This window comes from Enterobacter sp. 22466, from assembly GCF_052044775.1.
GTDB lineage: Bacteria > Pseudomonadota > Gammaproteobacteria > Enterobacterales > Enterobacteriaceae > Enterobacter > Enterobacter dissolvens.
This window is the reverse complement of the sequence record NZ_JBQENX010000010.1, coordinates 1-57,671: the sequence shown is the minus strand read 5'-3', so window position 1 is coordinate 57,671 and position 57,671 is coordinate 1. Positions and strand designations below refer to the sequence as shown.

Annotated in this window: 49 protein-coding genes and 1 pseudogene (1 of these 50 running past the window's edge); 29 read left to right on the top strand and 21 right to left on the bottom strand. The window is 56.2% G+C overall.

Going from position 1 to position 57,671, the window contains the following annotated elements; genetic code table 11:
- Positions 1–515 carry the 3' portion of a lytic polysaccharide monooxygenase auxiliary activity family 9 protein gene (locus ACTJJI_RS21625; RefSeq protein WP_072057284.1) on the top strand. It extends 220 nt beyond the left edge of the window, so only the last 515 of its 735 coding nucleotides appear in the window; the start codon falls outside the window, past its left edge; the stop codon is at positions 513–515.
- A gap of 21 nt (positions 516–536) precedes the next feature.
- Here ACTJJI_RS21625 and ACTJJI_RS21620 read toward each other — a convergent pair whose 3' ends face one another.
- The 7 genes and pseudogenes from ACTJJI_RS21620 to ACTJJI_RS21590 all read right to left on the bottom strand — a co-directional run bounded on the left by ACTJJI_RS21620 (position 537) and on the right by ACTJJI_RS21590 (position 7,369).
- Positions 537–1,466: an ABC transporter ATP-binding protein gene (locus ACTJJI_RS21620; protein WP_194516162.1), complete on the bottom strand. Its 930-nt coding sequence runs from the start codon at positions 1,464–1,466 to the stop codon at positions 537–539.
- Complete coding sequence (locus tag ACTJJI_RS21615; RefSeq protein WP_194516161.1) at positions 1,459–2,445, bottom strand: ABC transporter ATP-binding protein; 987 nt, start codon at positions 2,443–2,445, stop codon at positions 1,459–1,461. Before ACTJJI_RS21615 ends, ACTJJI_RS21620 begins: the two co-directional genes overlap by 8 nt.
- Complete coding sequence (gene ddpC, locus ACTJJI_RS21610) at positions 2,442–3,338, bottom strand: D,D-dipeptide ABC transporter permease (protein ID WP_050860651.1); 897 nt, start codon at positions 3,336–3,338, stop codon at positions 2,442–2,444. The genes ACTJJI_RS21615 and ddpC overlap by 4 nt, the downstream gene beginning before the upstream one ends.
- Positions 3,335–4,357: an ABC transporter permease gene (locus ACTJJI_RS21605; RefSeq protein WP_013096543.1), complete on the bottom strand. Its 1,023-nt coding sequence runs from the start codon at positions 4,355–4,357 to the stop codon at positions 3,335–3,337. Before ACTJJI_RS21605 ends, ddpC begins: the two co-directional genes overlap by 4 nt.
- A gap of 22 nt (positions 4,358–4,379) precedes the next feature.
- Positions 4,380–5,911: pseudogene (locus ACTJJI_RS21600) on the bottom strand (ABC transporter substrate-binding protein).
- Between the two features lie 15 nt (positions 5,912–5,926).
- The gene (gene ddpX, locus ACTJJI_RS21595) at positions 5,927–6,502 is read right to left on the bottom strand and encodes a D-alanyl-D-alanine dipeptidase (RefSeq protein ID WP_014831998.1); all 576 of its coding nucleotides are present in this window, start codon (positions 6,500–6,502) and stop codon (positions 5,927–5,929) included.
- Between the two features lie 12 nt (positions 6,503–6,514).
- Entirely contained in the window at positions 6,515–7,369 is an 855-nt protein-coding gene (locus ACTJJI_RS21590) for a MurR/RpiR family transcriptional regulator (RefSeq protein WP_014831997.1), read from the bottom strand.
- A 267-nt stretch (positions 7,370–7,636) separates the two neighbouring features.
- Between ACTJJI_RS21590 and ACTJJI_RS21585 the strand changes: the two genes are divergently transcribed.
- From ACTJJI_RS21585 to dsbG, 14 genes are all read left to right on the top strand, one after another.
- Positions 7,637–9,121, top strand: coding sequence for an alpha/beta hydrolase (locus ACTJJI_RS21585; protein ID WP_262787968.1), 1,485 nt, complete (start codon positions 7,637–7,639; stop codon positions 9,119–9,121).
- 91 nt (positions 9,122–9,212) lie between these two features.
- Positions 9,213–10,424, top strand: coding sequence for a diguanylate phosphodiesterase (locus ACTJJI_RS21580; protein WP_248059931.1), 1,212 nt, complete (start codon positions 9,213–9,215; stop codon positions 10,422–10,424).
- An 88-nt stretch (positions 10,425–10,512) separates the two neighbouring features.
- On the top strand, positions 10,513–11,406 hold the full coding sequence (locus ACTJJI_RS21575) for an aminoimidazole riboside kinase (RefSeq protein WP_440655528.1): 894 nt from the start codon (positions 10,513–10,515) through the stop codon (positions 11,404–11,406).
- Between the two features lie 172 nt (positions 11,407–11,578).
- Positions 11,579–13,096, top strand: coding sequence for a carbohydrate porin (locus ACTJJI_RS21570; protein ID WP_046889641.1), 1,518 nt, complete (start codon positions 11,579–11,581; stop codon positions 13,094–13,096).
- 67 nt (positions 13,097–13,163) lie between these two features.
- On the top strand, positions 13,164–14,534 hold the full coding sequence (locus ACTJJI_RS21565) for a sucrose-specific PTS transporter subunit IIBC (RefSeq protein WP_014831990.1): 1,371 nt from the start codon (positions 13,164–13,166) through the stop codon (positions 14,532–14,534).
- On the top strand, positions 14,534–15,940 hold the full coding sequence (locus tag ACTJJI_RS21560; protein ID WP_440655527.1) for a sucrose-6-phosphate hydrolase: 1,407 nt from the start codon (positions 14,534–14,536) through the stop codon (positions 15,938–15,940). Before ACTJJI_RS21565 ends, ACTJJI_RS21560 begins: the two co-directional genes overlap by 1 nt.
- 28 nt (positions 15,941–15,968) lie before the next feature.
- The gene (locus ACTJJI_RS21555) at positions 15,969–16,985 is read left to right on the top strand and encodes a LacI family DNA-binding transcriptional regulator (protein ID WP_047361838.1); all 1,017 of its coding nucleotides are present in this window, start codon (positions 15,969–15,971) and stop codon (positions 16,983–16,985) included.
- A gap of 97 nt (positions 16,986–17,082) precedes the next feature.
- The gene (locus tag ACTJJI_RS21550) at positions 17,083–18,633 is read left to right on the top strand and encodes a methyl-accepting chemotaxis protein (protein ID WP_046889644.1); all 1,551 of its coding nucleotides are present in this window, start codon (positions 17,083–17,085) and stop codon (positions 18,631–18,633) included.
- A gap of 762 nt (positions 18,634–19,395) precedes the next feature.
- Positions 19,396–19,815 carry a hypothetical protein gene (locus tag ACTJJI_RS21545; protein WP_013096556.1) on the top strand — a complete coding sequence of 140 codons (420 nt, stop codon included), beginning with the start codon at positions 19,396–19,398 and terminating at the stop codon, positions 19,813–19,815.
- A gap of 5 nt (positions 19,816–19,820) precedes the next feature.
- Positions 19,821–20,387: an RNA polymerase sigma factor gene (locus ACTJJI_RS21540; protein WP_050860659.1), complete on the top strand. Its 567-nt coding sequence runs from the start codon at positions 19,821–19,823 to the stop codon at positions 20,385–20,387.
- 90 nt (positions 20,388–20,477) lie between these two features.
- Positions 20,478–20,849 (top strand): hypothetical protein, encoded by a 372-nt coding sequence (locus tag ACTJJI_RS21535; protein ID WP_046889647.1) that lies wholly within the window; start codon positions 20,478–20,480, stop codon positions 20,847–20,849.
- A 47-nt stretch (positions 20,850–20,896) separates the two neighbouring features.
- Positions 20,897–22,927: a protein-disulfide reductase DsbD family protein gene (locus ACTJJI_RS21530; RefSeq protein ID WP_440655526.1), complete on the top strand. Its 2,031-nt coding sequence runs from the start codon at positions 20,897–20,899 to the stop codon at positions 22,925–22,927.
- Positions 22,928–22,934: 7 nt separating this feature from the next.
- Positions 22,935–23,546 carry a DsbA family protein gene (locus ACTJJI_RS21525; protein WP_047361846.1) on the top strand — a complete coding sequence of 204 codons (612 nt, stop codon included), beginning with the start codon at positions 22,935–22,937 and terminating at the stop codon, positions 23,544–23,546.
- A gap of 42 nt (positions 23,547–23,588) precedes the next feature.
- Entirely contained in the window at positions 23,589–24,347 is a 759-nt protein-coding gene (dsbG, locus tag ACTJJI_RS21520) for a thiol:disulfide interchange protein DsbG (protein ID WP_047361848.1), read from the top strand.
- 40 nt (positions 24,348–24,387) lie between these two features.
- Here the strand turns inward: dsbG and ACTJJI_RS21515 are convergent, their stop codons facing one another.
- The 3 genes from ACTJJI_RS21515 to ACTJJI_RS21505 all read right to left on the bottom strand — a co-directional run bounded on the left by ACTJJI_RS21515 (position 24,388) and on the right by ACTJJI_RS21505 (position 27,590).
- Positions 24,388–25,680 carry a glycoside hydrolase family 10 protein gene (locus ACTJJI_RS21515; RefSeq protein WP_440655525.1) on the bottom strand — a complete coding sequence of 431 codons (1,293 nt, stop codon included), beginning with the start codon at positions 25,678–25,680 and terminating at the stop codon, positions 24,388–24,390.
- A 7-nt stretch (positions 25,681–25,687) separates the two neighbouring features.
- Complete coding sequence (locus ACTJJI_RS21510; RefSeq protein ID WP_440655524.1) at positions 25,688–25,975, bottom strand: VF530 family DNA-binding protein; 288 nt, start codon at positions 25,973–25,975, stop codon at positions 25,688–25,690.
- Positions 25,976–26,102: 127 nt separating this feature from the next.
- Positions 26,103–27,590, bottom strand: a complete 1,488-nt coding sequence (locus ACTJJI_RS21505) for a UbiD family decarboxylase (RefSeq protein ID WP_440655523.1) — start codon at positions 27,588–27,590, stop codon at positions 26,103–26,105.
- A gap of 115 nt (positions 27,591–27,705) precedes the next feature.
- Here ACTJJI_RS21505 and ACTJJI_RS21500 point away from each other — a divergent pair, with 115 nt between their 5' ends.
- Positions 27,706–28,590 carry a LysR substrate-binding domain-containing protein gene (locus ACTJJI_RS21500; RefSeq protein ID WP_440655522.1) on the top strand — a complete coding sequence of 295 codons (885 nt, stop codon included), beginning with the start codon at positions 27,706–27,708 and terminating at the stop codon, positions 28,588–28,590.
- On the opposite strand, the gene ACTJJI_RS21495 is transcribed toward ACTJJI_RS21500, so the two are convergent.
- From ACTJJI_RS21495 to ACTJJI_RS21485, 3 genes are all read right to left on the bottom strand, one after another.
- Positions 28,581–29,492 (bottom strand): LysR family transcriptional regulator, encoded by a 912-nt coding sequence (locus ACTJJI_RS21495; RefSeq protein ID WP_440655521.1) that lies wholly within the window; start codon positions 29,490–29,492, stop codon positions 28,581–28,583. The two genes, ACTJJI_RS21500 and ACTJJI_RS21495, sit on opposite strands and share 10 nt — an antisense overlap.
- A gap of 15 nt (positions 29,493–29,507) precedes the next feature.
- On the bottom strand, positions 29,508–30,494 hold the full coding sequence (locus tag ACTJJI_RS21490; RefSeq protein WP_440655520.1) for an MBL fold metallo-hydrolase: 987 nt from the start codon (positions 30,492–30,494) through the stop codon (positions 29,508–29,510).
- Between the two features lie 142 nt (positions 30,495–30,636).
- Positions 30,637–31,377 carry a 5'-nucleotidase, lipoprotein e(P4) family gene (locus tag ACTJJI_RS21485; protein WP_323282773.1) on the bottom strand — a complete coding sequence of 247 codons (741 nt, stop codon included), beginning with the start codon at positions 31,375–31,377 and terminating at the stop codon, positions 30,637–30,639.
- A 162-nt stretch (positions 31,378–31,539) separates the two neighbouring features.
- Between ACTJJI_RS21485 and treZ the strand changes: the two genes are divergently transcribed.
- From treZ to glgX, 3 genes are read left to right on the top strand one after another with little or no spacing between them, the layout of a single operon-like run.
- Positions 31,540–33,324 carry a malto-oligosyltrehalose trehalohydrolase gene (gene treZ / locus ACTJJI_RS21480; RefSeq protein ID WP_440655519.1) on the top strand — a complete coding sequence of 595 codons (1,785 nt, stop codon included), beginning with the start codon at positions 31,540–31,542 and terminating at the stop codon, positions 33,322–33,324.
- The gene (gene treY / locus ACTJJI_RS21475) at positions 33,321–35,789 is read left to right on the top strand and encodes a malto-oligosyltrehalose synthase (protein WP_440655518.1); all 2,469 of its coding nucleotides are present in this window, start codon (positions 33,321–33,323) and stop codon (positions 35,787–35,789) included. Before treZ ends, treY begins: the two co-directional genes overlap by 4 nt.
- A gap of 15 nt (positions 35,790–35,804) precedes the next feature.
- On the top strand, positions 35,805–37,880 hold the full coding sequence (gene glgX, locus ACTJJI_RS21470; RefSeq protein ID WP_248061833.1) for a glycogen debranching protein GlgX: 2,076 nt from the start codon (positions 35,805–35,807) through the stop codon (positions 37,878–37,880).
- A gap of 2 nt (positions 37,881–37,882) precedes the next feature.
- Here the strand turns inward: glgX and ACTJJI_RS21465 are convergent, their stop codons facing one another.
- The gene (locus ACTJJI_RS21465) at positions 37,883–38,431 is read right to left on the bottom strand and encodes a winged helix DNA-binding protein (RefSeq protein ID WP_013096572.1); all 549 of its coding nucleotides are present in this window, start codon (positions 38,429–38,431) and stop codon (positions 37,883–37,885) included.
- Positions 38,432–38,646: 215 nt separating this feature from the next.
- Here ACTJJI_RS21465 and ACTJJI_RS21460 point away from each other — a divergent pair, with 215 nt between their 5' ends.
- From ACTJJI_RS21460 to ACTJJI_RS21450, 3 genes are read left to right on the top strand one after another with little or no spacing between them, the layout of a single operon-like run.
- Positions 38,647–39,369, top strand: a complete 723-nt coding sequence (locus ACTJJI_RS21460) for a DUF969 domain-containing protein (RefSeq protein WP_020688664.1) — start codon at positions 38,647–38,649, stop codon at positions 39,367–39,369.
- Entirely contained in the window at positions 39,366–40,352 is a 987-nt protein-coding gene (locus ACTJJI_RS21455; RefSeq protein WP_440655517.1) for a DUF979 domain-containing protein, read from the top strand. The genes ACTJJI_RS21460 and ACTJJI_RS21455 overlap by 4 nt, the downstream gene beginning before the upstream one ends.
- A gap of 9 nt (positions 40,353–40,361) precedes the next feature.
- Entirely contained in the window at positions 40,362–41,357 is a 996-nt protein-coding gene (locus ACTJJI_RS21450) for a DUF2891 domain-containing protein (RefSeq protein ID WP_440655516.1), read from the top strand.
- 36 nt (positions 41,358–41,393) lie between these two features.
- Here ACTJJI_RS21450 and ACTJJI_RS21445 read toward each other — a convergent pair whose 3' ends face one another.
- Positions 41,394–42,803, bottom strand: a complete 1,410-nt coding sequence (locus ACTJJI_RS21445) for an MFS transporter (protein WP_440655515.1) — start codon at positions 42,801–42,803, stop codon at positions 41,394–41,396.
- Positions 42,804–42,920: 117 nt separating this feature from the next.
- Here ACTJJI_RS21445 and ACTJJI_RS21440 point away from each other — a divergent pair, with 117 nt between their 5' ends.
- Entirely contained in the window at positions 42,921–43,832 is a 912-nt protein-coding gene (locus ACTJJI_RS21440; RefSeq protein ID WP_050860671.1) for a LysR family transcriptional regulator, read from the top strand.
- Here the strand turns inward: ACTJJI_RS21440 and ACTJJI_RS21435 are convergent.
- Both ACTJJI_RS21435 and ACTJJI_RS21430 read right to left on the bottom strand, forming a co-directional pair.
- Positions 43,800–45,257 (bottom strand): Cu(+)/Ag(+) sensor histidine kinase, encoded by a 1,458-nt coding sequence (locus tag ACTJJI_RS21435; RefSeq protein ID WP_440655514.1) that lies wholly within the window; start codon positions 45,255–45,257, stop codon positions 43,800–43,802. The genes ACTJJI_RS21440 and ACTJJI_RS21435 overlap by 33 nt on opposite strands.
- Positions 45,247–45,930, bottom strand: a complete 684-nt coding sequence (locus tag ACTJJI_RS21430; protein WP_014831964.1) for a copper/silver response regulator transcription factor — start codon at positions 45,928–45,930, stop codon at positions 45,247–45,249. The genes ACTJJI_RS21435 and ACTJJI_RS21430 overlap by 11 nt, the downstream gene beginning before the upstream one ends.
- A gap of 162 nt (positions 45,931–46,092) precedes the next feature.
- Between ACTJJI_RS21430 and ACTJJI_RS21425 the strand changes: the two genes are divergently transcribed.
- The 4 genes from ACTJJI_RS21425 to silA are packed head-to-tail and all read left to right on the top strand — an operon-like array spanning position 46,093 to position 52,251.
- Positions 46,093–47,478, top strand: coding sequence for an efflux transporter outer membrane subunit (locus ACTJJI_RS21425; protein WP_440655513.1), 1,386 nt, complete (start codon positions 46,093–46,095; stop codon positions 47,476–47,478).
- 27 nt (positions 47,479–47,505) lie between these two features.
- The gene (gene cusF, locus ACTJJI_RS21420) at positions 47,506–47,847 is read left to right on the top strand and encodes a cation efflux system protein CusF (RefSeq protein WP_440655512.1); all 342 of its coding nucleotides are present in this window, start codon (positions 47,506–47,508) and stop codon (positions 47,845–47,847) included.
- An 11-nt stretch (positions 47,848–47,858) separates the two neighbouring features.
- Positions 47,859–49,100, top strand: a complete 1,242-nt coding sequence (locus ACTJJI_RS21415) for an efflux RND transporter periplasmic adaptor subunit (protein WP_050860674.1) — start codon at positions 47,859–47,861, stop codon at positions 49,098–49,100.
- Positions 49,101–49,110: 10 nt separating this feature from the next.
- Entirely contained in the window at positions 49,111–52,251 is a 3,141-nt protein-coding gene (gene silA / locus ACTJJI_RS21410) for a Cu(+)/Ag(+) efflux RND transporter permease subunit SilA (protein ID WP_440655511.1), read from the top strand.
- A 43-nt stretch (positions 52,252–52,294) separates the two neighbouring features.
- Here the strand turns inward: silA and ACTJJI_RS21405 are convergent, their stop codons facing one another.
- Positions 52,295–52,864 carry a hypothetical protein gene (locus tag ACTJJI_RS21405; RefSeq protein WP_083021923.1) on the bottom strand — a complete coding sequence of 190 codons (570 nt, stop codon included), beginning with the start codon at positions 52,862–52,864 and terminating at the stop codon, positions 52,295–52,297.
- A 46-nt stretch (positions 52,865–52,910) separates the two neighbouring features.
- A complete protein-coding gene (locus ACTJJI_RS21400) occupies positions 52,911–53,825 on the bottom strand; it encodes an AraC family transcriptional regulator (RefSeq protein ID WP_014831958.1) in 915 nt (304 codons plus the stop codon).
- Between the two features lie 210 nt (positions 53,826–54,035).
- Between ACTJJI_RS21400 and ACTJJI_RS21395 the strand changes: the two genes are divergently transcribed.
- Both ACTJJI_RS21395 and ACTJJI_RS21390 read left to right on the top strand, forming a co-directional pair.
- Positions 54,036–55,115, top strand: coding sequence for an alpha/beta hydrolase (locus ACTJJI_RS21395; RefSeq protein WP_440655510.1), 1,080 nt, complete (start codon positions 54,036–54,038; stop codon positions 55,113–55,115).
- A 114-nt stretch (positions 55,116–55,229) separates the two neighbouring features.
- Positions 55,230–55,604: a DUF2255 family protein gene (locus tag ACTJJI_RS21390; RefSeq protein ID WP_043951768.1), complete on the top strand. Its 375-nt coding sequence runs from the start codon at positions 55,230–55,232 to the stop codon at positions 55,602–55,604.
- A 339-nt stretch (positions 55,605–55,943) separates the two neighbouring features.
- Here ACTJJI_RS21390 and ACTJJI_RS21385 read toward each other — a convergent pair whose 3' ends face one another.
- Both ACTJJI_RS21385 and ACTJJI_RS21380 read right to left on the bottom strand, forming a co-directional pair.
- A complete protein-coding gene (locus ACTJJI_RS21385; protein ID WP_440655509.1) occupies positions 55,944–56,747 on the bottom strand; it encodes a carboxymuconolactone decarboxylase family protein in 804 nt (267 codons plus the stop codon).
- Between the two features lie 15 nt (positions 56,748–56,762).
- Positions 56,763–57,458 (bottom strand): putative quinol monooxygenase, encoded by a 696-nt coding sequence (locus ACTJJI_RS21380; protein ID WP_182381897.1) that lies wholly within the window; start codon positions 57,456–57,458, stop codon positions 56,763–56,765.
- Positions 57,459–57,671: the final 213 nt, after the last annotated feature.

The window sequence follows — 57,671 nt, the reverse complement described above, 5'->3', positions numbered from 1 at the left end:
CCGCAGGCAGTGAAAACTGGGAGAGGGAGCGATTATTTAATAACTGGAATGCGTACTCTCAAAATGCCCCTAAAGATCAATGGCAAACAAAGGTGCCTGACGAACAATTATGCTCAGCGGGCATAGAAAATTATAAAAGTATTAATCTACCCAGCGCGGATTGGTACACAACGGAACTGGAAGTGAAAGAGGGTCGCGTCGCGCTGGATTATAAAGCCAGCCAGATGCACGACCCCAGTGAATTTACAGTCTATTTAAGCAAGCCCGATTTTGACCCCGCCACCAGTAAGCTGAAATGGTCGGATTTGCAGGAATCCCCTGAGGTGAAATTTGTGGGTATTCCAGATGGTACGAAAGCCGTCCCCGGACATTACAAACTCGATGTCAAATTACCGGAAGGTTATACCACCGGTAAGAAAGCCATTATTTATATTGCCTGGGCACGTCATGAAGATCCCGCGCGCGAGACCTTCTTCAGTTGCAGTGACGTGATCCTGAAAAATACCGCCGGCTAAAATTGCCGCACTGGCAGGAAATTAATCCACATTACGCCAGCAGCGCACGCTACGACCCTCGTGTGAAGGCTGTAGCGGCTGCGGGCGTTCACACCCCTGTGTGGCCTGAGGACAACGGTCGCGGAAATAGCACCCCTCGGGCAGATGGCGGTTACCCGGGAGATCCGTTTTACGCAGCGCCAGGTTTTCATCCAGCGGCTCACCGGTTCTGGGAACGGAATCGAGCAGCAGCCGGGTATACGGATGACGCGGCGTAACCAGCACCTGTGCGGCCGTGCCCAGTTCGACAATCTGCCCCAGATACATCACCGCCACGCGATCGCTCATGTGCCTGACAACCGAGACGTTATGGGATATCAGCACATACGTCAGGTTGCGTTCCTGCTGCAGCTTCACCAGTAAATTGAGGATCTGCGCCTGTACGGAAATATCCAGCGCGCTGGTGGGTTCATCCAGCACGATGATGTCCGGGTTAGAGGAAAGGGCGCGGGCGATAGCAATGCGCTGACGCTGGCCGCCGGAAAAGGCATGCGGCAGACGGTCGAGATATTCCGGACGGATACCCACCTGCTGTGCCAGGTTTTCAGCAAGCTGGCGTCGTTCCCGTTCGCTGCTGCGTTTTTGCACCCACACCGGCTCGGTGATGATGCGCCAGACCGGCAGACGCGGGTCAAGCGACGAGAGCGGATCCTGAAACACCATCTGCATACCGCCCGTGTGGTTTGTCCGTTCGCACAGGCCGGCACTGGGTTTGAGCATCCCCATTAAAAGCTGCGCCAGCGTGCTTTTACCACAGCCGGATTCGCCAACAATCCCCAGCGTTTCGCCGCGATGGATCTGAAGATCCAGCCCGTTAAGCGCGTGCACCTGTTCCGTGACCCGCCCCAGCCAGTTTTTGCGTGCGGGAAAGTTAACGTGCACGCGATCCAGTTCCAGCAGTACGTCAGACATGGGTTTTCTCCTGTTGCGGATACCAGCAGGCCGCCCGTTGGCCTTCGGCCCCCTGAGGCAGTAAGCGCGGTGTTTCAGTGCATTTTACGCCCGCAGCAAAACAGCGCTCCCGAAAAGCACACCCGCGCGGAAGCAGGCTAAGATTGGGCACCGTACCGGGGATGGCAGGCAGCATCTCGCGTGGTTCGCCGTTTTCAGGCGCACACTGCAGCAGGCCGATGGAATAGGGATGAACGGGATGGTGGATCAGGGTTTGCGTGGTGCCGCTTTCAATCACGCTCCCGGCGTACATGACATACATCCGGTCGCAGAGTTGTGAAACCACCGCCATGTCGTGGCTGATAAACAGTACCGAGGTTCCGCTGGCCCGCGCTTTATGCTTCAGCAACCTTAACACCTGTAGCTGAACGGTGACATCCAGTGCGGTGGTCGGCTCATCGGCAATAATCAGTTCAGGCTCGCAGGAGAAGGCCAGCGCAATCATCACCCGCTGGCGCATGCCGCCGGACAGCTCGAACGGATAACGTTCCATGACCTCCGCCGCATCCGGGATCTGCATCTCTTCCAGCAGGGTGATCGCTTTTTTCCCGGCATCACGCCGTGAAAGGGGCTGATGCTGGCGGATCACCTCCACCATCTGTTTGCCAATCCGTCGCGTCGGGTTCAGCGCTGTCATCGGCTCCTGAAAAATCATCGCCACTCTGGCTCCGCGCCACTGGCGGAGCTGTTTCTCCGATGCATTCAGGACATCTTCACCCAACAGTTTTACCTGTCCGCGATGGACCCGGTAACTGCCCTCCGGCAGCAGACGCATGGCCAGCATCGCCGTTACCGACTTCCCGGAGCCGGATTCGCCCACCACGCCAACGATCTCGCCGCGTTTGATCTCCAGCGATACATGGTTCAGGGCGTGAACTTCACCGCGAAATATCGGGAAGCTCAGGTATAAATCTTCAATGGTTAATACTGCTTCCCTCATGCCTGTTTTCCTCCCGATTTCGGATCCAGCAGGTCGCGAATGCCGTCACCAAACAGATTAAACCCGACGGCGGTGATCAGAATGGCCGCGCCGGGAAAGGCGCAGTACCACCACTGGTCGAGCACATAGTTGCGGCCCACGGCCACCATCGCTCCCCATTCGGCGGTGGGCTGCTGCGCCCCAAGGCCGATAAAGCCCAGCGTGGCGGCCATCAGGATGGCGCTGCCGATATCCAGCGAGGCCTGCACGATCAGCGGCGGCAGGGCGTTACGCAGGATATGCCAGCTGATCAAATGCCAGCGCGATGCGCCAAACGTGCGGGCGGCCTGCACATAGGTAAACTGGCGCACCACCAGGGTTTGCCCGCGCGCCAGGCGCACGTAAAACGGGATACGCACAATCGCAATCGCCAGCATGGCGTTAAACAGACTCGGCCCCAGCGCCGCCGCCAGTGCCATGGTCAGTACCAGGGAGGGAATGGAGAGCATAATGTCCATCACCCGCATAATGATGGCATCGCCGCGCCCGCCCAGCACGCCGGACAAACAGCCCAGCAGCGAGCCGATACTCCCGGCAATCACCACCACCGCCAGCCCGGCGGTAATGGATTGCTGGCTACCGACCAGCACGCGGCTGAACAGATCGCGTCCGACTTCATCGGTACCAAACCAGTGCTGCGCAGACGGGGCCTGCAGCCGGGCGGTGAGATCCAGCGCGTTCGGATCATGAGGGACGATCCACGGTGAGGTTACCATCAGCAACAGCATCAGGAGCATAATCACCCCGCCGATCAGCGTGAGCGGGCTTTGGCGCAGCATCCAGAACAGCTTTGCCCAGTCGATGCCCGGTTTCGTTGTGTTTACGGGGACGGGCGTTTCCTCAGTCAACATCATTCGGCACCTCCGCGCCCGATACGGGGGTCAATCCACAGATAGAGCAGATCAACCACCAGATTGACGACCACATAGGCCAGCGAAACCACCACGGCAAAGCCCATGACGGCAGGGAAATCCAGCGCCTGGATGGAGGTCACCACCCAGGCGCCCATGCCAGGCCAGGCGAAGACGGTTTCCGTCAGTACCGCGCCATAAAGCAGATCGCCCAGCGCCAGCCCGAGCACGGTAATGGACGGGATCATCGCATTCGGCAGGGCATACCGCAGGACGATATACCAGCCTGGCAAGCCGCTGGCACGGGCGGTGCGGATGTAATCTTCGCTGAGCTGCTCCAGCATGGCAGACCGTACCTGACGTGCCACGATACCAAGGTGCACAAACGCCAGCGTCAGTGACGGTAAAATCAGGTGTTGCAGGGCGTTGAAAAAGACCTCGCCGTTACCCTCCAGCAGGGCATCCAGCAGATAAAAGCCCGTCACGTGGGCAGGGGGATCGAGCCAGTCATCCAGCCTGCCGCCGCCAGGCAGAAGTTGCAGATGGCCGTAGAACAACACGATGACGCCCAGACCGAGCCAGAAGGCTGGGGTGGAGATCCCGGTCATCGCCATCAGCCGCACCAGATGATCCAGCCAGCGGTTACGGTAGACCGCCGATAAAATACCCAGCGGTACGCCGATCACCAGCGCCAGCAGCAGGGAACAGAACGCCAGCTCCAGCGTGGCAGGGAAGAAGGCTTTTAAATCTTCCGCCACCGGCCGCCCGGTTCGGATAGAGGTCCCTAAGTCGCCGTGCGCCAGGGCGTCCACATAGCGGCCAAACTGGATATAGAGCGGCTGATCCAGTCCCAGTTGCTGGCGAATGTTCTGCACAATCTCGTCGCTGGCACGGTCACCGGCCAGCAGGCGGGCCGGATCGCCGGGGATCAGGTGTGAAATAATAAAGGTGATGATACAGACACCGGCCACCACCAGGATTAACCCCCAGCAGCGCTGGCGCACAATGCTCCAGAACGTCATACACTTTCCCCCGGCGAAACCGTTACTTGCTCATGGTGGCGATGTTGAACACCTGCTCGAGCATTGGATTAAAGGTGAAACCTTTGACCTCTTTGTTCATTGCCAGCTGGTAGTTCTTCTGGAACAGATAAACGTAGGCCGCTTCGTCAATCACAATCTTCTGCGCCTGCTGGTAATCGCGGGTGCGCTCCGCCTGGTCCGTGGTTTTCAGCGCCGCCTGCAGCAGGGAATCGACCTCTTTGTTCTCATAGAACGCGCGGTTGCCCGGCAGACCTTTTTTGTCCGACTCAAACCAGTAGTTCATGAACATGTACGGGTCGGCAAAGTCCGGGCTCCAGTTGCCAATGGCAATGTCATAATCGCCCTTGCCAACGCGGTCGCGCATGGTAGCGTTAGCCAGTTTTCCAGCTTGACGTTAATGCCGAGCTTGCCCAGGCTGGCCTGAGTGGAGAGGGCGATAGGCTCCCAGTTCGGGTCGTTGTCCGAGTAGAGGAACGTCAGGCTGGCCGGTTTATCTTTGACTTTCTCCAGCGCCGCTTTCGCTTTGGCCTCGTCAAAGCTGTACTGCATGGCGGTGGCGTCGAAGCCCCACATGCCATCCGGGATCGGGCCGCGCATCTGCTTGCCGTTACCGCTGAGAATGCCTTTTACCATCCCCTGATAATCGGTCGCCCAGGAGATGGCCCGGCGCAAATCCACCTGATTCAGCGGCGCTTTGCTGTTGTTGAGATAGAGATAGGTCACGCGCAGGGACGGATACTCGGCTACAGCGACGTTGCCCTCCTGCTTGAGCGCCGAAAGCTGATCGACAGGCAGGGAGTCGGCAATATCCAGATCGCCACGGGAAAGCTGCAGGCGACGCGACGCGCTCTCACCGATAATTTTCACCGAGACGCGCTTAAAGTGGGGCTTATCACCCGCCCAGTGCGGGTTAGGCACCAGCACCAGCTGCTGACCTTTTTGCCAGCTCTTCAGCATAAATGGCCCGGAACCGGCGGTGTTCTGCGCCAGATAAGCCCGCGCATCATCGGCGGCGTTGGCCTTCAGTACGGCCGGGTTAATAATCGATGCACCGTCATTCGCCAGGGTATAGAGGAAGGGAGCAAACGGCTGGCTGAGGGTGAATTTCACCGTGTGGTCATCAACGGCGTCAATTTTGAGATCTTTCGGGAACGCTTCAGACGGCCCCTGGCTGAGCTTCAGCAGGCGCTCAAACGACAGTTTTACCGCTTCGGCGGTGACGGGCGTGCCGTCAGAGAATTTAGCGTTGTCCGTCAGGGTGAAGGTCCACTCTTTCTGATCCTCAGATGCCTTCCAGCCCGTGGACAGATCGCCTTCGACCTCCGTGGTGCCAGGCTTGTACTTCACCAGGCGCTGATAGGACGGATAGGTGACGGTCCAGTCGTTGTTATCGATGGTGATTGCCGGATCGAGGGTTTGCGGATCGGCGGCTTTACCTATCACCAGCATGTCTTTCGGAACGGCGGCCTGCGCAGCAGGCATGCTCAGAGCCAGTGTGGCGGCGATAAGCGTCTTGAGAAGCGTTGTTTTCATGGCAGTGCTCCAGGTTTAAAGAGAGGTGTGCGTCAACGGAAAACAGGCGAAACGATCGTCAAGAAGGGGATAACTGGCGGCGTTTGGCAGCTCGAAGTGCCACCATTCGCTGCCGATCCCCACAAAGCCGCCGCCAAACATGATGGCGTTAAGCAGCAGGCGGTTGCGCTGGGCGTGCGGCGGCACGGAGGGGTGATACGGATGAGAACGGTCATCCATCTCATCAAACCCGGCGCCCATATCCAGCACGTTGTTATGTTCATCCATCAGGGTGACGTCGATGGCCGTACCGCGGCTGTGATTGGAGCCAATGGCCACATCCACCACATATTCCGGGTTCGGGCACGCATCCCACAGCTGCGCCTGGGCCTGCTGCGGGCGATAGGCGTCGTAGACCACCAGTTTCAGTCCGGCGAGCGTGGCGATGCCAATCGATTTCGCCAGCGCGGTGGCGGCATCGGTATGCAGCAAACACAGCGCCTCCTGATAGATGGGACGGCCAGTCAGGTTATCGGCGGTGGCGTATTTCAGATCGATATGCAACTCAGGAAACATTCTGGCGACATCAATCAATTCACTCTCTTCGGGCATAGCTCCGCTCCTTTAGCGTTCGAATTGTCCAAACTCTTGTTGTAATTCACGGTTTATCGTCAGACGGTCTGCAAGCGCATCACCCAGCGCCTGGACCACGCCCGACAGCAGCAGGTTGAAAAGACAGCTCACAGGGGCCAGCGAATCCCAGAAGTGGCCGGTATCGGTTTTAACCTGCAATAAATCAATGGGATAATCCCGCGCCCACGGACACCAGATATCGGTGATCAGGGCCATCGGAATACCTTTCTCACTTGCGACACGACAGTACTGCCGGGCAATGGCGGAATAGGCGCGGGTATCGGTCAGCACCACATAAGGGTGGTCAAAACCGGAGTTGAGCGATTCAACCCAACTGCCGGATAACCCCTCGGAGTAGCTCACGCGCGGGCGCAGGTATTCCAGGTGGCTGAAGAAGGCGTTGGCAATCCCGCGTGTTGACTGGATCCCCAACACAAACACCGCGTCAGCATGGGTGAGCTGATGGACGATCTGCCTGAAGGCATCGGTCTGTGCCAGCTGATAAACATGGGTAATGGCATCCACCTCCAGCGAAAGGGAGTGCTGGAGGCGATCCGAGAGCGGACTTTGCTGTTGCCAGGAGTCCAGACGTTCGTTCATTCCCCATGGCTGATACGGATCGCGCAGGCTTTTTTTCGCATCGTCCAGGTTGCGATACCCCAGCTTGCGCAGGAAGCGCCCGACGGTGATCCCACTGGTGCCGGTAGTCAGCGCCACGCTCTCTGCCGTCTCAAACGGTATCAGCGCGGCGTGCGCCAGCATCCAGCTTGCCACACGCTTTTCGCTGGGCGTCAGCTGGCTGAAGGTGGCTTCGATACGGCTCAGCATTTCGGGTTTGGTGGTCATTACCGCCTCGCTGTTAACCGGCTGTCAATGGCCGGAATTCTGTTACCTGGTTAACAATGCATGACGCGTGCCATGTTCACATGACGGCCAAAAGCCGCTGTGCTGTAAATTTCATGCAATATTTGATTAACCAATGATCAACATTTGTGCAGCGTAGTTCACTTTTGGTGCATTGTCGGATTCGACAGAGATGAATTTGGTGAATACCTCAGCCCCTTCACATTTTTGATAAGATACAAACACAGTGACTAAGAGAAGGAACCCGGCATGGCGAATCTGCCCTGGCGTGTCAGCGTGCGCCTGATGGCTCTCGCAAAGAAAGTGGCGATGGTCATAGGGATTATCGTGGTTGTGCTGCTGGCAGTGAGGGTGTATCTCTCGCAGCAAGGGCCGGCGTTGCATCTCTGGCATACCTGGCGTGCGGATGAAATGAGCGTAAGTGAACTGGATAAGGCGAACTTTGCTGACTATCTCGACCGGGAAAAGGCCATCTTCGCCGACATGGATAACGCGGTCACGGCAAAAACGGAGGGTGAGGAGCGTACCGCGTTAAATCGCTACTACCGCCAGAGCCTGGTGTGGCCCGGAAAATTTGCCCCGGATGCGAATCGCTCGTTTGTGCTGATGCCCACCGGGAAACCGCGTGGTGCGGTGGTGTTACTGCATGGGTTAACCGATTCGCCCTACAGCGTTCGCCATCTTGCCGTTGATTATCAGCAGCGTGGTTTTGTGGCCGTGGTGCCGCGTTTGCCTGGACACGGAACGGCACCAGGTGCGCTGACCAACGTTGACTGGGAAATGTGGCTGGCGGCGACGCGTCTTGCGGTGCGCGAAGCCATCCGTCTGGCGGGGGATAACGTTCCTTTGCATCTGGTGGGCTATTCCAACGGCGGGGCGCTGGCGATGAAATACACCCTGGACGCGCTGGAATCGCCTTCGCTGCGAAAACCTCAGCAACTGGTGTTGTTGTCACCGATGATCGGCGTCACGGCGTTTGCCCGCTTTGCCGGATTCGCTGGCTTACCGGCGCTGTTACCGGCGTTTGCGAAAGCGGCGTGGCTGAACATCGCGCCGGAGTATAACCCGTATAAATACAACTCTTTCCCGGTCAACGCGGCGCGTCAGTCGTGGCTGTTGACGAAGGCGCTGCAGGAGCAGATTGGCCGCGATGCACAAAACCACACGCTGGATCGATTGCCGCCGGTACTGGCCTTTCAGTCGGTGATGGATTCAACCGTCAGTACCCGTGCGGTTGTCACGGGGTTATTTGACCAGCTCCCGGCCAACGGCAGTGAACTGGTGGTGTTTGATATCAACCAGGCGGCGAGTTTCCGCCCGTTATTCCGTCCATCGTCGTGGACGGCCCTCTCTGAGCTGTTGCCGTCTGCGCAAAGACGTTACAGTGTCACTATTGTCACCAACGCCAGTGCGGAGCGTTTCGCCACGGTTGCGAAGCACATACCCGCAGGCAGTACAAATGAGACCGTGGAGCCGCTGGCCCAGCAGTATCCGCCGGAGGTCTATTCGCTTTCGCATGTCGCCGTGCCTTTCCCGCCGGATGACGATCTGTATGGCCGTCATCCGGCCGTGAAAAACCGCTATGGCATCAGCTTAGGCACCATTGCATTGTGGGGGGAGACATCCGTGCTGAGCGTGGGTAAAGATGCCCTGATGCGGGTGACCTCAAATCCGTTTTACGACTACATGAAGATGCGGATCGACAACCGCATCGGGGCGGAGGAAAAAGGGTGATCCCTTAAGCCGTTAATTTATTAGGTAGCGCTGGTGAAGTATGTTAAACAGTAACTTCCCCGGCGCCTCCCTTATTCTGGAACCCATTCCTGTGCTCACCACGCTGATTTATCGAAGCCAGTTAAATTTATCCTGCCGATCCGCAGAGCTACGCGCGCTGGTCGAACGAGCCAGGATCCGCAACACCAACCAGAACATTACCGGTGTGCTACTCTCGAACGGCAGCGACGTTATGCAAATTCTTGAAGGGTCTGAAGAGAGCGTAGTCAAGCTGTTCCATAAAATTCGCGATGACCAGCGACACAGTGGGGTGGTTGAGCTGATGCGGGACTACGGCCCCCGCAGACGTTTTAACAATGCCGGTATGCTGCTCTTCGACCTGCAGGTTCAGTCGCCAAAAGAGGTACTGCAGTCGGTTCTGGATTACAGCCAACTGGAAAGCTACCTGACATCTGATGATCGGGTGTTTAAATTCATTCAGAGCTTTATTACCGGTAAGCATGCGGGCAATTCGAGGGCGCCAGTGGATGCGGCAAAATGGACGCTTTCACGCGAGAAAGCCCCCTTTGGTGAGGCCGTGGGGCTTATTGCCGACCAAATCTGCCAGTTCGCACTGCAGCCGATTGTCGAACCCTCGGAAGGGAAAATCAGTTCGCTTGAAGCGCTTATTCGCAGTAACGATGGCGGCAGCCCGGAACATTTCTTTAAAACGCTCGATCAGGACAAGATCTACGAAGTTGATCTGCAAACCAAAAAGTATGCCTTTGCACTGGCAGAGAAACTGGGGATTGGCAGCCATAAAATTGCGGTGAATCTGTTACCCATGTCGCTGGTCAATGTGCCGGGGGCAGTGGAGTTTCTGGTGGATCAAATCAGTTTGCACGGGCTACAGCCGGAGCAGGTGGTCATTGAAGTGACGGAAAATGAGATGATTTCCGGTTTCAACAAGTTCAACAGCGCTATTAAACGGCTTCGCGGCGAAGGCATAGGCCTGGCGATTGATGATTTCGGCTCTGGCTATGCGGGGCTTTCTCTGCTTACCCGCTTCCAGCCGGATAAAATCAAGATCGACCGGGAAATTGTCAGCAATATCCATCTCAGCGGTGCGAAACAGGCGATTGTCAGATCGATAGTGAGCTGCTGCACCGACCTGGAAATCACGCTGGTGGCGGAAGGTATCGAGAAGCTGGAGGAGTGGTGCTGGCTGGAGTCCGCCGGTATTCGTCGTTTCCAGGGGTTTCTGTTTGCCCGGCCGCAGGTTAACGGGGTGGGCGATATTCACTGGCCGCACCTGGTACGATAACGCTTTTTCCTCCCTGATTATTTCCCCTTTGGTCAGCCTGTGTTTAAATAGCTAAAACGGTTTAACATAGTTTAGCTACGGGGATGTCATGGATAAAATCTGGGTACTCGGTGATGCGGTGGTGGATTTACTGCCAGAGGGGGAAGGTAAATTGCTGCAGTGCCCCGGCGGTGCACCGGCAAATGTGGCGGTCGGCATCGCCCGACTGGGCGGAAAAAGTGCCTTTATTGGCAGGGTTGGCGACGATCCGTTTGGCCGCTTTATGCACAAAACGCTGGCGGATGAGCAGGTTGATGTGCAGTGGATGCGCCTCGATCCGGCTCACCGCACCTCAACGGTGGTGGTTGATCTGGACGAACAGGGCGAACGCTCGTTTACGTTTATGGTTCGGCCGAGCGCCGATCTGTTTCTCGATTCCACCGATCTGCCGCCTTTCAGGGCCAAAGAGTGGCTGCACGTCTGCTCCATTGCGCTCAGCGCGGAGCCGAGCCGCTCTGCCACTTTTCAGGCGATGGATGCAATTAAAAAAGCCGGTGGTTTTGTCAGCGTCGACCCCAACATTCGCCCCGACCTCTGGCAGAACGAGGAGGATCTCCGGTGCTGCCTCGAACAGGCGTTACAGCGCGCGGATGTGGTCAAACTCTCCGTCGAAGAGCTGATGTTTTTAACCGGTGAAGCGACTGTGGAAGCCGGTCTGGCGACGCTGATGCGCCATTGTCCGGCCCGCCTGGTGCTGGTGACGCGGGGTAAAGAGGGAGTGATGGCCTGGCATGAGGGAAGCATAACCGCTTATCCGGCCACGCCGGTGGAGTGCGTTGACACCACTGGCGCAGGCGATGCGTTCGTCGCCGGATTGCTGTTCGGGCTGGCCTCGTCTGATCAGGATCTGGCGTCTGTTCTCGCCATAGCCCAACGCTGTGGCGCGCTGGCCACCACCGCCAAAGGAGCAATGACCGCGCTGCCGTATCACCACAATCTGTAATTCTTCCTCCCTGGCCGCCCGTCGGCGGCCTGAATTGTCGCCTCGATCACACTTACTAAAACGGTTTAGCAAAAAGTATTGCCGATCCAAAATTCACGGGTTTAGTATCAGCAACCTAAACCGGTTTAGCAATTTAGCATTATCACAACACTATTTTTAGGGATGCGACAAAATGTATAAAAAACGCAGACTTGCCGTGATGATTGGCATGCTCGCCGGTAGTACCTCTGTTTTTGCCCAGACCGATATGACAAGCATTGAATCGCGCCTGGCGGCGCTGGAACAGCGTCTTCAGGATGCGGAAATGCGCGCCCAGAATGCGGAGAAACGCGCAACGGCAGCAGAACAAAAAACGCAGCAGCTGGTTGCCGCGCAGCAGCAGACACAGACCACCACCCAGGAGGTGGCCCAGCGTACCACGGTGCTGGAGAAGAAAGCCGATCAGAGCAGCGGGTTTGAATTTCACGGTTATGCCCGCTCAGGCCTGCTGATGAATGACGCGGCGTCGAGCAGCAAAAGCGGTCCGTATCTGACGCCTGCCGGGGAAACCGGGGGCGCAGTCGGGCGTCTGGGTAACGAAGCGGATACCTACGTTGAGCTGAATGTGGAACACAAACAGACCCTGGAGAGCGGGGCGACCACGCGCTTTAAAGCGATGTTAGCCGACGGGCAGAAGACCTATAACGACTGGTCAGCCGATACCAGCGACCTCAACATTCGTCAGGCCTTCGCCGAGCTGGGCAATCTGCCTGATTTCACCGGCGCGCTGAAAGGGAGTACCTTCTGGGCCGGTAAACGCTTTGACCGCGATAACTTTGATATTCACTGGCTGGATTCTGACGTGGTGTTCCTTGCCGGTACCGGCGGCGGTGTGTATGACGTGAAGTGGAATGATACGCTGCGCAGCAACTTCTCGATTTACGGCCGCAACTTCGGCAGCGAAGAGCAGATCGACAACAACGTGCAGAACTATATCCTCAGCATGAATCACTTTGCCGGGCCATTCCAGTTGATGGTGAGCGGGCTGCGGGCGAAGGATAACGACGAGCGTAAGGACAGCAACGGCGATCTGATTAAAACCGATGCGGCGAACACCGGCGTGCATGCCCTGGTGGGTCTGCACAATGATAGCTTCTACGGCCTGCGCGAGGGTTCCGCGAAAACGGCGTTGCTGTACGGTCACGGTCTGGGGGCGGAAGTTAAAAGCATCGGCTCGGATGGTGCACTGCTGGCAGAAGCCGATACCTGGCGCTTCGCAAGTTACGGTGTCACGCCGCTCGGCGGTGGCTGGCATATCGCACCTGCGGTGCTGGCGCAGAGCAGTAAAGATCGCTACGTCAAAGGTGACAGCTATGAGTGGGTTACGCTCAACACCCGGCTCATCAAAGAGGTTACGCAGAATTTCGCCCTGGCGTTTGAGGGCAGCTATCAGTACATGGATTTGAACCCGGAAGGCTACAAAGATCGCAACGCCGTTAACGGCAGCTTCTACAAGCTGACCTTCGCGCCGACCTTAAAAGCGGGCAAGATCGGCGATTTCTTCAGCCGTCCTGAACTGCGCCTGTTCGCCACCTGGATGGACTGGAGCAGCAAACTGGATAACTACGCCAGCGATGACGCCTTTGGCAGCAGCGGCTTTAACGCTGGCGGGGAATGGAACTTTGGGGTCCAGATGGAAACCTGGTTTTAACCCTTCACGCTCCCGCACGGCGGGAGCGTATCAAACATCATAAAAATGAAGTCAGGCAGAGGTAACTATGGATTTTGATAATATTTCCCGTGCGCTCATTCCGCTGCTCGGTGGCAAAGAGAACATCGCCAGTGCCGCACACTGCGCAACGCGCCTTCGTCTGGTACTGGTTGACGATGCGCTTGCCGATCAGCAGGCCATCGGCAAGGTCGAGGGGGTGAAAGGCTGTTTTCGTAACGCGGGTCAGATGCAGGTGATTTTTGGCACCGGCGTGGTTAACAAAGTTTACGCGGCCTTTATTCAGGCCGCAGGGATCGGTGAATCGAGCAAGTCAGAAGCGGCAGATCTCGCGGCGCGTAAGCTCAATCCGTTCCAGCGTATTGCCCGTCTGCTTTCCAATATTTTTGTGCCGATCATTCCTGCCATTGTGGCGTCCGGTTTGTTGATGGGCCTGCTAGGGATGGTGAAAACCTACGGCTGGGTGAATGCCGATAACGCCATCTACATCATGCTGGATATGTGCAGCTCGGCGGCGTTTATCATTTTACCGATTCTGATTGGCTTCACGGCCGCACGTGAGTTTGGCGGTAACCCTTATTTAGGCGCCACGCTCGGCGGTATTCTGACTCACCCGGCGCTGACCAACGCCTGGGGCGTGGCGTCCGGCTTCCACACCATGAACTTTTTCGGCCTTGAGATTGCCATGATTGGCTATCAGGGAACGGTGTTCCCGGTGCTGCTGGCCGTCTGGTTTATGAGCATTGTTGAGAAAAACCTGCGTCGCGTCATCCCGGATGCGTTAGACCTGATCCTGACGCCGTTCCTGACCGTCATTCTCTCCGGTTTTATCGCGCTGTTGATTATCGGCCCGGCGGGACGCGCGTTAGGCGATGGCATCTCCTTCATTCTGAGCACCCTGATTACCCACGCGGGCTGGCTGGCCGGTTTGCTGTTCGGCGGGCTCTATTCCGTGATTGTTATTACCGGCATTCACCACAGCTTCCACGCGATTGAAGCCGGGCTGTTGGGGAATCCGTCGATCGGCGTTAACTTCCTGCTGCCGATCTGGGCCATGGCGAACGTAGCGCAGGGCGGCGCGTGTCTGGCGGTGTGGTTCAAAACCAAAGACGCAAAAATTAAAGCCATTACTTTACCGTCGGCGTTCTCTGCCATGTTGGGCATCACCGAAGCCGCCATCTTTGGTATCAACCTGCGTTTCGTGAAACCGTTTGTGGCCGCGCTGATCGGCGGTGCGATGGGCGGCGCATGGGTGGTGTCGGTGCATGTCTACATGACGGCGGTAGGGCTGACGGCGCTGCCGGGCATGGCAATCGTGCAGGCCAGTTCGCTGCTCAACTATATTATCGGCATGGTAATTGCCTTTGGCGTGGCGTTCACCGTCTCGCTGCTGCTGAAATATAAAACGGACTCTGAATAATGACATTACCTTCCCGCTGGCCTGCCGTGCTGCAGGCTGTCATGAAAGGGCAACCGCGCGCGCGCGCCGACCGCCACTATCCGCAGTGGCATCCGGCGCCGGTGACGGGGCTGATGAACGATCCGAACGGTTTTATCTGGTTTGCCGGGCGTTACCATCTGTTTTATCAGTGGAACCCGCTGGACTGCGATCACCGGTATAAATGCTGGGGGCACTGGAGTTCGGACGATCTGCTGCACTGGCAGCACGAGCCCATGGCGCTGATGCCAGATGAAGAGTACGACCGCAACGGTTGCTATTCCGGCAGCGCCGTGGACAACAACGGGGTGCTGACGCTGTGCTATACCGGCAACGTGAAATTCGATGACGGCAGCCGCACCGCCTGGCAGTGCCTGGCCGTGGAACAACCGGACGGGACCTTTAAAAAGCTGGGGCCGGTGCTCGCGCTGCCGGAAGGCTATACCGGCCACGTGCGCGATCCGATGGTGTGGCAGCACGACGGGATGTGGTACATGGTGCTCGGCGCGCAGGATGTGCAAAAGCGCGGCAAAGTGCTGCTGTTCAGGTCTGCCGATTTGCACACGTGGGTATTGTGCGGAGAAATCGCCGGTCACGGCGTCAACGGACTGACGGAGGCGGGATACATGTGGGAGTGCCCGGACCTGTTTGCCCTCGACGGGACGCACGTTATGATCTGCTGCCCGCAGGGGCTGGCGCGTGAGCCGCATCGTTACCTGAACACCTATCCGGCAGCCTGGATGAGCGGGGCGTTTGACTATCAGCGCGGCGCATTTGAGCACGGTGCGTTACACGAGCTGGACGCCGGTTTTGAGTTTTACGCCCCGCAAACGACGCTGGCGGAAGATGGCCGACGGATCCTGATGGGCTGGATGGGCGTGCCTGACGGGGAAGAGATGCTGCAGCCCACCCGGGCACAGGGCTGGATCCATCAGATGACCTGCCCGCGAGAGCTGCGCTACCGCGACGGCAAGCTCTGGCAGACCCCGGTGCGTGAGCTGGAAGCGCTGCGCGAAGAGGAGCAGCACTGGCAGGGCAACGCCTGCGATGCGCCGGAGCTTGATGCCTCGCGCCTTGAGTTCGAGCTGAGTGCTGCCTCCGCGAAACTGGATTTTGCCGGTGCGCTGCACCTCACGGTCGATGGCAATGGCCTGCGTCTGGAACGTGCCAGCCTGAAAACGGGTGAGACGTTAACCCGCTACTGGCTGGGCAGTGTTCACCATCTGCGCGTTCTGTGCGACCACTCCAGCGTCGAAATTTTCATCAACCACGGTGAAGGGGTGATGAGCAGCCGCTATTTTCCTGACCAACCGGCCCGGGTGCGATTCGAAGGTGCGTCCGACATCACATTACGCTACTGGTCGCTGCGCGCCTGCATGGTAGAATAGCGGTTTTGGCAGCCGGATCTAAGTCGTTGTGAGAAAAACAAAACGCGTCACCATTAAAGACATCGCGGAGCTGGCGGGAGTGTCCAAAGCCACCGCCAGCCTGGTACTGAACGGACGCAGCAAAGAGCTTCGCGTGGCGGAAGAGACCCGTGAACGCGTGCTGGCCATTGCGAAAGAGCATCACTACCAGCCCAGCATTCACGCCCGCTCGCTGCGCGATAACCGCAGCCACACCATTGGTCTGGTGGTCCCGGAGATCACCAACTATGGGTTTGCCGTCTTTTCTCACGAACTGGAGACGTTGTGCCGCGAGGCGGGCGTTCAGCTGCTCATCTCCTGTAGCGATGAAAATCCGGGGCAGGAGACCGTGGTGGTCAACAACATGGTGGCGCGTCAGGTCGACGGGCTGATTGTGGCCTCCAGTATGCTTAACGATGCGGATTACCAGAAACTGAGCGAACAGCTGCCCGTGGTGCTCTTTGACCGCCACATGAATGACAGCTCGCTGCCGTTGGTGATCACCGATTCCATTACCCCGACAGCCGAACTGGTGGCCGAGATTGCACGCCAGCATCCTGATGAGTTCTATTTCCTCGGTGGACAGCCACGTCTTTCCCCTACGCGCGACCGCCTCGAAGGGTTTAAGCAGGGTTTGCGCGACGCGAACGTTACGCTGCGCCCGGAGTGGATCATCCACGGAAATTATCACCCGAGTTCCGGATATGAGATGTTCGCCGAACTCTGTGCACGCCTGGGCCGTCCGCCAAAAGCCCTGTTCACCGCCGCCTGCGGGCTGCTGGAAGGGGTGCTGCGCTACATGGGTCAGCACAACCTGTTGCAAAGTGATATCCGGTTAGCCAGTTTTGACGATCACTATTTATACGACTCGCTCACTATTCCGGTGGATACCGTCCGTCAGGATAATCGTCAGCTGGCATGGCACTGCTTTGACCTGATTGGCAAGTTAATCGACGGTGAGATGCCTGAACCCGTACAGCGAAAACTGGATGCCACCCTGCAGCGGCGCTACAAAGCGGCAGAATAGCCCTGCCGGACGACGGGATACTTCAATAACTTTAATTAATTTAAGTTTTGGTTTAGCCGATAACCATAAGGAATAATTTTCCTTGAGGTATCGGTTCATGTCGTTAAAAAAATCATCCCTGATTGTCTTTTTCTCGCTGCTTTTCTTCTTTATCGCCAGCACGCTCACCAGCGTTGGCCTCATCATCAAAAGTAATAACTCCCTGGATAATGTGAACAAAGAGATCCAGGTGGTGCTGTCGATTATTGATCCCATCAACCATAGCCGTACGTTGCGCGTCCGGGTGATGGAGTATGTGAAGATGGTAGAGGCGGGCGCATCTGCGGATGAGTCGGCGAAGCTCGCGGCAGTAAAAGAGGCGCTGACCAAAGCCGATCGCGCCTTTGCTGCCTTTATGGCGTCTCCCCGTCTGACGGATGAAGCGCCGATGGTGAGCGCCTATCAGGATGCCTGGCAGAATTACCGCAACCAGGGGCTGGCACCGCTCATTGATGCTGCCGCCGCGCACGATATTGCCAAATTCAACGCCCTGATACCGGAAGTCTCCCGCCTCGATCGTCAGTATGAGATCGTTCTTGACCAGGTTCTGGCCGTACATCAGGCCTATGCAAAAAACCTGAACGAAGATGCGAGCAGCAACTTTGTTTCCGGCCTGGCGATTATCGCCGGTATCGCTCTGCTGTTTGTGCTGGTGATTGTTGCCGTCAGCCTGCTGATGAAGCGCCTTGTTCTGGCGCCGGTTAATCTGGCTCGTGAACACTGCAGCCAGATTGCGGCGGGCAAACTGGACATTCCGGTACCGGTGAAGGGGAATTCCGGCAATGAGATCGATCACCTGATGGGCTCCATGGAGCAGATGCGTCAGGCACTGCTGACGACCATCGCCCAGGTGCGCGACGCGAGTCATACCGTGACCCACGCTGCACAGGAAATTGCCTCCGGGAATATCGATCTGGCTTCGCGTACCGAGCAGCAGGCGTCTGCGCTAACCCAGACGGCGGCCAGCATGGAAGAGCTGAGCGCGACCGTAGCCAATAACACCGACAACGTCTGCCAGGCCGGGAAACTGGTGCAGGACGCGGTGAAAAATGCCCACACCGGGGAAGCCGTGACCCGTGAAGTGATTGAAACGATGAATACCATCGCCGCGAATTCGAAGCGCATCGAGGACATTACCAGCGTGATTAACAGCATCGCTTTTCAGACCAACATTCTGGCACTCAACGCGGCGGTAGAAGCGGCGCGCGCCGGTACCCAGGGGCGTGGTTTTGCCGTGGTCGCCAGCGAAGTTCGCACGCTGGCGCAGAAAAGTGCGGTGGCGGCGAAGGATATCGAAAACCTGATCGCCCAGTCGGTTTCCAGCGTGAAAAACGGTGCCGAACTGGTAGGGCGCTCCGGTGAGGTCATTGACTCGATTATCAGCTCCGTTAATAAAGTGAATACGTTGATGGAGCAGATCTCTGTGGCCTCTGAAGAGCAGAGTCGCGGTATCAGTCAGGTCGGGCAGGCAGTGACGGAGATGGATGGTGTGACCCAGCAGAACGCCGCGCTGGTGCAACAGTCCGCCGCGGCGGCCGCGTCGCTGGAAGAGCAGGCCCAGCAGCTCACGCGGAGTATTTCGAGTTTTAGTTTGCCAGTGCAAGCTTGATATTATTGTGGATTGTAGGCCGGGTGAGCGTAGCGCCACCCGGCAATAAAGGCGGCTAAGTTGTTGGTTTCAGCTTAATCTTGCGAAAGAATTTTGATTCAACAACCGGCGTGACGAGCATTATCTTTGGCGATGTTTCGCTGATAGCCGATGTAGCCGAAGGCATACCAGTAGCGCCGGGAATAAAAAGAAAATTAATCCTGTCAGGAATGCATCATCCCCATGAAAATGCAGTATGGCATTAAAAAATACGCCAGCAGCCACGCCGACCACTAATAAAAATATGAACACCCAAACAGTGTGGTACCAGAGGATATAATTCGTCAGTCTGCCTATCATTACCAGATTGCTCCTTTTTAATGTATCTGTTTCTATTTCCTGCTGCAGGGCGTGACGCTATGAATAATAGACAGAGATGTAATGATTACAAACTTTTAACTAAAAATAGTTAATTAAGCCTCGCTTTAGATTATTGTTAAATAGAAGGTTTTTTGGGTGATTATAGGAATGGTCTCAACAACTGAAATAGGGCATTTAGAAAGCATCAATATAAAACATGATGAATAAACAACCTGATTTAAAAGCGCGAACAGATCGGCATTATGACAGGTTCTCATTTTTATGCTGTTTCCATTCGTCAGCCGCGAAAAGCGTAAACCACATTGATTACGATGTTTTTGAAAATTTTTAGCAATATTTTTGCTCCTCATCCGTCTACCTCATCACAAGCCATAATCAGTTACAGTAAATGAGGTCAACACCATGAGAGAGTTTGATATGCACGGCAGAGGTCACGGGCGCGGATTCGGTCGCCACCGTATGGGCAAGGGCTTAGTCATCGGCGCGGTCATTTTTATCGTGCTCGGTCTGCTGGTGATGTCCCTGTGGAACGCATTACTCCCGGCGATCCTCGGCGTGAAAGCCATTGGATTCTGGCAGGCGCTGGGCATTCTGATACTGAGCCGGATCCTGTTCGGGGGGCTGGGGTTCCGTCCGGGTATGTTTGGGGCGCACCGCCGGATGCACGAACGCTGGATGAACATGACGCCGGAACAGCGTGAAGCGTTCATGCAGCAGCGCCGGGAAGGATTTGGTCGTCATGGTCGTGGGCACTGTGGCTGGCATGGCCACCGTGACGACAAGCGCGAAGACAACGCGCCGAAAGCGCCGGACGCAGAGTGAGCGAGATGAAAACCGGGGAAGCGGGCAGATCCTTGCTGATGTCGGCGGTTAATGCCTGCCGCGCCCGGCTGAGCGCCTTTATTCGCGGAAGAACGCCGGTACGTGACGACGCCGACGATATTTTGCAGGAGATCACGTATCAGCTGATGAAGGTGGAACAACCGGTCGAAAACGTTACCGCATGGCTGTTTCGCGCGGCGCGAAATGAGATGACCGACCGGGCACGCAAAAAGCGTGAAGTGCCGCTCTCCGGTTATTTCAGCTTCACAGGCGAGGAGGATGACGATTTCCCGGAAGACGAGATCGCTGAAACCCTGTTCGGTGTTCCGCATACCCCGGAAGAGGAGTACCTCAAAACGCTGCTGTGGGAAGAACTGGGGCAGGCGCTGGCTGAACTGCCCGCCGCGCAGCGCGAGGTCTTCGAAAAGACGGAGTTGCAGGGCTACAGCATTAAATTGCTGGCCGGCGAAACCGGGGTCAGCGAGCAGGCGTTGTTATCGCGTAAGCATAAGGCTGTGCTGTTCCTGCGAACGCGATTGCGGGACGTTTATGACGCGCTGACAGGGAGTTAATACGCCCGGCAGACAAAACCTTACACTGCCGGGACTTGTAGATTCATCACTATCGTTTATGATCGGGGCGTCTTGTTATTTTGGAACGTTATGCGCAACCGTCAGCTTCTGGGTAAATGGCTTCTGATAATCACGTGTCTGGCAATGGCAATTTGCCTGGTCCAGCGTGCGGTTTATCTCAACCATTTTTTACAGGGGCTGGATCCTCAGGTGCAAACGGTCATGATGGCTGACGCCCCGGGTCAGGAGGCTGAACAGTCCGGCCCGTCGCCGTGTCAACTTGGCGCACAGTCTTTGCTTTGCGCTCAGCCGCTGTTTTTTGACGGTGCGCTACCGGCGATTATTATCTTCTTCGCTCTGCTGCAGTTGTTTACCCAACGGCGCACATTTCTCTCCAGGGAGCAGCCTGTCCAGGCACCGCCTCCCCGAATACACCTCAAAAACTGCGTTTTCCGTGAATGAAAAGCATCGTCACCACACGATAATTTTCACTATTCACGGAGTAAAACATGGTTAACCTTTTCAGGGGACTCGTCCTCCTGTGGCTGTCCTGCATGGGTATTGCTCATGCGGCAGATACGGGCTGGCTGGTGTCACCGCAAAACGATCACGCCCGCATCCGCTTTCAGGCTGAGCGGGATCAAGACCGCATCATCGGCCTGCTCAGCGTCGAGCTGCAGCCCGGCTGGAAAACCTACTGGCGTTCGCCGGGCGAGGGCGGCGTGGCCCCCAAAATCAGCTGGCCACAGGGCGTTAAGGATACCTGGTACTGGCCGGTACCTTCGCGCTTTGATATTTCAGGCCTGACGACCCAGGGCTACCACGATAGCGTTACGATCCCCATTACGATCGCCGGGACGGACGCGGATGTGCTCGACGCCACACTTACGCTCTCAACCTGCAGCAACGTCTGTCTGTTGACGGACTACACGCTGCATCTCGATTTCCGCGCGCCAGCGGATGCGGGCTTCCGTACGGCATTTGAAGACGCGATGCGTTCAATACCCGGTTCGTCTGGCGTGTCGTCAGACTTCAGCGCCTGGTTATCAGACGGCAAACTGATGATGACGGGCACGACGGAAGGCGAATGGGTCAATCCCGGGATCTATTTTGACCCGCTGGAGGGTGACATTCTGCCCGGCGAACCGGTGATTAAGCACACCGGAAACCGGCTTCAGGTCGCGGTTCCGGTCACCGATGAGTGGGGCGATAAACCCGCGACGCTTGCGGGGAAAACGCTGTCATTTGTCGTCACCAACGGCGATAAAGCCCAGCAAACGCAACTGACTGTAGGCGCAGCCCCCGCAGACGCGGTGCAGAGTGCGCCAGCGAGAACAGTCAAAATGCTGGCCTTTGCCCTGCTGGGCGGGCTGATCCTGAACCTGATGCCCTGCGTATTGCCGGTAATGGGCATGAAACTCAGCAGCGTCCTGCAGGCAGGGACGGACACGCGGAAGATCCGGCTGCGTTTCCTGGCGACCACTGCGGGTATTCTGACCTCCTTTATGCTGCTGGCCACGATGGTGACCGTCCTGAAAGTGACCGGCGCGTCGCTGGGCTGGGGCATCCAGTTCCAGAATCCGTGGTTTATTGGGCTGATGGTCGCCGTGACCTTTATCTTTGCGCTGAACCTGTTTGGTGCGTTTGAGCTGTTTCTGCCTTCCGCCGCCACCGGACGGCTCGCCACAACGGGTGGAACCGGACTGACGGGCAGCTTCTGCGAAGGCATGTTTGCCACGCTGCTCGCCACGCCGTGTTCCGCGCCGTTCCTCGGTACGGCTGTGGCCTTCGCGCTGGGCGCGCCGCTGCATTCGCTGTGGCTTATCTTCCTGATGCTCGGCGTGGGCATGAGTTTGCCGTGGCTGTTCGTCGCGTTGATCCCCAAAACCGCCTTGTTGCTGCCAAAACCAGGCCGCTGGATGAATACCCTGAAGGTGATTCTGGGGGTGATGATGCTGGCCTCCAGCCTGTGGCTGGTAACGTTGCTGAGTCTGCATCTGGGCGAGATGTTCAGCCACATCCTGATGCTGCTTCTGATTGTGGTTGCCATTGTGGCCTGTGCGCTAAGCGCTCAGAAAACGTCGCCGCTGTTCTGGGTGGTGGCGCTCGTGCTGGCCATATTGGGCGGATATCAGCTGCGCGGGATAGTGAACGCAACGCCGGTTACCACGACTGAGAATAGCGAACAGTCAATCCCGTGGCAGCCGCTCAGTGAGGAGGCAATCAGCGATGCGCTTGCGCAGGGAAAACGGGTGTTTGTGGATATCTCGGCGGACTGGTGCGTCACCTGCAAGGTGAATGAGCACCGGGTGCTCAATCAGCCGGAGGTTATCGCCGCGCTGCGCCAGCCGGATGTGGTGGCGCTACGCGGAGACTGGAGTCAGCCATCAGAGACGATTGCGGCGTTTCTGAAAACACGCAACCGCTACGCCATCCCGTTTAATCAGGTGTATGGCCCCGGAACGCCGGAGGGCGACATCCTCTCGCCACTGCTGGACAAACGCACCCTGATGACCACTCTGAACAAAGCAAAAGGCTAACGCTGTTATGAAAAAAATCCTTATTACGTTTCTGCTGTTTTTCGCGTCAGCCCAGGTCATGGCGGCGGACCCGATCACTCCGGATCAGGAGCAACGCGCTCAGAAGCTGGTCTACGATTTTCTGTTTAACGACCCGGATTCGCCGCGTATCGGTGCCAAAAATCCAAAACTGACGCTGGTGGTCTTTACGGACTACAACTGTCCCTACTGCAAAAAATTCGATCCGTATCTGGAGAAGATCGTCGAGAAACATCCTGAGGTGGCAGTGGTGTTTAAGTTTCTGCCATTCCGTTCGGAGAGCTCGCTGACTGCCGCGCGCGACGCGTTAACCGTCTGGCGTTCACATCCTGAGCAGTTTATGAAATTCAACGAGACCCTGATGGCGAAAAAAGGGTATCACGATGACGCCAGCATTCAGGAGGCGCAAAAGCGCGCGGGCGTGAATGTTGCAACGCCGGATGATACGAGCCTGGTCACGGTAAAACGCAGCCTGATCATCGCCGAGAAACTGGGCATTCAGGGGACACCGGCCACGCTGATTGGCGAAGGATTGTTACCTGGCTGGGTGCCGTTTGAACAGTTTGATGAAATGGTCACTGATGCACTGAAAAACCGCTAACCTGTAGGGGGCCGCAGGCCCCCGAACAAACCGGAGAGGAACATGAATAAATTACTGTTACTTTCGCTGCTGACTGCGTCAGGGCTGGCGCAGGCTGCGGATACGATACCTGATGTCGTGAAGACCTTTAGCGAGCAGCAGGAGATTACGATCCTCAAGAAAATTGACGTGCCCGGTGGCGCACCCGCCTGGCTGGGGCAATATCAGGACATGGGGGTGACGCTCTTTCTGACACCTGACGGAAAGCACGTAATTTCGGGTTATCTCTATGACGAGAAGGGTAAAAACCTCAGCGAGGGTATTTTTCAGAAAGAGATCTACGCCCCGATGGGACGCGAAATGTGGAAACAGCTTAACGCCGCGCACCCCCTGAAAGAGGGGGCGGATAACGCGCCACGCAAAGTGTTTGTCTTCGCCGATCCGTTCTGTCCGTACTGCAAGGCATTCTGGTCAGAAGCACAGCCGTGGGTAAACGCGGGTAAGGTGCAGCTCAATACGCTGCTGGTGGCGTTCCTCAACCCGAACAGCGGCCGTAACGCATCTGCGATCCTGAATGCAAAAGATCCGGTTACGGCGTGGAAGGAGTACGAACTGTCCGGCGGGAAAAAACTGCCAAAACCGGAAGGCACGGCGTCGCGTGAAACCGTGGCGATACTGCAAAAACACCAGGCGTTGATGGACAGTCTGGGGGCGAATGCCACGCCGGCCATTTATTATCTGAATGACCAGAACGAGCTCCAGCAGGTTGTCGGTATGCCGGACGCGAAGCAGCTTGAGGCGATGTTCGGGCCGAAGCCGTAAAAAATCAGGCAGAAACAGGGCGTTTCTGCCTGACATTCACTTAGCTTCCCCAGCGTCCTTTCAGGTAGTTTACCGCCTGCTGCGTCTGCGGCTGGTTGAGGTAATCTTCGCGGAACAGGATAGTGCCATTCACGTTCGGCAGGGCGTCGTTGAGATCGAGCTGTTTTTTCAGCTCCGGCACGCCGCCCTGAACCGTCCAGTCCGGCTCATTTCTCGACGGCTCGCCCACTTTATAGAACGCAATGCCGATGTACAGACGGGTATGGGTCGGTTTCACCACGTCGGCCCACCATTTGGTCAGCACGTCATAGCGCGCCGCATCCCGGGAGAACGGCCAGTAGATTTGCGGGGCAATGTAGTCCAGCAGCCCCTGTTGCACCCACTGACGGGTATCAGCGTAGGATTCATCATACGCCGCCGCGCCACGGGTGTCGGATCCTGCCGGGTCGAAAGAGCGGTTACGCCAGACGCCCGCCGGGCTGACGCCGAATTCAACCTGCGGTTTTGTCTGTTTGATCGCCCGAGAGACCTGCACAATCAACTGCTGCGTATTGTGCCGACGCCAGTCGGCCTTTGAGCTAAACCCCTGGCCGTATTGTCTGTAGGTCTGCGCGTCATTCAGCGTTGAGCGGGGCGATTCGGCATAAAAGTAGTCATCAAACTGCACGCCGTCTATCGGGTAGTTCGCCACCACCTCGGTCACCACCCGGGTTATCCAGTCACGCACCTCCGGGATGCCCGGGTCGAGCACAAACCGATCGCCTGCGATGCGAACCCACTCAGGGTGCTGCACGTAGACGCTGGACGGTTGCTGGTATGAGGTGCGGTTCAGCGCGGCGATGGTTGACGGTCTGGTATTGGTTGAAACGCGATAGGGGTTGAACCAGGCGTGAACTTTCATCCCACGCTTGTGGGCTTCATCAAGCATAAACTGCAGCGGATCGTAGCCCGGATACTCGCCGATGTTGCCGGTAAGCATATCTGACCATGGCAGAATTTTGGACGACCAGAGCGCCGTGCTGTCCGGTTTCACCTGGAAAAACACCGTGTTAATTCCCAGGCGTTTCAGATTGTCGAGTTTGTCGAACAGCGCCTGTTTTTGCATCGCGATACGCTGGTCAGCACTGCGGCCATTCACCGACGCCACCGGCGGCCAGTCAAGGCGGGAGACGGTCGCCAGCCAGATCCCACGCATCGGCTCATTTGCCTGCTGCGTCGGTTTGCTTGTGGTCGGGAGCGGTGTGACCAGCGACTTTGGGGGTTTTGAGGAGCAACTAACAAGTAAAAGCGCGCAGCCAAGCAGCGCACCCGTCCGTTTTACATGTCGCATCATTTGCGTATTAGCTCTTGGTTATCCGACTATTGGCCCAGGGGTTAAAGGCGGGCGCCTCGGGTTCAGCGGCCCCGTTATCATTGAGGGAATCCAGATACAGGGCTTCAACTTCCGCGCGTGCCCAGGGGGTACGGCGCAGGAATTTCAGGCTCGACTTCACGCTTGGGTCTTTTCTGAAACAGTTGATTTTGATTCGGTTAGCTAACTCGCTCCAGCCATATCGCGCCACCAGGGCGTTGACCATCATCTCCAGCGTAACGCCATGCAAAGGATCTTTGGAAATATGTGCAGTCATAGGCGTCCGGTGTCTCGATTGTCAGGAGGTTGGGGTAAACGCTGAAAGGGTACAAGAAAGCAGGGGAAGCGGCAATTTAAGCTTGCGTTTCTTCACCCCGATGGGGTGAAGAAACGGCGACGACGGCTTATTTTTTATCGTTGAACAGTTCCGGTGCCCATGGAGTGGGATCAACTTCCATAAACGGCGCACGTTCAAAGCGGTCCTTCAGCGCCCACGGTACCGTGCAGTCGAAGACAGTCTTGCAGGAAATGCCGTTTCCTCGGATCGAGGTGCTGTAGTCCGGCGACTGCGACGGATCCAGCTGGTGGCCACGGATCCCCGGAATGTTGGTGATGCTCACATCGCCCTGCATACGGGTGGTCATCGCCCACAGGATGTCGTCACTGTCGAAGATGTCCACGTCTTCATCCACGAGGATAAGGTTTTTCAGCTCGGAATAGGTGGCTAAGGCGATAAGCGCCGCCTGGCCCTGACGTCCTTCGTCTGAGGGCTGGCGTTTTTTCACCTGTAAAATGCCGAGGAATTTACCGCCCCCGGCGGTGTGTGCATAGACGTTCTGCAGAAAACCAGGGATGGCCTCTTCGACCGCGTTGCGAATGCTTGCCTCTGTCGGCAAACCGGCCAGCGTGGTGTGCTCTTCGCCCGGGCCCACCAGCGTCTGGAGGATCGCGTGGTTTCGCATGGTGACCGCTTTCACTTTGATAACCGGTAAGGACGGGTTGGCTTCACCGCAGTAGCCCGGGAACTCCGGCATGGCGTGGCCGGTGTTGGTGTGCTGATCTTCTCTTACGCGCACGCCGGGAAGCAGTTCGCCCTCAATGATGATTTCCGCCCGCGCGATCGCTTTCTCTTTTACCGCCACACCCTGTACCAGTTCCACCGGCTGCTGGCGTAATGCACCGGCGACGCCAAGCTCGTTGTAACCGAATGGCGTGGTTGGCGCTTCGAAACAGGCCCCAATGTAGATAGCCGGGTCAAGTCCCATATTGATGGTGACCGGCAGCGGTTTGCCCGCCGCTTCGGCCTTCTTGCGAAAGACTTCGATATGGCGACCGGCGGCAAGGAACATAGAGAGTTCATCTCGCTCCTGCACACAGAGACGGTGAATGGTCACGTCGGTCAGCGAGGTATCTTCCGGATCGCTTGCCAGCACCAGCCCCAGACAGAAGAACGGGCCTGCATCAATCGGCGTGTTGGTTGGGGCCGGGAGCAGCTTACGCAGGTCAAAGTCCGGGTCGTCGGCATAGAAGACCTGCTCCTGGCATGGTGCCTGAGAGGCCGGGACCACCACCGGCGCAACCGGGTTTTTCACCGCCTGACCGACGTGCTGCGCCAGCTTCGAGGGTTCGCACCCCAGCAGCAGTGCCGCTCTTTCCCGGCTGGCGTGCATCCCTACCAGAATGCGGGAGCCGGGGTAGCCCTTCACGCTATTGAACATCATGGCCGGGCCCGTGCGGGTGGGGCGTTTTACGGTACCGCCCGCGCCGATATGGCGGTACACGCCTGCCAGTTCCGCATTGGGATCTACCGGGTGATCGGTTTCGATATAGTGACCCTGATGGCGTTGCAGCAACGCGATGGCGCTTCTGAGATCGTTGATTGGGTTTTGCATGTTTTTCTCCCTCAATGGCTTACCTCCATTGTTGGGCGAACGACAGATAGCATCAATTGCATCATTAATGCTATTTTGATAAGAGCTTTATTATCAATTTTCGCAGGACTTCGTCATGCAATTTCGTCTGATGCGTAATTTTCTAGTGGTGGCCGAAGAGCTCCATATGCACCGCGCCGCGGAGCGGCTGAACATGGCGCAACCTGCGCTGAGCCAGCAGATTAAAGCGCTGGAGGCGCGCCTGGGCGTCACACTGTTTAGCCGGGCACATCGTCGCTTAACCCTGACGCCTGCCGGAGACGCGTTTCTGGTCAAAGCCCGGCTGGCAATTGCGATGACCGAGCAGGCCGTGCTGGACGCCAGACAAACCGCCCGTGGCGAACAGGGGGTGCTGAATCTGGGATGTGTATCGAGTGCGATGTTCGACGGTAAGCTGCCTGCTACGCTACGCCAGCTGCACGAGAACTGGCCCGCAATTGCCATTTCGCTGATGACCGGGAACGTGCAGACGCTTTACGAAGCCGTGCAGACCAACCAGCTGGACGTGGCGATTATCCGGGCTCCGTTGCCTGCGTTACCTGACGATCTGCAATCTCGTCCCTTTACCTCAGAAAAAACGGTGCTGGCGCTGCCTCGCCAACATCCCCTGGCCACGTCATCCGCACTGACGCTTTCATCCGTGAAGGACGAAAAGTGGATCTCGCTGCGTGATCCGCAAGGCATGGGGCTGGAACAATATTTCTGTGATGCCTGTAACGGGGCGGGTTTCCAGCCGGAGGTGGTGCAGAATGCCACCGACGTGCCCACCGTCATCAGCCTTGTCGCGGCGGGATTTGGCATTGCGCTCTTGCCCGCCTCAGCCTGGGCGGTGAGCGTCGGGAATGTGGTTTATGTCGACATTATTGATCGGCTCAGGGAGAGCGAGCTGACGCTGGTTTGTCACCGAATCATACGTTCTGAAGTCTTAAAAAAGTTCCTGACTACTGTCGCTCAGGGCTGACGTCCGGCGGCGAGCAGCAGTTGTTCGCGCAACCAGGCGCTCGCCGTATCCTGGCTGTTTTTAGGATGCCAGTACATGCTGATGGCGATCGGCTGCAAAGGCAGCGGCGGTGGGAAAATATCGAGCGTGGTGGCGAACTGCTGCAACATGCGGCCCGGTAAGGTGCAAATCAGGTCAGTCCCCGCCACCAGAGGCGGTGCCATGGCATAGCTTTGCGTGGACATCACCACGTTGCGTTGATATCCCAGCCCGGCCAGCGTCTGGTCGACAAAGCCGTTAAACGGATCGCCCTGGGAGGAGACCACCAGATGAGAGAGGGCGCAATACTGCGCCAGATCCAGCGGCCCCGTACCGCGTGGATGCCCTTTGCGCTGGGCGGTGGCAAACGCGTCGTCAAACAGTTTGCGTCTGACCCAGCCGTCGTGCGCGCCCGCACTTACGCCGATGTAAATATCAACATCGCCATTTTCCAGTTGCTGGGGCAGGTTTGCCATCTCCGGCAGGGCGAAACGCAGGCGGATCCCTGGCGCTTCACGTCTGATGTGATTCAGCAGTTCAGCCCCAAGCATCAGGGCCGGGTTTTCATGCAGGGCAATGACGAACGTGCGGTTGCTCTCGCGGGGGTTAAACCCGGTGGGGGCAAGCATCGCGCTGATACCACGCAGAACGGCCGCGACCTGTGGCCTCAGCGCCTCGGCTCGGGGTGTGGGCAATACCCCACGTCCATGTGGGGAAGGGATAAACAACGGCTCGCCAAAAATGGCACGCAGGCGCGTAAGACGGGCTGACAGCGCGGGCTGGCTGACACCCAGACGTGCGGCGGCATGCGTGATGTTCCGGTCGGTGAGCAGTGCATCCAACGTCAATATCAGGTCAATATCCAGGTCTGAAAATGGCGTCATGGTGTTTTCCGTTGTTTATTTAGCCGTGCTGGCGTCCCGGTTGGTATAGGTAACCGGAACCCAGGCATAGCCCGCACGTTCGCCTTTGGTGACATAGCCGATACCGGGGAACGGCAGGTGTGGCGCGGCAACCAGATCTCTGTTTTTGACGAAGTCGTCAAAGGCATGCTTGCGCACACGGGCGGCGCCGTCCTGATCTTCATCGTAGGCGATGGTCACCTCAGGCTGCGGGAACTGGACCGCAGCAGCGTGAATAATGTCGCCCACGAAGGTGATCTTCTCGCCTTTACTTACCAGCGTATAGAAGGCCGAGCCCGGCGTATGGCCAGGGTGAACCGTTCCGGTAATACTCGGCAGCAGCTCAGAAGTACCGGTAAACGGCACCACTTTGCCGGCATCAAGATACGGTTTTAAGGTCTTCTGCGCCACGTCAAAGTAGTTCTGGTCGTAACCGGTTTTTTTCTGATTCTCTTCATTGAAGAAAAAGTCGATATCCGGTTTCCCGACAAACACGCGAGCGTTGGTAAATACCGCCTTACCGTCCTTAATCAGGCCACCGGCGTGATCGGAATGGGCGTGCGTCAGTAAGATTTCCGTGATGTCCTGCGGTTTGATCCCCTGCGTTGCCAGGCTCTCGATTAAACGCCCACCGTTACCCGGACCAAAGAGCTGGCCTGAACCCGTATCGACCAGAATTTTGTGTCCCGGCAGCGCAATCAGGAAGGCGTTGATGGAGACCTCTGGCGGGTTGGTCTGGAAATTTTTCGCCAGCAGTGCATCAATTTGTTGCGGCGTTGTCCGGCGCAGCAGCTTATGCAAATCCTGCGCGACGCTGCCGTCTGTAAACGCGGTGACCAGCACGTCGCCCACCTGAACGCTGTAGCCGCCCGCTGGTTGTTTCACCACGTGCTGAGGCGTCTCTGCCAGGGAGTACAGCGCAGGGTAGAAGAGCAGTGAACTGGTGATGAGCGTAGAGAGGGCAAGTTTCTTGACAGTAAGCATGATGATCTCCTTTAGAAAGTTGTTATCTTACTTATGCATCAAAATTTAAGAACCCGCTCAAAAGTGATAGGACCTATAAATGGGATGAATAGCTCAGTGGGTTGGCCGGGCAATGGCATTGCCGTGCCCGGCGGGCATATTGTTACGGCTTCCAGCTATCCGGCGTGGCTTTTGACCATGAGCCATAAGCGGCGTTAGGCAGCACAATCCAGTCATTGCCAAAATGCTCTGCACTTGCCTCAACCAGCTCGCGCTGCTGCTCGCTCGGTTTTTTGTTTTTAAACTGCACGGCGAAATCCGGCAGGCTGTCGCCAAACAGCATAATGATCTGCTGCTTTTTAAGGATGCTCTGGCGGCGCTCTTCTTTGCTTACCGTATCCAGAAGCACGCTGTCGTCCGAGACCTGCGGCAGGCCAAGGGATTTTAACGTTTTGATGGTATCTGCTTTATTTTCCTGCATGCGGTCAGAGACATAGTAGATACGCACCTTGCTTTGATCCACATGCTCAAGAAACGCCTTCGCGCCTGGGATCAGACCGGGTTTTCCCTGTTTTTCCCAGTTGCTCCAGGTATCCCATTGGGTATAGTCATGGCATTGTTCCATGTCACGCACCAACAGCGGGGTGTTGTCGAGCACGGTTTCATCCAGATCCATCACCACCGCGTAATTTTCTGGCGTTTTCAGATCTTTCACCTTCTCATCAAAACGCCCGGTGGCAAAACGGTACGTCTGCAGCTGAAGCGCCATGATTTCAGCCGACTTCTGCTGGTAGCGCAGCGCCATTTCGTAGGCTTTTGGTTCACACAGTTCATTATTCGCCGCTGTAGCGGTTGCGCTCAACATCGGTAATGCCACCAGTAATGCCTTAATCATTGAATTCACTATAGTTTCCTTAACACCCTTGTCAAAATGACGACAGCGTAATGAATTTTAGTGACAGAAAAATGACGGTTGCACTTCTGGCCGCTGTTGAAGCGTGCTTTCGATCCTGAACTAAGCTTGTACTTCGTTCCGCGTAAAATGTGGGTCATTCGAGGACAATGAATGGAATTCAGGACATTTCAAAAGCAGTGGGGTGCTGAGTTTATTTCCGGTGACGTTGTACGTTTTCGCGTCTGGGCTGAAGGACAACAACAACTTACGCTACGTCTGGCAGACGAGGATCTGCCCATGGCGGCGATCGGTCACGGCTGGTTCCAGATTGACGTACCTGGCGTGACGCATGGCACCGAGTATCAGTTCGTTTTACAGGACGGCATGACGGTACCTGATCCCGCATCGCGGGCGCAGAAAGGGGACGTTAACGGCCCCTCCGTGGTGATCAACCCCGGACGCTATCAGCCCGTGAACCCGAACTGGGCAGGGCGACCGTGGGAAGAGACGGTGATTTACGAACTGCATATTGGCACCTTTACCCCGCAGGGCACCTTCCGGGCGGCTATTGACAAGCTGCCGTATCTGGCTGAACTCGGCATCACCCAGCTTGAAGTCATGCCGGTTTCACAGTTCGGCGGCAGCCGCGGCTGGGGCTATGACGGCGTATTGCTGTATGCGCCGCACTCTGCCTACGGCACGCCGGAGGATTTTCACGCGTTCATCGACGCGGCGCACGGCCTGGGCCTTTCCGTGGTGCTGGATATCGTACTCAACCATTTCGGCCCCGAGGGAAACTACTTACCCTTGCTGTCACCCGCGTTTTTTGATGCGCAGAGAATGACGCCGTGGGGTAACGGTATTGCCTATGAACGGGAGCCGGTCAGACACTACATTCTGGATGCGCCCCTGTTCTGGCTGACTGAATACCGTCTGGATGGTTTACGGTTTGATGCCATCGACCAGATCAAAGATACGGCGTCGAAACATATTCTTCAGCAGATCGCGGAAACGATCCGAGAAGCGCTTCCGGATCGTCATATTCATCTCACCACCGAAGACAGCCGTAACGTCATTTTCCTGCATCCACGGGATGAAAAGGGAGCCATGCCGCTGTTTACCGCCGAGTGGAATGATGACTTCCACAACGCCGCCCACGTCTTTGCCACCGGCGAAACGCATGCCTACTATCAGGATTTTGCCTTCGAACCCGAGAAAAAATTCGCCAGAGCGCTCGCAGAAGGGTTTGTCTATCAGGGTGAGGTCTCTTTGCAGACCGGACACTCACGCGGGGTGGAATGCCACACCCAGCCGCCGACCTTCTTTGTCGATTTTATTCAAAACCACGATCAAACCGGCAACCGCGCCCAGGGCGAACGGCTTATTACCCTGGCGGGCGCGGATAAAACCCGCGTTCTGCTCGCCGCGCTGCTGCTGTCACCCCATATCCCGCTGCTGTTTATGGGGGAAGAGTACGGCGAAACTAACCCGTTCCTGTTCTTTACGGATTTTCATGGCGAGCTGGCGAAAGCCGTGCGGGAAGGGCGGGCAAAAGAGTTTACCGGCCACAGCGGACACGATGGCGATGTACCGGATCCGAATGACGAGCAGACCTTTGCCCGCTCAAAACTGGACTGGCATAACGTGACGACTGCGGAGGGCAAATCCTGGCTGCGCTTCACGCGAAGCCTGCTGGTCCTGCGGCATCGCTATCTTGTGCCATTACTCCGCCCTGGCGGCACCGTTGAGGGGAAAATCGTTAAAACCGCTCCCGGTATGGCGGCGGTGAGCTGGTCTTTCCCGACGGGCACGTTGTCGCTGGCGCTCAATATCGGTAATAAGCCCGTTGACGTTCCTGCGCTGGCAGGTGAAACGCTCTTTAGCTGGCCGGAGGTCAGTGACGTATTACCGCCGAACAGCATTGTCGTTCGTTTTGCTGATGGAGACGCATCATGATCCCTTGTGCCACGTACCGAATACAGTTCCGCAATGGCATGACCTTTGACCGCGTGGTGGAGCTGGTGCCATATCTTAAAGACCTCGGGATCAGCCATCTTTATGCCTCACCGATATTTACCGCCACCAGCGGGTCAACCCACGGTTATGACGTCACCGATCCTAATGAGATCGATCCCGCCATTGGCGGACGCGCAGGATTCGACCGCATGACGGCGGCACTCAGGCAGGCGGGAATGGGGCTGATCCTGGACATTGTCCCTAACCACATGTCGACCTCGCTGGAAAACCGCTGGTGGCGGGACGTTATCGCGTTTGGTCAGCAAAGCCGCTACGCGCACTATTTTGATATCGACTGGTCGCGCCCGCTGACGCTGCCGTTCCTTGGCGATACCTTTGAGGCCGAGCTGGAGAAGGGGACACTCACCATAGAACGTGACAGTGTCACAGGTGAGGCCGCGCTGGTCTACTATGACACAGCCTATCCGCTTAACCCCGGAACATGGGATGCGGATAAAAGCATTGAGGCGATCCACGAGGCGCAGAGCTGGCGTCTGATGTCCTGGCGGGAAGCGCCGAAACAGCTCTCATGGCGGCGCTTTTTTGAAATTACCGGCCTGGTGGGCGTCAGAGTGGAAGACGAGGGGGTGTTTCAGGATACGCATCGCCTGATCCTCGAGCTCGTGCATACCGGCATTGTCGACGGGTTGCGCATTGACCATATCGACGGGCTGGCCGACCCGCTGGGTTACCTGCAGCGGTTACGGCAGGCAACCGGTCCCGATTGTTATATCACGGTGGAAAAAATTCTCGCCAAAGGGGAACAACTGCCTGCGGAATGGCCGGTATCCGGCACCACCGGCTACGAGTTTATCGCCTCGCTGGCCGAAGTGCTGGTCGACGATAATAACCTCGGGCGGCTGGAAAAAATCCACGACGAGACGCTGGGCGTGACGGTCGATCGCCATGCGGAACTTCGCAACGCTAAAGGGCTGATGACCGATCGCAATTTTGAAGGTGAATTCACCACGCTGCTCAACATTGCCACCGACCTTGCCCGGCACAACGGCATTGACGTGCCGCAGGACGACATACGCTACACGCTGCGCGAACTGCTGATTGCCTTTCCGGTCTACCGCACCTACGGCACCGCCGACGGGTTAACCGCCCCGGATGTCGCGCTGTTGAACCGCGTTATTGCCAGCGTGGACGCACCGGAACCGGCGTTGAGCCTGATTGTGCGGATACTTACCGGCGACCTGGACGCCAGCAGCCGCGATGCGGCCTCGCTGTTCAGAACCCGCTTCCAGCAGCTTACCGGGCCGTTGATGGCGAAATCGGTGGAAGATACGCTGTTTTTCCGCCACAACCTTGAGCTCGCCCTGAACGAAGTGGGGGCCGATCCCACCCCGCGCGCGTTTTCGTTATCCCGCTTTCACCAGGAGATGCGTATTCGTCTTGCCCGTCAGCCCGATGCGCTGCTGGGAACCTCCACGCACGACACCAAGCGCGGGGAAGACGCGCGGGCGCGTCTCTACACCCTGACGGAGGCCCCGGAACAGTGGGGCGAAAATCTGGCGCGCTGGCGGCAGATGAACCAGACCCAGGTGCGTTTTCTCAATGACGGTACCGCACCAAACGCGGCCGATACCTGGATGATCTACCAGGCGCTGGCGGGCGTCTGGCCTGCAACGTTGTCGCCTGACGATGGTGAAGGGCTGAAGTCTCTCGAAGCGCGTTTCCTCGGGTTTATTGAGAAAGCGCTGCGCGAGGCCAAACAGCGTACCGACTGGATCGACAGCAATGAGAGCTATGAGAGCGTGGTGCTGAATTACGTCCGGCACTTGCTATCTCCTGAGAACACGCTGTTCCTGCATGATTTCGCGTCCTCCCTGCAACCCTTTATCCGCGCCGGGCTGATGAACAGTCTGAGCCAGACGGTGATCAAACTGACGGCGCCGGGCGTACCGGATATCTATCAGGGAAGCGAGGCGCTTAACTTTAGCCTGGTCGACCCGGATAACCGGCTGGAGCCAGACTTTGCCACGCTGAGGCAAAACCTGGACAGCGCTGATGCGACGCTCTTTGCTGACGAACGGCAGTGGCGAAACGGCAGGGTGAAGCAGTATGTCACCGCCACGCTGTTACGCGTCCGGCAGCACTATTTATCGCTGTTCCGCTATGGTGACTGGCTGCCGCTGAAGGTCAGCGGCGAGCGCGAGGAAAACCTGATTGTCTACGCGCGCGTGAAGGACGGGGAGGCGCTGATTGTTGCCGTACCCCGTCTGGTTTTTGCTACCCCCACAAACGAAACGCTGTGGGCCAACACCTCGGTTGCCATCCCAGAAGAACTTTCCGGGAAACGCTACCGGGATCTGTTTACCGGTGAACGCCGGGAGCTGCGGGAGACGCTGGATTTAACGTCTGAAACAGGAAGTTTGTTAGTTCTGCTTACCTGCGAATAATCGTGGAGAACGAAAATGGCAAAGGATAACAGGTTTGAAATTCGGGCTGGTCACGGCCAGCAGCTCGGCGCAAATTACGACGGAAAAGGGGTTAACTTCGCCCTGTTTTCTGCCCACGCCGAGCGGGTGGAGCTCTGTCTGTTCGACCCCTCCGGCAAAACGGAAATCGCGCGGCTGGAGCTGCCGGAATATACCCACGAGATCTGGCACGGCTATGTGCCGGACCTGAAGCCCGGCGCGCTGTATGGCTATCGCGTCTACGGGCCATATGACCCGGAAAACGGGCATCGCTTTAACCCGCATAAGCTGCTGATCGATCCCTATGCCCGTGAACTGGTGGGCGATATCGACTGGAATGACGCCCATTTTGGCTACGAGCTGGGTCATGACGCGCTGGATCTGAGCTTTGATACGCGGGACAGCGCGCCGTTCACCCCAAAATGCAGGGTCATCGATCCCAATGCGTTTGACTGGCAGGACCATCAGCGGCCAGCGATCCCCTGGCCGCATACTGTGGTTTATGAGAGCCATGTGAAAGGCTTTACCCAGCTCAACCCGGCGATACCGCCCGAGCTGCGCGGCACCTTTGAAGGCATGGGGCATAAAGCCTCGGTCGATTACATTAAAAGTCTGGGTATCACCGCCGTCGAGCTGCTGCCGGTTCACTGGTTCCCGGACGATCAGCACCTGCTGGACCGCGGCCTGAAGAATTTCTGGGGCTATAACACGCTGGGCTTTTTTGCCCCCGCGTCACGCTATTACGGCCCGGCGGGGATCCAGGGTTTTCGCGATATGGTGCGCGCTTACCATGACGCGGGTATCGAGGTGATTCTGGACGTGGTCTATAACCACACGGCAGAGGGCAATGAGCTTGGCCCGACGCTCTCGTTCAAGGGTATCGATAACTACAGCTATTACCGCACCTTGCCGGATCAGCATCGCTATTACATCAATGACACCGGCACGGGGAATACGGTGAACACCTCACACCCGCGTGTGCTGCAGATGGTGATGGATTCGCTGCGCTACTGGGCGGAATCGATGCATATCGACGGTTTTCGCTTCGATCTGGGCACGATACTGGGGCGCGAGCCAGAAGGGTTCGATCCGCGCGGTGGCTTCTTTGATGCCATGACCCAGGATCCGGTTTTATCAAAACTCAAGCTCATCGGTGAGCCCTGGGATATCGGCCCCGGCGGCTATCAGGTGGGCGGCTTCCCGCCCGGCTGGGGCGAGTGGAACGACAAATATCGCGATACCGTTCGCGAATACTGGCGGGGCGATAACGTCCCCACTGATTTTGCCGCACGCCTGCTGGGCTCGGGCGATCTCTATGATTTACGCGGTCGTCGCCCGTGGGCCAGCGTCAACTTTATTACCGCGCATGACGGCTTCACGCTGAACGATCTGGTGTCGTACAACGAGAAACACAATGCCGATAACGGTGAAGAGAACAACGACGGGCACAACGATAACCGCGCGTATAACTACGGCGAGGAAGGCCCGACCGAGAACCCCGACATTATTGCCATCCGTGAGCGGCAGAAACGGAACTTCCTCACCACGCTGTTGTTCTCCCACGGTACACCGATGCTGCTGGCCGGGGATGAGTTTGGCCGAACGCAAAAAGGGAACAACAACGGCTATTGCCAGGACAGCGAGATCTCGTGGATCAACTGGAAAGGGTTATCAGAAAACGACGTCGCGCTGCGCGAGTTTACCCGGCACCTGATTGCGCTTCGCGCGAAACAGCCGCTGCTGCGCCGGGAGAGCTGGCGCGACGGCCTTGAGATCCGCTGGTTCAACGCCGGAGGAGGACCGCAGCAGTCAGAACACTGGGAGGAGGGCTCGACGCTCGGCGTCTCCATCAGCCGGCCCGATCTTATTCAGGAGGAGGGGATCTGGCACGACGTACTGATGCTGTTCAATCCGTTCGAAGGCGCCGTGTCGTTCCAGATCCCGCAGTTTGGGGAAGGTGGCTGGGTGCTGGAGCTCTCCACGGCAGGGGACGTTGCCACGGGCGAGGTCATCACCCGGACCGTGGATTACGAACTGGCGGGACGCAGTATTACCCTCTTCAGACGCCCGTGATGTCAAAGTGATGCCGCCGCCCGTGCGGCGGTGTCATACAGGGATGAAATAGTGCGCAGCAGCTGGGCGGTGTCACCGATAGCGGCACCCGAAATCCCGCTTTCGGCATGAATGTTGATCAGACACGCTTCGCGCACATCCCGGTATTTCATGCACAGCGCTTTACCCGCCTCCGTGGTGGAGAAGAAGAGCTCTTTTCCTGCCTTTTCACTGGTGACGTAGCCCGCCTTGACCAGCTTTTTCAGTGCATAGGTCACCACGTGGGTATCTTCCACGTTGAGCACAAAACAGATATCGGCCAGCTTCTTCTTGCGATTGCGGTGATTCACATGATGCAAAAGCGAGACGTCAAAGGCCCCCATATCCGGCTCACCGGCGGCCGTCATGCAGCGCACCATCCATTTATTGAACGCGTTGCTGGTCATGATCAGCGCGTACTCCAGCTCCGACAGCTCCGCGCAGCGCTCGGAAACCAGATGGCGGGAGGAGACGATCCGGCCGTCGTTAATGTCGTCGTGATTCATTGATGCAGCACTTTTCTTCAGGGTCATAACGTTCCTTACGGGAGTGTGGCTGTTGCCCGGAAATGTAAACTCATCGATAAAATAAGAACATTTTATTGATAAATTGTTTACATGTTTTTGCGGTTCAGATATAGCTTTTTAACGCAGGTTTTCGAAGCCTGCCGTAAAACACAACATCGCTCGCCGCAAATTAAAAAAATAGCCGTCGGCGCGCAACGCTCACTTTGGATAGGGTAACGTTTATGGACGGTTCTGCACTGTTGCCGCTTATCGGGATCCCGGTGGTGGTTATTGGTTTTGCCCTGCGCTTCAATCCGCTACTGGTGGTTGTGGTAGCGGGGCTGGCGACGGGTCTGCTGGTTGGAATGGATTTCGGCATGCTGCTGGAAACCTTTGGCGAGAAGTTCGTCAACAGCCGCTCTCTGGCCACTTTCATTCTGATCCTGCCGGTTATCGGTTTGCTGGAATATTACGGTCTTAAAGAGCGCGCGCAGGCGTGGGTGGCGAAGATCGCCAGCGCCACCTCGGCGCGTATTCTGATGATCTACTTTGTCGCCCGTGAGGGGACGGCCGCGCTGGGGCTGATGTCGCTGGGCGGTCATGCCCAGACGGTGCGTCCACTGCTGGCGCCGATGGCTGAAGGGGCGGCGCTGAATGAGTACGGTGAGCTGCCCCAGCATATCCGCGACAAAATCAAAGCCCATGCCGCCGCGTGCGACAATATCGCGGTGTTCTTTGGCGAGGATATTTTTATCGCCTTCGGGGCGGTACTGCTGATCGACGCCTTCCTGAAGGAGAACGGTATTCAGGGAATTGAACCGCTGCATATCGGCCTGTGGGCGATCCCGACGGCGATTGCGGCATTGATAATTCATATGACGCGTCTGCTGCGCCTGGATGCCAGCATCCGTCGTGACGTGATGGCCTGGAAAGCCGGGCAGGGAACGCAGGAGATCGCGCCATGATGACGCTGCTCACTATCAACCGCGTGTACTACCTGATTGGCTTTGTCGTGATGCTGCTGGTGATCATGACCCTGCGCGATCGCGCCAATCCCAAACGCTTTACCACAGCACTGTTCTGGTTTCTGTTCGGTGGGATCTTCCTGTTCGGTGACCTGATGGTGCAGGAGCTGGGCCGCTCGCTGGCGTACCGGATCATTGGCGGCGCCGTGATTGTGATAGCGCTGCTGGCAGGCTTTGGCCTGGTTGGAAAAGGGCACTACAAAATGGCCAGCGAGCCCGAGCGTATTGCCTCCTCAAACCGGCTGAAAAACTGGCTGTTTTTACCGGCCCTGATGATCCCGGTGGTGACGGTTATCGGCACGCTGTTCCTGAAAGGGGTGTCGATTGGCGGGGTTTACCTGCTCGATCAAAAACAGCTCACGCTGGCGGCGCTGTGCGTGGCCTGTGTGGCGGCGATCCTTACCGGCTGGTGGCTGACAAAGGGCACGCCGCTGCATGCCGTCCGTCAGTCTCGCCGCCTGGTGGATACCATTGGCTGGGCGGTGATCCTGCCGCAGATGCTGGCCATGCTGGGCGGGGTCTTCGTGGTAGCCAATACCGGCAACTCCGTGCAACAGGTGGTCAGCCTGTTTGTGAACCCGGATAACCGCTTTATGCTGGTGGTGATCTACTGCGTGGGTATGGCGCTGTTCACCATGATCATGGGCAACGCCTTTGCGGCCTTCCCGGTGCTGAGCGCTGGTATCGCCTTACCGTTCCTGATCCACGTGCATCACGGTAATCCGGCCCCGCTGCTGGCGATTGGTATGTACGCAGGCTATTGCGGCACGTTGATGACGCCGATGGCCGCGAACTTCAATATCGTTCCTGCCGCGTTACTGGAGCTGAAAGACAAATATCAGGTCATAAAGATCCAGATCCCGACCGCGTTAACCTTGCTGGTGGTGAACGTGTTCTTCATGTATTTCCTCGTGTTTCGCTAAGGAGCTGTCATGGAATTAACGCAACATCAGGCTGACGCGTTTGCCCGCATGCCTTTGACCTATTTGCGTCAGGAATACCCGAACCACATCATGCACCTGCTCAATGATGATGGCGACGTGCTGCCGCCTCGCGAACTGCACCCGATTTTCTACGGCTGTTTCGACTGGCACTCGGCGGTGCACGGCTACTGGCTGCTGCTGCGCTGCCTGCGTCTTTACCCGCAACTGTCGTGCCGGGAAGACATTATTGCCCTGTTTGCCGACCATCTCACGCCGGAAAACGTGGCGCAGGAACTGGCCTATTTCAACGCGCCGTTCCGCGCCTCGTTCGAACGCCCATATGGTTACGGCTGGCTGCTGGCGCTGGCTCAGGAGCTAAAACAGTCATCGCTGCCCCAGGCGGCAGGCTGGTATCAGACGCTTGAGCCGTTAACACGGGACATTCGCAACCGCCTGGTGGATTACCTCAGCAAGCTGACGTACCCGATCCGGGTTGGCACGCATTACAACACCGCGTTTGCGCTGGCGCTGGGGGTCGATTACGCCCGGGCGGTGGAAGATAGCGCGCTGGAGAGTGCCATTCTGAAGGCGGCGACGCGGTTTTATCTCGCGGATACGCAGTATCCGGCTCACTATGAACCGGGTGGCGATGAGTATGTGTCCGGCGCGCTGACAGAAGCCCTGCTGATGAGCAAAGTGGCGGAGAATTTCCCGGCCTGGTTCGACGCGTTTCTGCCCAATATCGGGGCCGTTGCGGCGCTGATGAACCCGGCAGAAGTGAGTGACCGTACCGACCCGAAAATTGCCCATCTGGACGGATTAAACCTCAGCCGCGCCTGGTGCATGAAGCATATTGCCAGTGCGCTACCGGAGGATCATCCGGCGCAGCAGGCGCTGCGTGATGCGGTGGCGAAACACCTGACGGCGAGCGTCGAGCATGTTGTCGGCAGCCACTACAGCGGCGGGCACTGGCTGGCGAGTTTTGCGCTGCTGGCGCTGGAGTAAATATGGGGGCAGCGTCGCAGGACGCTGCCCTGGTGTTTATGCCGTAGCCCTTCGCGCGTTACGCAGTCTGCTAACGCTAAATAACACCGATGTAGTTGACGCGATCACCGCGATCCACAGCGCAAGATGAACGGCACCGTCATCCAGCGTCTGATGGTCTGACCCTGCGGTCGCGGCCAGCAAAACACCCACCACGGCGGCACCGAGACACTGGCCAAACGTTCTGACAATGGACAACACCCCCGATGCATAGCTGGCATACTCCCGGGCAACGTTAGAGAGCATTTCCCGGTTATTGGGACTCTGGAAACAGCCAAAGCCGATGCCGCACACCAGGCTCCTCAGGCAGATATCCCAGGCGGAGGGGCTGGCCGGCAGCGTCGCCAGCAAAATCAACCCAACGACAAAAATCATCAGCCCGAGGGTCGAAATCAGCGGCGCGGAGATCGTATCTGCCCAACGGCCCGCGTGCGGCGCAATGAGTACAATACCTATGGGCCAGGGGGTGAACAGTAACGCGGCGATCGCCGGGCTATAGCCGTACACGCTCTGAAAGAGAAACGGCAGCGCGACAAAGGTAATGCCCTGACTCACAAATGAAGCCAGCGAGGTGAGGGCGGCGAGGGTAAACCGTCCGTTGCTGAATATCACCGGCGGCAGAATGGGGCTCCGGGTGCGACGGATATGCCAGACAAAGGCAATAAGACTGATCGTGGCGACAAGTGCCCAGTAACCCGTGCTGATGGCGTGCGCTGTATTCTCTACGCTGTTTGCCGCCATGATCATCGACCCCAGCAGGATGACGGACAACAGGGCACCGGGCACGTCGAACGGAGATGTATCAGTGCCCGTCGTCCGCGGCAGCGCTTTCCATGCCAACAGCAGGGCAATCGAGCCCGGGATAATGTTGATTGCGAACAACCATTGCCAGCTCAGGACATCCAGGATTGTTCCGCCCAGCACCGGCGCAATGGCAGTACTGGAAGCGATAAGCAGAGCATGCAGCCCCAGAATGCGGCCAAGCAGCCGTCCCGGGAATACCGAGCGCAGGATCGCCGGGGCAATACTCAACGTGGCCGCGCCGCCGATACCCTGCAGAATTCGCATCCCGATCAGCATTTCCGGCGTTGTTGCCAGCGCGCAGCCGAGCGAGGTCAGGGTAAACGTAGCCAGTCCCGCCAGAAACACCGGGCGGTAACCCACGCGCGCGGCGAATGCGGCGAAGAGGGCTAACGTCATGGCCGCAGACAGCAGATAGCCGTTGGCGAACCAGACAGCGACGTTCGCGGGCACCTGCATCGCGCTGGCCATCGATGGCAGGGCAATGTTGATCATGGTGCCGTCGAAGACTCCCATCAGCGTGGTGGTCATCACCGCGGCCATCACCCGGGCGCGTTCATGTCCCGGTAACCCTTCGTCGCCGGGTTGGTTTGAAAAGAGCGTCATCGTGTTTTCTCCAGGGAAAAATGTTGATGACGACACTATAGTAATCGGTTATACAGGGCGGAAGACGCAGCCTTTGCACTTATTTGTTGCATGAAACGCCTTATATGAGGAGTCACCGTGACCGATCCTGATTTCAATTTACTTGTCGCGCTTGACATCCTGCTGGCTGAAGCCAGCGTGGCGGGGGCGGCGCGGCGTCTTAATCTCAGCACCTCAGCCATGAGCCGTACGCTGAGCAGGCTTCGTGAGGTCACCGGCGATCCGATTCTGGTGCGGGCCGGGCGTCAGATGGTGCTGACACCGTGGGCCGAAGCCACCCGGGATCGCGCCCGGCATGCGCTGCATGAGGCCAGGGCGGTGCTGCAGCCTTCAACGGACACGTTCCGGGCAGAAAATCTTGAACGGGTGTTTACCGTCAGAGCCAATGATGGCTTTGTGGTGGCGTTTGGCCCGTTGCTGATTGCGGCCGTTGCGGAAGCAGCGCCGGACGTCTGTATTCGCTTTGCCCCGAAACCGGAGAAAACGTCGCGTTATCTGCGGGAAGGACTGGTTGACCTGGAAATTGGTGTGCAGAGCAACATGGGGCCCGAAATTCGTCTGCAGCGGCTGTTTGAAGACCATTTCGTGGGCGCGGTACGCAAAGGGCATCCGCTGGCAGCACTGCCAACAGTCAGCCTTGAGGATTATGTCGCCTGGGGTCATGTGGTGACCGCCCCGAACGGATCATCACACGGTTTTGTTGATGATGCCCTGGCCGCGCGGGGGATGAAACGCAAAATCGCCAGCGTGGTGCCTGGTTTTCCGACTGCGTTATCCGTGGCGCTGGCGTCCGATCTGATTGCGATGGTCCCGGCGTTGTATCTGCTCAATCAACCGATGAGCGAGAATGTGCACATCTTTGAACTGCCATTTCCCCCCCGCACCATTACCGTTTCACAGATGTGGCACCCGCGAATGGAGCAGGACCCGGGCCACCGGTGGCTCAGAGAGAAGGTGCTAGCGGTGTGCCATCAGTCGCGGCACCGATAATATAAAACGGGTCGACACGGCATCGGATTCCACACGCACGTTGCCGTGATGCGCGGTGATGATGGATTTCACAATCGCCAGGCCGATCCCGCTGCCTTCGCCTTTTCGCTGTCTGGACGGATCCACCCGGTAAAAGCGGTCGAACAGCCGGGGCAAATGCGCTTCAGGGATCGGTTTGCCGGGGTTGGCAACGATCAGTTCGCACGCATTTTCCTTTTCGCTTACCGACACGGTCACCGTTTCTCCTTCCGGCGTATAGCGCAGGGCATTGGAGAGCAGGTTATTGATGGCTCTTCGGAACATCTGCGGATCGCCGTCTATCAGGCAAGGCGTGCCGTTAAAACGCAGCGTGATATGGCGGTCTTCCGCCCAGGCTTCGAAGAAATCAAAGACTTTCATCACCTCCGTGCTCAAATCAAAGGTTACCCGATCAGGGACCAGCTGATTATTATCCGCCTGGGCCAGGAACAGCATATCGCTGACCATGCGGGTCATCCGGTTGTACTCTTCCAGGCTGGAGTACAGCACATCCTCCAGCTCTTTCGGCGAGCGGTTCTGGCTTAACGCAATTTCCGTTTGCGTTACCAGATTGGTGATCGGGGTTCTGATCTCATGGGCGATATCGGCAGAGAAGTTTGCCTGACGGGTAAAGACATCCTCAATTTTTTCAATCATGTGGTTAAACGAGATCACCAGCTGTTCCAGCTCAACCGGCACCCGCGACGGCTCAAGCCTCGCATCCAGATTCTCTGAGGTGATATTTTTTATCGCATTGCTGACGTTACGCAGGGGCAGGTGTCCCTGACGAACCGCGATTCGAATGAGCAGAACAATCAGCAGGCTGATCGCCACCGCGATGGCAATCAGGTTCTTTTTCAGCGCCTCGAGGTAGTGAAGATGAAAATTAATGGAGAGGCCGATCAGCATGACATAGTGTTGTTCTTTTCCCTGCAATGTCGCCGTGCCGGAAGAGGCGATAATCCGGTACGTTTCCATCTTCATCTCGGACCCGGCGTGCATCGCCTTGCCAGCATCCTCCACCGTCCAGAGAAAGACATCCTGCGCGCGGCGATGGGCGCTGAAATCCGCGGTATTCACCGCTGGCCGGATGGCCTCGCCCTGTGAGCTGAAGAGCACATTGCCACGGGGATCGAGCAGCAGGACGGCAACGTTGCGATAGCTGGCAAGCGACTCTTTGATTTTGCTGATTTTCTTTTCATCCGGATCCGCGGGCGACTGCAGTATGCGGTGCATGGCGCGGCTGATTTGTTGCAGATCGCTGATATCCTGCTCGGCAAAGTGTTTTTCAACGGAGTGGAGCATAAACCAGGTAAACGCGAAAAAAGCCAGAATGGTGGAGAGACTGATAAAGAACGTCAGGCGCAGAGCCAGGGAGAAGGGGCGTCTGGCGGGCTTACTGTGCATCCGGAACCTCCAGCATATAGCCCACGCCGCGCACCGTCTGGATCAGCTTCGGTTCATAATCGTTGTCGATTTTGGCGCGTAACCGCTTCACCGCGACGTCAATCGCGTTGGTGTCGCTGTCGAAATTCATGTCCCAGACCTGCGCAGCAATCAGCGAGCGGGGCAGCACTTCACCCTGATGGCGAACAAAAAACTCCAGCAGGCTGAACTCTTTGCTGGTGAGCAGAATGCGGTTTCCGGCGCGGTTTACCTTTCGTGATACGAGGTCGATGCTCAGATCTGCCACCGTAAACTGGCTCTCGGCGATCACCGTATTGCCGCGTCGTAACAGCGTTCTGACCCGGGCGAGCAGCTCAGCAAAGGCAAAGGGCTTAACCAGGTAATCATCCGCCCCCAGCTCCAGGCCTTTCACCCGATGTTCAATGGTGCCGAGAGCCGACAGCAACAGGACCGGCATTCCCTTTCCGGCAGAGCGGAGCATGCGGATGATATCCCAGCCGTTCACATCGGGAAGCATGATATCCAGAATGAGCAGGTCATAATCGGCGGTCATGGCGAGATGGTAGCCGGTCAGGCCGTTGTCAGCGCGATCCACCACAAAGCCCGCTTCCGTAAGCCCTTTGCTGAGGTACTCACCGGTTTTAATTTCGTCTTCAACAATCAATATTTTCATCACGCTTCCCCGACTGGCTGCTCAGCACATTCTATTGCACCCGCGACCGTTAACAATGACTTACGCCATAAATGACAACATTGTCATTATCCTGTCACCCGTCAAACAGGACGCGTTCAGTAGAGTAGCCCTAAAAATACTCTGGAATTCATTTGAACCGTTATGTTCCTGTTAAAACGACTAAGCATCACTACGGTATTTATCCTGGCAGGATGCGTCTCGCTCGCCCCTGAATACCAGCGCCCGGCGTCACCGGTACCCCAGCAGTTTTCGCTCTCGCGTAACAGCCTGACGCCTGTGGAAGGCCTGTATCAGGACACCGGCTGGCGCAACTTCTTCGTCGATCCGCAAATCGCGGGATTGATTACAGAGGCCCTGAAGAACAACCGCGATATAAAAATGGCCGCGCTGAAGGTTGAAGAGGCCCGGGCGCAGTTCAACGTGACGGATGCGGATCGTTATCCTCAGCTGAACGCCTCCTCGGACATCACTTACAGCGGGGGGCTAAAGAGTGACAAACCCACCTCACAGCAGTACGACGCGGGACTTTCGCTTAGCTACGAACTCGACTTTTTCGGCAAGCTAAAGAACATGAGCGATGCCGACCGACAAAACTTTTTCGCCAGCGAAGAAGCCCGTCGTGCCGTGCATATTTTGCTTGTCGCTAATGTGTCCCAGAGCTATTTCAACCAACAACTGGCCTACAAACAGCTGCGTATCGCGCGCGATACGCTGTCAAATTATCAGCAGTCTTACGCCTTCGTTGAGCAACAGCTGGTGACGGGAAGCACGAACGTGCTGGCGCTGGAACAGGCACGGGGGCAGATCGAAAGCACCCGGGCAGAAATTGCCAAAAGAGAGGGGGAGCTGGCACAGGCCAATAATGCCCTGCAACTGGTCCTCGGAACGTATCGCGCGCTACCGGGCGACAGCGGAATGAACGCCAGCGATATTGCGCCGGTAATGCTACCGCCCCATCTTTCATCGGCAATATTGCTCCAGCGCCCGGATATTATGGAGGCGGAGTATCAGCTTAAAGCGGCCGATGCGAATATTGGCGCGGCGCGCGCGGCCTTTTTCCCGTCCATTTCCCTGACCAGTGGGCTTTCAACGGGCAGCACGGAATTATCTGGCCTGTTCACGTCCGGCAGCGGCATGTGGAACGTTATTCCCAAAATAGACATTCCCATTTTTAATGCGGGAAGGAATAAAGCCAACCTGAAGCTGGCCGAAATTCGCCAGCAGCAGTCGGTTGTGAATTACGAACAAAAAATTCAGTCCGCCTTTAAACAGGTCGCCGACGCGCTCGCGCTGCGGGACAGCCTCAGCCAGCAGCTTGCTGCGCAACAGCGGTATCTTGATTCGCTAAACATCACCCTGCAGCGTGCCAGAGGGTTATATACCCGCGGTGCGGTCAGTTATATCGAAGTATTAGACGCGGAACGCGCGCTGTTTTCCACGCAGCAAAACATTCTCGACCTTATTAATGCCCGACAGGTTAATGAAATTAATCTCTTCACCGCGCTGGGCGGCGGTTGGGTCGAATAAACTCAGTTAACTCAACAGGAAAATACTATGCGTAATTCAATGAAGGCCGTTGTATTCGGTGCAATCTCCATGATGTTTTCTGCCGGCCTGCAGGCCGAGGTTCATCAGCATGCAGAGATGAGTGCTGCCAGCGAAGGGGCCACAGAGCAGGTTGTCTCTGGGACTGGCATCGTGAAGGACATTGATCTCACAAACAAAAAGGTCACGATTGCTCATGAAGCCATCCCGGAAATTGGCTGGCCCGCCATGACCATGCGTTTCACCTTTACTGACGCAGACGAAAGTATTAAGGCCGTAAAAGTCGGCAACCACGTTAATTTTTCTTTTGTGCAGCAGGGCAATATCTCTTTACTCAAGAGCATTAAATAGCGAGACACGGCATGGCATCGTTAAAGGTTAAATATGCTGCAATGATGATCGGCAGCCTTCTCGCGGGAGGGCTGATTGCAGTGACGGCGTGGCAGTATATTTATGCTGCAGAAAAAACAGAAAATACCCCGCCGGAACGAAAGGTGCTTTTCTGGTATGACCCGATGAAGCCCGACGTTAAATTCGATAAGCCCGGTAAATCGCCGTTTATGGATATGGATCTGGTGCCGAAATACGCGGATGAAAATGACGATAAAAGCGGTGCCGGTATCCGTATTGATCCGACGCAGGTTCAGAACCTGGGATTAAAAACGCAAAAAGTCACCCGCGGCACGCTGAATTATGCCCAGACTATCCCGGCCAACGTCAGTTATAACGAATATCAGTTTGTTATCGTGCAGGCGCGCTCCGAAGGCTTTGTGGAGAAGGTGTATCCCCTGACGACAGGCGATCGTGTGAAGAAAGGCACGCCGCTCATCGACATCACCATTCCGGAGTGGGTGGAAGCGCAGAGTGAGTTCCTCCTGTTGTCCGGAACCGGTGGCACGCCCACGCAGCTGAAAGGGGTGCTTGAACGGCTTCGTCTGGCAGGCATGCCGGAAGCGGATATTCAGAGGTTACGCTCGACCCGCACAGTCCAGACCCGGTTTACCATCAACGCGCCGATTGACGGGGTGATCACCGCGTTTGACCTGCGTAACGGAATGAATATTTCGAAAGATAAGGTCGTGGCACAGATTCAGGGGATGGATCCGGTGTGGATCAGCGCGGCCATACCTGAATCCATCGCGTATCTGCTGAAAGACGCCTCGCAGTTTGCCATTTCGGTCCCGGCGTATCCGGACACATCGTTTCACGTTGAAAAATGGAACATTTTGCCAAGCGTCGATCCTGCCACCCGTACGCTGCAGGTTCGCTTGCAGGTTTCCAACAAAGATGAACGGCTTAAGCCGGGTATGAATGCGTATCTGAAGCTGAACACCCAAAGTCAGGAGATGCTGTTGATCCCCTCCCAGGCCGTTATCGACACGGGTAAAGAACAGCGGGTCATCACCGTTGATGCGGAGGGCCGGTTTGTGCCGAAGCGGATCCACGTTCTGCACGAATCTCAGCAGCAGTCCGGCGTAGGATCCGGCCTCAACGAAGGGGAGTCGGTGGTAGTCAGCGGTCTGTTCCTGATTGATTCCGAAGCCAATATTACCGGTGCGCTGGAGCGTATGCGTCAGCCTGAAAAGAGTCATTCAGGTCATTGAGGAGACGACGATGATTGCATGGATTATCCGGCGCGCCGTCGCCAACCGTTTCCTGGTGATGATGGGCGCGCTGTTTCTGAGCGTCTGGGGAACATGGACCATCATCAATACGCCGGTGGATGCCTTACCCGATCTCTCTGATGTTCAGGTGATCATTAAAACCAGCTACCCCGGCCAGGCGCCGCAAATTGTCGAAAACCAGGTGACGTATCCGCTCACCACCACCATGCTGTCGGTGCCGGGTGCGAAGACCGTGCGCGGGTTTTCACAGTTTGGTGACTCCTATGTGTACGTTATTTTTGAAGACGGGACCGATCTCTACTGGGCCCGCTCGCGCGTACTGGAATATCTCAATCAGGTTCAGGGGAAACTGCCTGCCGGCGTCAGTTCGGAAATAGGGCCAGACGCGACGGGCGTGGGCTGGATCTTTGAATATGCGCTGGTGGATCGCAGCGGAAAACACGACCTGTCCGAACTGCGCTCCCTGCAGGACTGGTTCCTGAAATTTGAGCTGAAAACCATTCCGAACGTGGCGGAAGTGGCCTCGGTCGGCGGGGTGGTGAAGCAGTATCAGATCCAGGTCAATCCCCTGAAACTGGCGCAATACGGCATCAGTCTGGCTGACGTGAAGCAGGCCCTGGGATCGTCTAATCAGGAAGCAGGGGGGTCATCGGTCGAAATGGCGGAAGCAGAGTATATGGTCCGGGCCAGCGGCTATCTGCAGACCATTGATGATTTCAATAACATCGTCCTGAAAACCAACGAGAACGGGGTTCCGGTTTATCTGCGAGATGTTGCCCGCGTCCAAATCGGGCCGGAAATGCGGCGCGGGATCGCCGAGCTTAACGGGCAGGGAGAGGTCGCGGGCGGCGTGGTGATCCTGCGTTCGGGTAAAAACGCGCGTGAAGTGATTACCGCGGTAAAAGATAAACTGGAGACGCTGAAGGCCAGCCTGCCGGAAGGTGTTGAGATTGTTACCACGTACGATCGCAGCCAGCTGATTGACCGGGCCATCGATAACCTGAGTTATAAACTGCTGGAAGAGTTTATTGTGGTGGCCATCGTCTGCGCGCTGTTTCTCTGGCATGTGCGCTCTGCGCTGGTGGCGATTATCTCGCTGCCGCTAGGCCTGTGTATTGCCTTTATCGTCATGCATTTCCAGGGGCTGAACGCCAATATTATGTCCCTGGGAGGAATTGCCATTGCCGTGGGGGCGATGGTGGATGCCGCCATTGTGATGATTGAAAACGCGCATAAACGGCTGGAGGAGTGGGATCATCAGCACCCTGGCGAGCAGATAGATAACGCGACACGCTGGAAGGTGATCACCAACGCCTCCGTTGAAGTAGGCCCCGCGCTGTTTATCAGCCTGCTGATCATCACCTTATCGTTCATCCCTATTTTTACCCTCGAAGGTCAGGAAGGGCGGCTGTTTGGTCCGCTGGCCTTTACCAAAACGTACGCCATGGCAGGTGCAGCCGCGCTGGCCATTATCGTCATTCCCATTCTGATGGGCTTCTGGATCCGGGGGAAAATTCCCGCCGAGAGCAGTAACCCGCTGAACCGGCTGCTGATTAAAGCCTATCATCCGCTGCTGCTGCGGGTGCTTCACTGGCCAAAAACAACCTTGCTGGTGGCGGCCTTGTCGATCTTCACGGTTGCCTGGCCACTGAGTCAGGTGGGCGGCGAATTCCTGCCGAAGATAAATGAGGGCGATCTGCTGTATATGCCGTCAACGCTGCCGGGCGTTTCTCCGGCTGAAGCGGCTGCGCTGTTGCAGACCACGGACAAGCTCATCAAAACCGTGCCTGAAGTGGCCTCTGTGTTTGGCAAGACCGGTAAGGCAGAGACCGCAACAGATCCCGCACCGCTTGAAATGGTGGAAACCACCATTCAGCTGAAACCCGAGGATCAGTGGCGACCCGGGGTGACGATTGACAAGATTATTGACGAACTCGATAAAACCGTCCGTCTGCCGGGTCTGGCTAACCTTTGGGTGCCACCGATCCGTAACCGCATCGACATGCTTTCCACCGGGATTAAAAGCCCAATCGGCATCAAGGTGTCAGGCACTGTTCTGTCGGATATCGACGCCACAGCGCAGAGTATTGAAACGGTCGCCAAAACCGTACCCGGCGTGGTGTCTGCTCTGGCAGAGCGGCTGGAAGGGGGGCGTTACATTGATGTGGATATTAATCGTGAAAAAGCGTCCCGCTACGGTATGACGGTGGGGGATGTGCAGCTGTTCGTCTCCTCCGCCATTGGTGGCGAGACGGTAGGGGAAACGGTCGAGGGCGTCGCCCGGTACCCGATTAATATTCGTTATCCCCAAGACTACCGGAACAGCCCACGGGCACTGAAAGAGATGCCGATCCTGACCCCGATGAAGCAGCAAATCACGCTGGGGGATGTGGCGGATATTCGTGTCGTTTCTGGTCCGACGATGCTGAAAACGGAAAATGCCCGGCCAACCAGCTGGATCTATATTGATGCCCGCGGCAGGGATATGGTGTCGGTGGTCAATGACCTTAAGTCGGCCATCAGCCAGAACGTGAAGCTGAGACCGGGAACCAGCGTGTCGTTCTCCGGCCAGTTTGAATTGCTGGAACACGCCAATAAGAAACTGAAGCTGATGGTGCCGATGACGGTGATGATCATCTTCATTCTGCTCTATCTGGCGTTCCGACGCGTTGACGAAGCCTTGCTGATCCTGATGAGTCTGCCGTTCGCTCTGGTCGGTGGGATCTGGTTCCTGTACTGGCAGGGCTTTCATATGTCTGTCGCCACCGGCACCGGATTTATTGCCCTTGCCGGGGTGGCGGCCGAGTTTGGCGTGGTGATGCTGATGTATCTGCGCCATGCCATCGAAGCGAACCCGGCCTTATCCCGACGGGAGACGTTCACCGCACAAGCGTTGGATGACGCGTTGTACCATGGCGCGGTCCTGCGTGTCCGGCCCAAGGCAATGACGGTGGCGGTCATTATTGCGGGTCTGTTGCCTATTCTCTGGGGGACCGGCGCGGGTTCAGAAGTGATGAGCCGGATCGCCGCACCGATGATTGGCGGGATGATCACCGCGCCGCTGCTGTCGCTGTTTATCATTCCGGCGGCTTATAAGCTTATCTGGTTGCGCAGGTATAAAAAGCAATAAAGAAATCCCGCCGGTAGCGGCGGGATTTTTATGGAATAAATGTCTAACTCGTCTGGCTGATAAGCTTGCGCCAGACTCTGTTATGCAAAGTAAATAGCAGCATCTTATAGAAAGCGGTAGAGAAGATACAACTGCCGCTAAGCCCAAGCATGACAATACTCACCAGCGCTGCGGTCAGGCTGACGCCCGTAGAAGAACTACCGCTCAGCGCGGCCAGCAGATAGGCTGCCGTTAATACCAGGCTTAGCACCGCCAGCGTAAGATGTAACCGCACGGCGCGCATGCTACCTTTGCCAATCATAAACATCGTCACGCCGTTAATGCCGGCGAACAGCAGGGCGACCAGCACAACCCACACGAATACGCGTTCGGCTGGCTGGCCTAGTGCGGCGACTACGCCATACCCCAGCCACAGCTGCGGAATGGCGAAACTGACAATTACCCCGAGCGTACTGACCGCCGCTGGAATACCCATGGTATGTAGCCCCACAGGCTTGCCCATTTCATCGGCCAGCTGCGTCTTCAGCTGCTGCAGCTGTGTCGGGGCAGCATGGTTTATGCTGGCGGCCACCTCGTTACAGCGTTGCAGGCGACGGGATATTCTTTTAATCATATGAATAATCAACGTTTCAGCCTGTTTCCATGGAAGCAACAAATGATTAAATTTCACCGGCAGACTTTCTCAGCACGGTAATATCCCTCTTAGGCGACTCACCAAACATCCGCGTATATTCCCGGCTGAAATGGGATAAGCTTTCGTAACCGACAGCATAGGCCGCTGTGGTGACATCGTAATGCTCATTCAGCATGAGTCGTCTGGCTTCATTGAGGCGCAGCCATTTCTGATACTGGAGCGGACTCATTCCCGCAAGCTGCCTGAAATGTCGGTGGAAAGAGGGCGTGCTCATCTGAACCCGACTCGCCAGCTCCTCGATGCGTAAAGGCGAAGCAATATGGGTCTTTAACCAGTCGATAGCTTTACCGATACGGTAGCCATGGCCGTCTACTGCTGCAATCTGTCTGAGATGATCGGACCGATCGCTCATTAAAAGCCGGTAATGTATCTCCCGTTGAATCAGCGGGCTGAGAACAGGAATGGCTTCAGGCTCGTCAAGCAATGAAAGCAGGCGGCAGAAAGGCTCCAGCAAAACATCTGTCATGGTTCCTATACCGACACCTGTTCCCGCATCACGTTTTTTCACTGGCGGCAGGCCGCCCTGCGTAATTAATTCCATCAGCACGCGTTGGTCAAGTTTATAGGCTATGCCGACGCACGGCCGAGATGCTGATGCGTGTAACACTTCCGAACTGGCTGGTAAGTCGAGAGAAGTGATCAGGAATTTTTTTGCATTATAGGTATAAGGTTCGCCTCCAACCCACATTATCTTCTCGCCGTCAGCCACCAGAACGATACTCGGTGGAACCAGGCAGCTCACCGGAGGAGCAGGTTCGTTCCGCCGGAATAATTCCAGCCCTTCGACAGCGGTGGGAAAATCACCGGTATCGGGCGTGCGCTGAGCAATATTCCGCGAGAGTTCGTCGAGTCGTTTCTCAACCGACTTGTTTGAAATCATCTGTAACGCCTCACATTTGTTGCGTCTATGCAACCCCGTCAACTTACCTGTTATGAATACTGAAATATACGGTTTGGCCTCAGGTTAATAGGATCGGGCAAATAATGCAGAGTATTTTAATAACATATTTCTTTAATGATATTCAAAATAGCAACAACGCAACCCGTACCGAATTCGGTTCCTGAAAATTTAATGTAAGGTTTTGATATCATGACGCTAAATTCTTCAACTCGTTTTTTTAATGGTGCACTCCTTGCCAGTGCGATGGCTCTGATTTCAACAGAATCTGCGGTTGCCCAGCCTGCACCAGGCACAGCAGACTCTTCGGCGCGTCTGGTTCAGACGTGGGATAAAACCTTCCCAAGGAGCGACAAAGTGGATCATCAAAAAGTAACGTTTAAAAACCGTTACGGCATTACGCTTGCGGCAGATGTGTATCTTCCTAAAGATCGCGGGAATAAGAAGCTTGCTGCGCTTGTGATTTCCGGGCCTTTTGGCGCGGTAAAAGAGCAGGCCTCAGGTCTCTATGCTCAGACCTTAGCAGAGCGTGGATTCGTGACGCTGGCATTTGATCCGTCTTATACCGGTGAAAGCAGTGGTGAACCCCGCAATATTGCTTCACCTGATATCAATACCGAAGACTTTATGGCCGCAGTCGATTTTATTGGACTGCAACCTTATGTGGATCGTGAACGTATCGGTGTCATCGGTATCTGCGGTATGGGGGGGATTGCCCTGAACGCTGTTGCCGTGGATAAACGCGTAAAAGCGGTCGTTGCCAGCACCATGTATGATATGAGTCGCGTGATGTCGAAAGGCTACAATGACAGCGCAACACCGGCGCAACGCGAGCAGGCACTCGAGAAGATGAGCCTTCAACGCTGGGAAGATGCGGCAAACGGCAAACCTGCATACCAGCCAGCCTATAATAAACTGAAGGGCGGTGAAGCACAGTTCCTCGTGGACTATGCGGACTACTACATGACCAAACGCGGATATCATCCACGAGCAGTTAACTCTGGGAATTCATGGTCAGTGACAACGCCGATGGCTTTTATGAATTTCCCGCTAATGACCTATATTAAGGAAATTTCTCCGCGCCCAATCCTGTTCATCCATGGCGAAAAAGCGCATTCGCTTTACTTCTCCAGAACGGCATATGAAGCGGCAAATCAGCCAAAAGAGCTTCTGATTATTAAAGACGCCACACATGTCGATTTATATGATCGTATGGACAAGCTCCCGTTCGATAACATCACTGCATTTTTCAACAAAAATCTTAATAAGTAAGCCATAGCACCGTCCGGTGTTTTCAGATGCAGTGTCTCTGCGAGAAAAGACAGACACTGCTCTCCTGGCTATTACCAGGAGGAAAAATAACCGCCCATGAAAGAGGAGAGTTTTATGCTCTGGAATCCTGAATTATTAGCAAGAATAGATGCGGCTGACGACCTGAAAATCGCTCCGTATCATCCCGACATGAATACGACCGGTACGCCGACATGGATTTGGGAAGTGAAGGTGGATAATCGACTCTTCGTCCGAGCCTATAGTGGTACCCGTTCAAAATGGTATCAGGCTGCATTGTCTCAGCAGGCGGGTAAGATACTGGCTAACGGACAGGAATTCGACGTACTGTTCGCAAAACCATCAGACCCTGAGCTTGAAAGTAAAATTGATCAGGCTTACCAGAAAAAGTACTCCGGCAGCAGCTATGTTTCCGCAATGATAGGGACACGCGCGAAAGCGGCAACGATTGAGATTTTACCTTTAAGTTAACCCCTTAACATAATGCCGGCATACGAAAGAGGATGGGGGGCTTAACCCCATGGTTTTATGAGAACCGACCTGGTTCATGAAGTAAGTAATCAGTTAATGAGATTTAACTATTCTGGGTTTGAGGAATATACGTAATTTACTTCAGCACCAGAAACAGTATAACAAACTGTTTTAAATGGATATTAATTAAATGGCGATTCAAACTCACAGTTATGAACTCAGTTTTGGTTCATAACTGTGTTAAACGCTGTCCCTAAATCACTCGATGTTACGCCTGTTGGTTCATGAACTGTTCGTTCTAATTTTGTGATGTGCGTCAGGTTTTAGTGTTCAGTAATATTACCTTTTACTTGATGAGCGATTGCTTAATACCTCTCCGACAACCGGAGCAGCGGTAAATGCGTTTGGCCAGCCAGCGTAAAACGCGGCTTGGGTAACGATCTCCCCAGCTTCCTCAGCAGAAAGTCCATTATCCATCGCTCTGTTGAGGTGATAGCCAATCTGCGCACTCTGTCCGGATGCGATTAACGCGCTGACCGTAATCAGGCTTCTGTCGCGGGGTTTCAGTGCAGGTCTTTGCCAGAGATCCAGGAACAGGGGGTCAGCAGTAAATTTAACCAGGCCTGGAGATATTGGGCCAACATTTTTTTCCACTGTCGCTGAACGCTGCTTTTCTGCTTGCTGATTGAGAGGAAGCAGGTCCGGAGAAGCGTCAGGAAGTGCATCTGCCGTGACGCCACGAGATTCAAATACTGCTTTGGTCACGCTGACGGCTGACATGGCATTTGGCCAACCTGAGTAGAAGGCCAGATGGGTAATGATTTCTGATAATTCCGCTGGCGTCACGCCGCTATCGAGAGCGACGTCGATATAGTGCTTAAGCTCGGCAGGCTGGTTGCGGGCAATCAGCATGTCGACGGTCACCACGCTACGATCCCTGGGTGAGAGGGCGTCGCGTGTCCACAGATCTTCAGTAATCGCTTCTCGACCAAAGCGCGCAAGAGCCGGTGAGACAGAACGAATATCAGCTTCAGAAATCGCTGAAGGTTCAATTTTCATCATAGTTTTACCTCTTGTTTCCTCAGCATTAGCAAAATCAGAAATAACAAGCGACATGGCCGCCGCTGCAATTACGCTTTTCATGTCAATCCTCACTGGTCAACGGTGCGGTTCCTGGTTGATTCCGCCTTTGTTACGAAGAAATACCGGTTTTACCGGGATAGCGTCCTTACTGACGCTCATATGCGCCGTTTGCCTGAGATAGTCACGGAAGTGTGGCGTTTGTCGGTGCAGTTGATACGCTTCCTCACTGGCGTAAATCTCATAGAAATACCAGCGGTTCGGAGTCTGTGAATCTGTACCGGCATACATGGCTAACACGCCTTTCTCTACTTTGAGCGACTGGGCCATTTCAGGAAGGACGATGTTTTTAAATTCGGTCTGAAATTCAGGCTTTACCTCGACGATCACCAGATTATTAATGGTTCGCTCATTCGGTATGATGTGTTTGTCGCCCAGAAACTGTGGCTCCAGGGTGATTTTCTTTTTCCTGTCAATAATGTCCGGGGCGCGAGCAGCGAAGGCTTTGTACGGCTCGGCATCCAGATGTTTACGGTAGGCCACCTCGTTTTCATAAAGCTCGACCATGTATGCCTGACGTGGAATGTCGCTGCGGTGCAGGGCGTACATCGCCAGCGTACCTGCTTCATGATCAACCGAAGCGGAAATCGTCTGTCTGGCTACGTCTGCAAAATCTTTGTCCCGATCGGGCCTGACGCCGAGCTCAAAGATATTCATCACTCGCTTATCCGGCGCGTCCAGTTTTGTTGCAAAGACAGGGCTGCTTATCAGCATGCAAATTGAAAGCATAAGAGTCTTTTTCACGATGATCCTTTTACTGAAATGGCTGTTTAAGACGTTCTATATATAGAGTGACACCATTATTTTTGTAAGCGTAAACCCAGTGCCGTATGTAGCCATTAAGCCAGTGCTGGTAACTTAGACGCCCACCTGTACAGACGGACATCTAAGTATGGAATCCCAATCCTGGCGAAAAGAACCCCGTAA

Excerpts from the sequence above, each read along its gene's own strand:
- ACTJJI_RS21620 (WP_194516162.1), bottom strand. The coding sequence starts at position 1,466 with ATGTCTGACGTACTGCTGGAACTGGATCGCGTGCACGTTAACTTTCCC.
- ACTJJI_RS21615 (WP_194516161.1), bottom strand. The coding sequence starts at position 2,445 with ATGAGGGAAGCAGTATTAACCATTGAAGATTTATACCTGAGCTTCCCG.
- ddpC (WP_050860651.1), bottom strand. The coding sequence starts at position 3,338 with ATGATGTTGACTGAGGAAACGCCCGTCCCCGTAAACACAACGAAACCG.
- ACTJJI_RS21605 (WP_013096543.1), bottom strand. The coding sequence starts at position 4,357 with ATGACGTTCTGGAGCATTGTGCGCCAGCGCTGCTGGGGGTTAATCCTG.
- ddpX (WP_014831998.1), bottom strand. The coding sequence starts at position 6,502 with ATGCCCGAAGAGAGTGAATTGATTGATGTCGCCAGAATGTTTCCTGAG.
- ACTJJI_RS21590 (WP_014831997.1), bottom strand. The coding sequence starts at position 7,369 with ATGACCACCAAACCCGAAATGCTGAGCCGTATCGAAGCCACCTTCAGC.
- ACTJJI_RS21585 (WP_262787968.1), top strand. The coding sequence starts at position 7,637 with ATGGCGAATCTGCCCTGGCGTGTCAGCGTGCGCCTGATGGCTCTCGCA.
- ACTJJI_RS21575 (WP_440655528.1), top strand. The coding sequence starts at position 10,513 with ATGGATAAAATCTGGGTACTCGGTGATGCGGTGGTGGATTTACTGCCA.
- ACTJJI_RS21570 (WP_046889641.1), top strand. The coding sequence starts at position 11,579 with ATGTATAAAAAACGCAGACTTGCCGTGATGATTGGCATGCTCGCCGGT.
- ACTJJI_RS21565 (WP_014831990.1), top strand. The coding sequence starts at position 13,164 with ATGGATTTTGATAATATTTCCCGTGCGCTCATTCCGCTGCTCGGTGGC.
- ACTJJI_RS21560 (WP_440655527.1), top strand. The coding sequence starts at position 14,534 with ATGACATTACCTTCCCGCTGGCCTGCCGTGCTGCAGGCTGTCATGAAA.
- ACTJJI_RS21550 (WP_046889644.1), top strand. The coding sequence starts at position 17,083 with ATGTCGTTAAAAAAATCATCCCTGATTGTCTTTTTCTCGCTGCTTTTC.
- ACTJJI_RS21545 (WP_013096556.1), top strand. The coding sequence starts at position 19,396 with ATGAGAGAGTTTGATATGCACGGCAGAGGTCACGGGCGCGGATTCGGT.
- ACTJJI_RS21540 (WP_050860659.1), top strand. The coding sequence starts at position 19,821 with ATGAAAACCGGGGAAGCGGGCAGATCCTTGCTGATGTCGGCGGTTAAT.
- ACTJJI_RS21535 (WP_046889647.1), top strand. The coding sequence starts at position 20,478 with ATGCGCAACCGTCAGCTTCTGGGTAAATGGCTTCTGATAATCACGTGT.
- ACTJJI_RS21530 (WP_440655526.1), top strand. The coding sequence starts at position 20,897 with ATGGTTAACCTTTTCAGGGGACTCGTCCTCCTGTGGCTGTCCTGCATG.
- ACTJJI_RS21525 (WP_047361846.1), top strand. The coding sequence starts at position 22,935 with ATGAAAAAAATCCTTATTACGTTTCTGCTGTTTTTCGCGTCAGCCCAG.
- dsbG (WP_047361848.1), top strand. The coding sequence starts at position 23,589 with ATGAATAAATTACTGTTACTTTCGCTGCTGACTGCGTCAGGGCTGGCG.
- ACTJJI_RS21515 (WP_440655525.1), bottom strand. The coding sequence starts at position 25,680 with ATGATGCGACATGTAAAACGGACGGGTGCGCTGCTTGGCTGCGCGCTT.
- ACTJJI_RS21510 (WP_440655524.1), bottom strand. The coding sequence starts at position 25,975 with ATGACTGCACATATTTCCAAAGATCCTTTGCATGGCGTTACGCTGGAG.
- ACTJJI_RS21505 (WP_440655523.1), bottom strand. The coding sequence starts at position 27,590 with ATGCAAAACCCAATCAACGATCTCAGAAGCGCCATCGCGTTGCTGCAA.
- ACTJJI_RS21500 (WP_440655522.1), top strand. The coding sequence starts at position 27,706 with ATGCAATTTCGTCTGATGCGTAATTTTCTAGTGGTGGCCGAAGAGCTC.
- ACTJJI_RS21495 (WP_440655521.1), bottom strand. The coding sequence starts at position 29,492 with ATGACGCCATTTTCAGACCTGGATATTGACCTGATATTGACGTTGGAT.
- ACTJJI_RS21490 (WP_440655520.1), bottom strand. The coding sequence starts at position 30,494 with ATGCTTACTGTCAAGAAACTTGCCCTCTCTACGCTCATCACCAGTTCA.
- treZ (WP_440655519.1), top strand. The coding sequence starts at position 31,540 with ATGGAATTCAGGACATTTCAAAAGCAGTGGGGTGCTGAGTTTATTTCC.
- treY (WP_440655518.1), top strand. The coding sequence starts at position 33,321 with ATGATCCCTTGTGCCACGTACCGAATACAGTTCCGCAATGGCATGACC.
- glgX (WP_248061833.1), top strand. The coding sequence starts at position 35,805 with ATGGCAAAGGATAACAGGTTTGAAATTCGGGCTGGTCACGGCCAGCAG.
- ACTJJI_RS21465 (WP_013096572.1), bottom strand. The coding sequence starts at position 38,431 with ATGACCCTGAAGAAAAGTGCTGCATCAATGAATCACGACGACATTAAC.
- ACTJJI_RS21460 (WP_020688664.1), top strand. The coding sequence starts at position 38,647 with ATGGACGGTTCTGCACTGTTGCCGCTTATCGGGATCCCGGTGGTGGTT.
- ACTJJI_RS21455 (WP_440655517.1), top strand. The coding sequence starts at position 39,366 with ATGATGACGCTGCTCACTATCAACCGCGTGTACTACCTGATTGGCTTT.
- ACTJJI_RS21450 (WP_440655516.1), top strand. The coding sequence starts at position 40,362 with ATGGAATTAACGCAACATCAGGCTGACGCGTTTGCCCGCATGCCTTTG.
- ACTJJI_RS21445 (WP_440655515.1), bottom strand. The coding sequence starts at position 42,803 with ATGACGCTCTTTTCAAACCAACCCGGCGACGAAGGGTTACCGGGACAT.
- ACTJJI_RS21435 (WP_440655514.1), bottom strand. The coding sequence starts at position 45,257 with ATGCACAGTAAGCCCGCCAGACGCCCCTTCTCCCTGGCTCTGCGCCTG.
- ACTJJI_RS21430 (WP_014831964.1), bottom strand. The coding sequence starts at position 45,930 with ATGAAAATATTGATTGTTGAAGACGAAATTAAAACCGGTGAGTACCTC.
- ACTJJI_RS21425 (WP_440655513.1), top strand. The coding sequence starts at position 46,093 with ATGTTCCTGTTAAAACGACTAAGCATCACTACGGTATTTATCCTGGCA.
- cusF (WP_440655512.1), top strand. The coding sequence starts at position 47,506 with ATGCGTAATTCAATGAAGGCCGTTGTATTCGGTGCAATCTCCATGATG.
- ACTJJI_RS21415 (WP_050860674.1), top strand. The coding sequence starts at position 47,859 with ATGGCATCGTTAAAGGTTAAATATGCTGCAATGATGATCGGCAGCCTT.
- silA (WP_440655511.1), top strand. The coding sequence starts at position 49,111 with ATGATTGCATGGATTATCCGGCGCGCCGTCGCCAACCGTTTCCTGGTG.
- ACTJJI_RS21405 (WP_083021923.1), bottom strand. The coding sequence starts at position 52,864 with ATGATTAAAAGAATATCCCGTCGCCTGCAACGCTGTAACGAGGTGGCC.
- ACTJJI_RS21400 (WP_014831958.1), bottom strand. The coding sequence starts at position 53,825 with ATGATTTCAAACAAGTCGGTTGAGAAACGACTCGACGAACTCTCGCGG.
- ACTJJI_RS21395 (WP_440655510.1), top strand. The coding sequence starts at position 54,036 with ATGACGCTAAATTCTTCAACTCGTTTTTTTAATGGTGCACTCCTTGCC.
- ACTJJI_RS21390 (WP_043951768.1), top strand. The coding sequence starts at position 55,230 with ATGCTCTGGAATCCTGAATTATTAGCAAGAATAGATGCGGCTGACGAC.
- ACTJJI_RS21385 (WP_440655509.1), bottom strand. The coding sequence starts at position 56,747 with ATGAAAAGCGTAATTGCAGCGGCGGCCATGTCGCTTGTTATTTCTGAT.
- ACTJJI_RS21380 (WP_182381897.1), bottom strand. The coding sequence starts at position 57,458 with ATGCTGATAAGCAGCCCTGTCTTTGCAACAAAACTGGACGCGCCGGAT.